This window comes from Nostoc sp., from assembly GCF_036917815.1.
Classification (GTDB): domain Bacteria; phylum Cyanobacteriota; class Cyanobacteriia; order Cyanobacteriales; family Nostocaceae; genus Nostoc.
This window is the reverse complement of the sequence record NZ_JBALEK010000023.1, coordinates 57,672-115,342: the sequence shown is the minus strand read 5'-3', so window position 1 is coordinate 115,342 and position 57,671 is coordinate 57,672. Positions and strand designations below refer to the sequence as shown.

At 41.3% G+C, this 57,671-nt stretch carries 51 protein-coding genes, 1 pseudogene and 1 CRISPR repeat array (2 of these 53 cut by a window edge); of the genes and pseudogenes, 23 read left to right on the top strand and 29 right to left on the bottom strand.

What is annotated here, in order from left to right:
- Nucleotides 1-387, bottom strand: the 5' portion of a protein-coding gene (locus V7K97_RS06930; RefSeq protein ID WP_334800050.1) for a hypothetical protein. Its footprint begins 219 nt before the window's first position; the window shows 387 of its 606 coding nt (coding positions 1-387); its start codon is at nucleotides 385-387; its stop codon lies beyond the left edge, outside the window.
- Between the two features lie 215 nt (nucleotides 388-602).
- Nucleotides 603-1,436: a bifunctional hydroxymethylpyrimidine kinase/phosphomethylpyrimidine kinase gene (gene thiD / locus V7K97_RS06925; protein ID WP_334800049.1), complete on the bottom strand. Its 834-nt coding sequence runs from the start codon at nucleotides 1,434-1,436 to the stop codon at nucleotides 603-605.
- Nucleotides 1,437-1,509: 73 nt separating this feature from the next.
- Between thiD and V7K97_RS06920 the strand changes: the two genes are divergently transcribed.
- From V7K97_RS06920 to V7K97_RS06910, 3 genes are all read left to right on the top strand, one after another.
- Nucleotides 1,510-1,701 carry a hypothetical protein gene (locus V7K97_RS06920; protein WP_334800048.1) on the top strand — a complete coding sequence of 64 codons (192 nt, stop codon included), beginning with the start codon at nucleotides 1,510-1,512 and terminating at the stop codon, nucleotides 1,699-1,701.
- Nucleotides 1,702-2,186: 485 nt separating this feature from the next.
- Nucleotides 2,187-2,558 (top strand): hypothetical protein, encoded by a 372-nt coding sequence (locus V7K97_RS06915; RefSeq protein ID WP_334800047.1) that lies wholly within the window; start codon nucleotides 2,187-2,189, stop codon nucleotides 2,556-2,558.
- 223 nt (nucleotides 2,559-2,781) lie between these two features.
- Entirely contained in the window at nucleotides 2,782-6,339 is a 3,558-nt protein-coding gene (locus V7K97_RS06910; RefSeq protein ID WP_334800045.1) for a beta strand repeat-containing protein, read from the top strand.
- 520 nt (nucleotides 6,340-6,859) lie between these two features.
- Here V7K97_RS06910 and V7K97_RS06905 read toward each other — a convergent pair.
- Nucleotides 6,860-7,684 carry a zinc-dependent peptidase gene (locus V7K97_RS06905; protein ID WP_334800044.1) on the bottom strand — a complete coding sequence of 275 codons (825 nt, stop codon included), beginning with the start codon at nucleotides 7,682-7,684 and terminating at the stop codon, nucleotides 6,860-6,862.
- A 614-nt stretch (nucleotides 7,685-8,298) separates the two neighbouring features.
- Between V7K97_RS06905 and V7K97_RS06900 the strand changes: the two genes are divergently transcribed.
- Nucleotides 8,299-9,090: an SAM hydrolase/SAM-dependent halogenase family protein gene (locus V7K97_RS06900; RefSeq protein WP_334800043.1), complete on the top strand. Its 792-nt coding sequence runs from the start codon at nucleotides 8,299-8,301 to the stop codon at nucleotides 9,088-9,090.
- Nucleotides 9,091-9,563: 473 nt separating this feature from the next.
- Here V7K97_RS06900 and V7K97_RS06895 read toward each other — a convergent pair whose 3' ends face one another.
- Both V7K97_RS06895 and V7K97_RS06890 read right to left on the bottom strand, forming a co-directional pair.
- Nucleotides 9,564-10,463 (bottom strand): M23 family metallopeptidase, encoded by a 900-nt coding sequence (locus V7K97_RS06895; protein ID WP_334800042.1) that lies wholly within the window; start codon nucleotides 10,461-10,463, stop codon nucleotides 9,564-9,566.
- 426 nt (nucleotides 10,464-10,889) lie between these two features.
- Nucleotides 10,890-11,897, bottom strand: a complete 1,008-nt coding sequence (locus tag V7K97_RS06890) for a phycobilisome rod-core linker polypeptide (protein ID WP_334800041.1) — start codon at nucleotides 11,895-11,897, stop codon at nucleotides 10,890-10,892.
- A gap of 112 nt (nucleotides 11,898-12,009) precedes the next feature.
- Between V7K97_RS06890 and V7K97_RS06885 the strand changes: the two genes are divergently transcribed.
- Nucleotides 12,010-12,255 carry a hypothetical protein gene (locus V7K97_RS06885; protein ID WP_334800040.1) on the top strand — a complete coding sequence of 82 codons (246 nt, stop codon included), beginning with the start codon at nucleotides 12,010-12,012 and terminating at the stop codon, nucleotides 12,253-12,255.
- A gap of 140 nt (nucleotides 12,256-12,395) precedes the next feature.
- Here V7K97_RS06885 and V7K97_RS06880 read toward each other — a convergent pair whose 3' ends face one another.
- The 3 genes from V7K97_RS06880 to V7K97_RS06870 all read right to left on the bottom strand — a co-directional run bounded on the left by V7K97_RS06880 (nucleotide 12,396) and on the right by V7K97_RS06870 (nucleotide 14,281).
- Nucleotides 12,396-12,734, bottom strand: coding sequence for a CpeR family transcriptional regulator (locus V7K97_RS06880; protein WP_334800039.1), 339 nt, complete (start codon nucleotides 12,732-12,734; stop codon nucleotides 12,396-12,398).
- The gene (locus tag V7K97_RS06875; RefSeq protein ID WP_334800038.1) at nucleotides 12,728-13,357 is read right to left on the bottom strand and encodes a chromophore lyase CpcT/CpeT; all 630 of its coding nucleotides are present in this window, start codon (nucleotides 13,355-13,357) and stop codon (nucleotides 12,728-12,730) included. Before V7K97_RS06875 ends, V7K97_RS06880 begins: the two co-directional genes overlap by 7 nt.
- Nucleotides 13,358-13,744: 387 nt before the next feature.
- A complete protein-coding gene (locus tag V7K97_RS06870; RefSeq protein ID WP_334800037.1) occupies nucleotides 13,745-14,281 on the bottom strand; it encodes a phycobiliprotein lyase in 537 nt (178 codons plus the stop codon).
- 398 nt (nucleotides 14,282-14,679) lie between these two features.
- On the opposite strand from V7K97_RS06870, the gene V7K97_RS06865 reads away from it, so the two are divergent.
- The 6 genes from V7K97_RS06865 (at nucleotide 14,680) to aroF (ending at nucleotide 21,744) form a co-directional block, all read left to right on the top strand.
- The gene (locus V7K97_RS06865; RefSeq protein ID WP_334800036.1) at nucleotides 14,680-15,342 is read left to right on the top strand and encodes a HEAT repeat domain-containing protein; all 663 of its coding nucleotides are present in this window, start codon (nucleotides 14,680-14,682) and stop codon (nucleotides 15,340-15,342) included.
- A 147-nt stretch (nucleotides 15,343-15,489) separates the two neighbouring features.
- Nucleotides 15,490-15,690 carry a hypothetical protein gene (locus V7K97_RS06860; RefSeq protein WP_334800035.1) on the top strand — a complete coding sequence of 67 codons (201 nt, stop codon included), beginning with the start codon at nucleotides 15,490-15,492 and terminating at the stop codon, nucleotides 15,688-15,690.
- 798 nt (nucleotides 15,691-16,488) lie between these two features.
- On the top strand, nucleotides 16,489-17,256 hold the full coding sequence (locus tag V7K97_RS06855) for a circadian clock KaiB family protein (protein WP_334800099.1): 768 nt from the start codon (nucleotides 16,489-16,491) through the stop codon (nucleotides 17,254-17,256).
- A gap of 252 nt (nucleotides 17,257-17,508) precedes the next feature.
- A CRISPR array of direct repeats spans nucleotides 17,509-18,936; the repeat unit is 37 nt; unit sequence ATTGCAATCAACTAAAATCCCTATTAGGGATTGAAAC.
- 727 nt (nucleotides 18,937-19,663) lie between these two features.
- Nucleotides 19,664-19,933, top strand: coding sequence for a 30S ribosomal protein S15 (gene rpsO, locus V7K97_RS06850; protein ID WP_334800097.1), 270 nt, complete (start codon nucleotides 19,664-19,666; stop codon nucleotides 19,931-19,933).
- An 11-nt stretch (nucleotides 19,934-19,944) separates the two neighbouring features.
- Entirely contained in the window at nucleotides 19,945-20,415 is a 471-nt protein-coding gene (locus tag V7K97_RS06845) for a PAM68 family protein (protein ID WP_334800034.1), read from the top strand.
- Between the two features lie 270 nt (nucleotides 20,416-20,685).
- A complete protein-coding gene (gene aroF, locus V7K97_RS06840; RefSeq protein WP_334800033.1) occupies nucleotides 20,686-21,744 on the top strand; it encodes a 3-deoxy-7-phosphoheptulonate synthase in 1,059 nt (352 codons plus the stop codon).
- A 310-nt stretch (nucleotides 21,745-22,054) separates the two neighbouring features.
- Here aroF and V7K97_RS06835 read toward each other — a convergent pair whose 3' ends face one another.
- The 3 genes from V7K97_RS06835 to fraC form a co-directional block, all read right to left on the bottom strand.
- A complete protein-coding gene (locus V7K97_RS06835; protein ID WP_334800032.1) occupies nucleotides 22,055-22,834 on the bottom strand; it encodes an ABC transporter permease in 780 nt (259 codons plus the stop codon).
- Between the two features lie 155 nt (nucleotides 22,835-22,989).
- A complete protein-coding gene (fraD, locus tag V7K97_RS06830) occupies nucleotides 22,990-24,003 on the bottom strand; it encodes a septal junction protein FraD (RefSeq protein ID WP_334800031.1) in 1,014 nt (337 codons plus the stop codon).
- 63 nt (nucleotides 24,004-24,066) lie between these two features.
- Nucleotides 24,067-24,606, bottom strand: a complete 540-nt coding sequence (gene fraC, locus V7K97_RS06825; protein WP_334800030.1) for a filament integrity protein FraC — start codon at nucleotides 24,604-24,606, stop codon at nucleotides 24,067-24,069.
- 216 nt (nucleotides 24,607-24,822) lie between these two features.
- Here fraC and V7K97_RS06820 point away from each other — a divergent pair, with 216 nt between their 5' ends.
- The 8 genes from V7K97_RS06820 (at nucleotide 24,823) to V7K97_RS06785 (ending at nucleotide 33,656) form a co-directional block, all read left to right on the top strand.
- A complete protein-coding gene (locus V7K97_RS06820; RefSeq protein WP_334800029.1) occupies nucleotides 24,823-25,959 on the top strand; it encodes a cob(I)yrinic acid a,c-diamide adenosyltransferase in 1,137 nt (378 codons plus the stop codon).
- Nucleotides 25,960-26,410: 451 nt separating this feature from the next.
- Nucleotides 26,411-27,151 (top strand): GDSL-type esterase/lipase family protein, encoded by a 741-nt coding sequence (locus tag V7K97_RS06815; RefSeq protein WP_334800028.1) that lies wholly within the window; start codon nucleotides 26,411-26,413, stop codon nucleotides 27,149-27,151.
- A gap of 45 nt (nucleotides 27,152-27,196) precedes the next feature.
- On the top strand, nucleotides 27,197-27,631 hold the full coding sequence (locus V7K97_RS06810) for a hypothetical protein (RefSeq protein ID WP_334800027.1): 435 nt from the start codon (nucleotides 27,197-27,199) through the stop codon (nucleotides 27,629-27,631).
- Nucleotides 27,632-27,855: 224 nt separating this feature from the next.
- Nucleotides 27,856-28,041: a hypothetical protein gene (locus tag V7K97_RS06805; RefSeq protein ID WP_334800026.1), complete on the top strand. Its 186-nt coding sequence runs from the start codon at nucleotides 27,856-27,858 to the stop codon at nucleotides 28,039-28,041.
- A gap of 81 nt (nucleotides 28,042-28,122) precedes the next feature.
- A complete protein-coding gene (locus V7K97_RS06800) occupies nucleotides 28,123-29,412 on the top strand; it encodes a cation:proton antiporter (protein WP_334800024.1) in 1,290 nt (429 codons plus the stop codon).
- A gap of 610 nt (nucleotides 29,413-30,022) precedes the next feature.
- The gene (locus tag V7K97_RS06795) at nucleotides 30,023-32,212 is read left to right on the top strand and encodes a cation:proton antiporter (protein WP_334800023.1); all 2,190 of its coding nucleotides are present in this window, start codon (nucleotides 30,023-30,025) and stop codon (nucleotides 32,210-32,212) included.
- Between the two features lie 4 nt (nucleotides 32,213-32,216).
- The gene (locus tag V7K97_RS06790; protein ID WP_334800022.1) at nucleotides 32,217-32,699 is read left to right on the top strand and encodes a hypothetical protein; all 483 of its coding nucleotides are present in this window, start codon (nucleotides 32,217-32,219) and stop codon (nucleotides 32,697-32,699) included.
- 114 nt (nucleotides 32,700-32,813) lie between these two features.
- Nucleotides 32,814-33,656, top strand: a complete 843-nt coding sequence (locus tag V7K97_RS06785) for an AMIN domain-containing protein (protein ID WP_334800021.1) — start codon at nucleotides 32,814-32,816, stop codon at nucleotides 33,654-33,656.
- Nucleotides 33,657-33,764: 108 nt separating this feature from the next.
- On the opposite strand, the gene V7K97_RS06780 is transcribed toward V7K97_RS06785, so the two are convergent.
- Nucleotides 33,765-34,304: a DUF3172 domain-containing protein gene (locus V7K97_RS06780; RefSeq protein ID WP_334800020.1), complete on the bottom strand. Its 540-nt coding sequence runs from the start codon at nucleotides 34,302-34,304 to the stop codon at nucleotides 33,765-33,767.
- Nucleotides 34,305-34,687: 383 nt separating this feature from the next.
- Between V7K97_RS06780 and V7K97_RS06775 the strand changes: the two genes are divergently transcribed.
- The gene (locus tag V7K97_RS06775) at nucleotides 34,688-35,071 is read left to right on the top strand and encodes a response regulator (protein ID WP_334800019.1); all 384 of its coding nucleotides are present in this window, start codon (nucleotides 34,688-34,690) and stop codon (nucleotides 35,069-35,071) included.
- On the opposite strand, the pseudogene V7K97_RS06770 reads toward V7K97_RS06775, so the two are convergent.
- From V7K97_RS06770 to V7K97_RS06750, 5 genes and pseudogenes are all read right to left on the bottom strand, one after another.
- A pseudogene (locus V7K97_RS06770) lies at nucleotides 35,052-35,258 on the bottom strand (Na-translocating system protein MpsC family protein); the annotation flags it as partial. The gene V7K97_RS06775 and the pseudogene V7K97_RS06770 overlap by 20 nt on opposite strands.
- A 57-nt stretch (nucleotides 35,259-35,315) precedes the next feature.
- Nucleotides 35,316-36,314, bottom strand: a complete 999-nt coding sequence (locus V7K97_RS06765; RefSeq protein ID WP_334800018.1) for a 2-hydroxyacid dehydrogenase — start codon at nucleotides 36,312-36,314, stop codon at nucleotides 35,316-35,318.
- A 616-nt stretch (nucleotides 36,315-36,930) separates the two neighbouring features.
- Nucleotides 36,931-38,250 (bottom strand): MFS transporter, encoded by a 1,320-nt coding sequence (locus V7K97_RS06760; RefSeq protein ID WP_334800017.1) that lies wholly within the window; start codon nucleotides 38,248-38,250, stop codon nucleotides 36,931-36,933.
- 511 nt (nucleotides 38,251-38,761) lie between these two features.
- Nucleotides 38,762-39,829, bottom strand: coding sequence for an NADPH dehydrogenase NamA (gene namA / locus V7K97_RS06755; RefSeq protein WP_334800016.1), 1,068 nt, complete (start codon nucleotides 39,827-39,829; stop codon nucleotides 38,762-38,764).
- A 317-nt stretch (nucleotides 39,830-40,146) separates the two neighbouring features.
- On the bottom strand, nucleotides 40,147-40,368 hold the full coding sequence (locus V7K97_RS06750) for a hypothetical protein (protein ID WP_334800015.1): 222 nt from the start codon (nucleotides 40,366-40,368) through the stop codon (nucleotides 40,147-40,149).
- 103 nt (nucleotides 40,369-40,471) lie between these two features.
- Here V7K97_RS06750 and V7K97_RS06745 point away from each other — a divergent pair, with 103 nt between their 5' ends.
- Nucleotides 40,472-40,612 carry a hypothetical protein gene (locus tag V7K97_RS06745; RefSeq protein WP_334800013.1) on the top strand — a complete coding sequence of 47 codons (141 nt, stop codon included), beginning with the start codon at nucleotides 40,472-40,474 and terminating at the stop codon, nucleotides 40,610-40,612.
- A gap of 436 nt (nucleotides 40,613-41,048) precedes the next feature.
- Here the strand turns inward: V7K97_RS06745 and V7K97_RS06740 are convergent, their stop codons facing one another.
- The 5 genes from V7K97_RS06740 to V7K97_RS06720 form a co-directional block, all read right to left on the bottom strand.
- The gene (locus tag V7K97_RS06740; protein ID WP_334800012.1) at nucleotides 41,049-41,612 is read right to left on the bottom strand and encodes a DUF2808 domain-containing protein; all 564 of its coding nucleotides are present in this window, start codon (nucleotides 41,610-41,612) and stop codon (nucleotides 41,049-41,051) included.
- Nucleotides 41,613-42,340: 728 nt separating this feature from the next.
- Entirely contained in the window at nucleotides 42,341-42,805 is a 465-nt protein-coding gene (locus V7K97_RS06735; RefSeq protein ID WP_334800011.1) for a CYTH domain-containing protein, read from the bottom strand.
- Nucleotides 42,806-43,111: 306 nt separating this feature from the next.
- Entirely contained in the window at nucleotides 43,112-43,798 is a 687-nt protein-coding gene (locus V7K97_RS06730) for a DUF6875 domain-containing protein (RefSeq protein WP_334800009.1), read from the bottom strand.
- 1,100 nt (nucleotides 43,799-44,898) lie between these two features.
- Nucleotides 44,899-46,545: an alpha/beta hydrolase gene (locus V7K97_RS06725; protein ID WP_334800007.1), complete on the bottom strand. Its 1,647-nt coding sequence runs from the start codon at nucleotides 46,543-46,545 to the stop codon at nucleotides 44,899-44,901.
- A gap of 95 nt (nucleotides 46,546-46,640) precedes the next feature.
- Nucleotides 46,641-46,784 (bottom strand): hypothetical protein, encoded by a 144-nt coding sequence (locus V7K97_RS06720; RefSeq protein ID WP_334800005.1) that lies wholly within the window; start codon nucleotides 46,782-46,784, stop codon nucleotides 46,641-46,643.
- A 287-nt stretch (nucleotides 46,785-47,071) separates the two neighbouring features.
- Here V7K97_RS06720 and V7K97_RS06715 point away from each other — a divergent pair, with 287 nt between their 5' ends.
- On the top strand, nucleotides 47,072-47,524 hold the full coding sequence (locus tag V7K97_RS06715) for a hypothetical protein (RefSeq protein ID WP_334800004.1): 453 nt from the start codon (nucleotides 47,072-47,074) through the stop codon (nucleotides 47,522-47,524).
- A 56-nt stretch (nucleotides 47,525-47,580) separates the two neighbouring features.
- On the opposite strand, the gene V7K97_RS06710 is transcribed toward V7K97_RS06715, so the two are convergent.
- Nucleotides 47,581-48,636 carry a M28 family peptidase gene (locus tag V7K97_RS06710; protein WP_334800003.1) on the bottom strand — a complete coding sequence of 352 codons (1,056 nt, stop codon included), beginning with the start codon at nucleotides 48,634-48,636 and terminating at the stop codon, nucleotides 47,581-47,583.
- A gap of 552 nt (nucleotides 48,637-49,188) precedes the next feature.
- Here V7K97_RS06710 and V7K97_RS06705 point away from each other — a divergent pair.
- Complete coding sequence (locus tag V7K97_RS06705; protein ID WP_334800002.1) at nucleotides 49,189-50,229, top strand: hybrid sensor histidine kinase/response regulator; 1,041 nt, start codon at nucleotides 49,189-49,191, stop codon at nucleotides 50,227-50,229.
- A gap of 136 nt (nucleotides 50,230-50,365) precedes the next feature.
- Here V7K97_RS06705 and V7K97_RS06700 read toward each other — a convergent pair whose 3' ends face one another.
- From V7K97_RS06700 to V7K97_RS06675, 6 genes are all read right to left on the bottom strand, one after another.
- Nucleotides 50,366-52,093 carry a hypothetical protein gene (locus V7K97_RS06700; RefSeq protein ID WP_334800096.1) on the bottom strand — a complete coding sequence of 576 codons (1,728 nt, stop codon included), beginning with the start codon at nucleotides 52,091-52,093 and terminating at the stop codon, nucleotides 50,366-50,368.
- A 76-nt stretch (nucleotides 52,094-52,169) separates the two neighbouring features.
- On the bottom strand, nucleotides 52,170-53,453 hold the full coding sequence (locus V7K97_RS06695; RefSeq protein ID WP_334800001.1) for an O-antigen ligase family protein: 1,284 nt from the start codon (nucleotides 53,451-53,453) through the stop codon (nucleotides 52,170-52,172).
- A 2-nt stretch (nucleotides 53,454-53,455) separates the two neighbouring features.
- Nucleotides 53,456-55,150: a hypothetical protein gene (locus tag V7K97_RS06690; RefSeq protein WP_334799999.1), complete on the bottom strand. Its 1,695-nt coding sequence runs from the start codon at nucleotides 55,148-55,150 to the stop codon at nucleotides 53,456-53,458.
- 204 nt (nucleotides 55,151-55,354) lie between these two features.
- Nucleotides 55,355-56,545: a hypothetical protein gene (locus tag V7K97_RS06685; RefSeq protein WP_334799997.1), complete on the bottom strand. Its 1,191-nt coding sequence runs from the start codon at nucleotides 56,543-56,545 to the stop codon at nucleotides 55,355-55,357.
- Between the two features lie 207 nt (nucleotides 56,546-56,752).
- The gene (locus V7K97_RS06680) at nucleotides 56,753-57,343 is read right to left on the bottom strand and encodes a hypothetical protein (RefSeq protein ID WP_334799996.1); all 591 of its coding nucleotides are present in this window, start codon (nucleotides 57,341-57,343) and stop codon (nucleotides 56,753-56,755) included.
- Nucleotides 57,344-57,410: 67 nt separating this feature from the next.
- Nucleotides 57,411-57,671: the 3' portion of a hypothetical protein gene (locus V7K97_RS06675; protein ID WP_334799994.1), read on the bottom strand. Its footprint extends 81 nt past the window's final position; 261 of the gene's 342 nt are visible here — the last part of the coding sequence; the start codon falls outside the window, past its right edge; the stop codon is at nucleotides 57,411-57,413.

The window sequence follows — 57,671 nt, the reverse complement described above, 5'->3', positions numbered from 1 at the left end:
GCGGCTTTTTTCCGGTGGCGCTTTGGGCACGGGTTGACGCGAACGAGAAACCTTCTGAGGTTGACGTGCTGGTGTTACTGGCTGTTTTGCGGCACTTTGAACTTCACCAGAAGCTTGGGTAGCTTGATGATAACTAGGTGTCGTATGGGAATCCACAAAATTTTGCAAGCGAGAAAAAGACTCAACGACTTTGGTAATTTCTTGGCGTAATAGTTGGTTTTCTTGTGCTAGTTGCTGATTTTGGGTGGTGAGTGCATTTAGCCTCGCCTGTGCTGCTTGCAACTCCGTTGACAATTCCCTATATACAGATAGTGGTACAGAGGGAGGGTAAGCTTGAGTAGTCGGTGTTGGCGAATTCCTGTGAACAGAACCTATGGTTGTTCGCATCGGGGCTTGGTATTAAAAATCAAGATAATTTAGATCGTACAGAGATGCTAACAGAGATAGTCACCCCTCAAACTATGCCCAAGAATAATAGAAAAATACCCAAAGGGCAAAGATTTTTTATTGGGGCATTGGAATTGGGCATTGGAATTGGGCATTGGGGCATTGGGGCATTGGGAATTGGGAATTGGGCATTGGGGATTAAGAAGAACTTTTCCCTAGTCCCTAGTCCCTAGTCCCCACAATGGAAAGAAGTGTCCCACGGGACCTTGCCCTTTGCCAATATCTAGGGCATAAGTGAGTGCAGTAGTCACATACTCTTTTGCCTGCTGTACTGATTGCCACAGGTCTTTTCCCTTAGCCAGATTAGCAGCGATCGCAGCCGATAGTGTGCAACCAGTACCGTGGGTATTTTTTGTCTCTACTTGCTGGCAAGTCAAAACTTCCAACTTATCCCCATCAAACCAGATATCAACGCCACGCAAATCTCCCCGCATACCTCCACCCTTGACTAAAACAGCCTTCGTCTTTAAATTCTTGTGAATAATTTCAGCCGCAGCTTGCATATCCTCCAAAGAATTAATTTGTAAACCGCTCAAAATCTGAGCTTCATACCGATTGGGCGTGATAATAACCGCCTTGGGAATCAGAGCATGGCACAGAGTCTTCACAGCATCATCATCGATCAATTGTGCCCCTGTACGTGACACCATTACTGGATCAACTACTAGATTATTGATTTGTAAAGCTTCTACCTGCTGGGCAACAGCAAAAATAATTTCCTGATTGAGCAACATTCCCGTCTTGGCAGCTTGGATGCCAATATCCTCAACTACCGCCTGAATTTGCGCCACAACAGCCTCTTTTGGCATGGCATCAACCCTCTTCACTCCTAGAGTGTTTTGTGCCGTAACGCAAGTTATAGCGCTAGTACCGTGGACACAGTGAAAAGCAAAGGTGCGTAAATCAGCTTGAATTCCTGCACCGCCACCGCTATCTGAACCAGCAATGGTTAAAGCAACAGGTATCCTAGAGTTTATTTCAGTATTCATATTATGAAGATTAAGTAAGTTGGCGCAATCAAACCAAACTATCTCAAATATTGATGAACTAGGCTAAAACCGAATGGCACTAAGAAAAGCCCAAAGGCTTGTGTCACCTCATTCCCAGCCTAGAGGCTGGGAATGTATTCCGAATGGGCTGCTGCCTCTGGTCAAGAAAGAGGAGGCGGCAGCCCTCCCAGAATCGGTTAAGAGCCTGGAGGCTCTTAACCAGTCAGGGCAAGGGCTATATCTTTTCTTAGTGCCATTCGGCTAAAACCCTCTTCCCTTCTAGCTGCTCGCAACAACAAACATTCAATTCATGGCCACCTGATTTGAAAATGCTGTTAGCACCGTGGTGTACTAGTACAACACGGCAGGAATAAACTACCCATTCCAAATCAATGAAACGCTTACGCTGTATTCATTTTTAATTTTTAATTTTTAATTCCGCCCTGCGGTACTAGTCCTCAAAATATTTAGAGAAACTTCATCAAATCCTCGCACAAAGCCCTCTCTATTGCCATACAACTCTGAAAATTAACAGGACTCCACCACAACACTTCCATAAGTTTTGGACTTTTGTTGTAAAAAAGCTTACTATATTCCGGGGTATTACTGATATCAAGTGCTATTTGTAAAGGTTACTTTTGACTAAGTTCACAAGGCTCAGTTACACGCTCATAACAGGTTTGACTAAGTTGTTACATTAGTCTCCTTAATTTAAGGGGTCAACCGACTAAAGTTTCAACAAATTTAACTTTGACCACTGTAACTTTAAGTCCCCAGTTATTAGCCAGGGGTGCATTTTACCATGCAATTTGGCAATCTCCTGACCTAAGACAAAGGATAAAGTTTAGAGGAATTACCATGCCAAATATAATCACTGTATTGAATATAGCAGATGGTAAAGCTAGCTCACAAAGAGCAGCGATGTCTACGACGGTCACTGAGCGCAGCCGAAGTGCGGGCTACGCCGACGCCGTTGCTATAGATGAAGATACGATTCACGTTATGGCAATCGCTATGATGTCTAACAACAACCTCAGAGAAGACAAGAAACATCTCCGGCTTTTTGCTGCGTTATCTACGTGCCAATCGTCCGATCAGCCTCAACAAAACCCTGACGATTGACAGTATTGATACCTCTAGTTTAACCATCAACGGTTGACAGAAGAAAATCTTTCAGTTTTACAACAGTGTTTCTATAACCGACGCAATTTCAAGTTGCGATCGGACAACTGTGACTGTCTTGAAGAGTCCAGACAAATGACCTATTCAAATAACAACTTAGCAACTGAAGAAAGTTGCTCAGAGTGTACTACCAATTTCCCTTACACACATTTGGAATAAACCTATGACTACATACTACGTTTCTGGAACAGGCAATGATAAAAATAATGGCTTGCAACAAGGATCTGCATTTCAGACCCTCCAAAAAGCTGGAGACTTGGTAAAGGCAGGTGATACCGTCTACGTCATGAATGGTACTTACACCTCAAGTTACGCCAATATCCTGAGTATTGCAAATAAGCAGGGTACAGCTGATGCGCCGATCACATTTATGGCGCTACCTGGACAGACACCTGTTTTACAAGCAAAGGGAAACAATTGGAATGCTATATCAATTACAGGCTCGACATACATAACAATAGAAGGCCTAACATTGGTAGGAAATCGTGATAATGTTACACTAGCTTACGCGCTTGAGCAAAAAGACAATTTGAATAACCCAGCAACATCTGGAAATGGTATTAATATTACGTTCAGCAATAGTAATCAAAATCAACTTTCAACTCACATCACAATTAAAAATAACAACGTTTCTAAGTTTCCGGGAAGCGGCATTGCAACAACAAAAGCAGATTACATCGCAATAGAAAACAATGTCGTTTCTGGAAATTCTTGGTACTCCCCTTTTGGTACACAAGGTATTACAATGGTTAACCTTGCTAACTCTGACAACAATACAACAGATTACAAGGTAATTATTCAAGGTAATACCTCTTTTGATAATAAACAATTAGTTCCTTGGTATGTAGCAGGAAAAATAACCGAGGGTGATGGCATAATGCTTGACACTTCTTATGTTGGAGGTGTTGCTTACACTGGTAAAGTCTTAATCAGTAACAACTTAACTTACAACAATGGTGGGGCAGGTATTCAGATTTTCAAAGGCGAAAACCCTGTGGATATTGTGAATAATACAATGTACCAAAATTCACAAGTAGTTTCATACGGAGAAATTTTCCTTAACAGTGCTGAAAATGTTCGAGTCTATAACAATATTCTGTATGGGAGCCAGGGAGAGTCTCTCATTCTCAACAATAAGTCTGACTTACTTACGTTTGACAATAACCTTGCTTACAACGGAGTTTTTAACGTCACAGGATCAGGAAATATTTTAAACCAAGATCCGTTGTTTGTTGATGCAGCGAATGGTGACTTTAGACTCAAACCTGGAAGTGCTGCGATTGATGCTGGTTCCAGTCTTTTCAATGGCATCAGTACGAACATTCCCCAGGATGGTGATGGAAATGGCAGTGCATTGATTGACATTGGCGCATACGAAGCCCCCCGCAGCACCATTGCCACCCCAGAGATTCAAGTTCTCAATGGCACAGTTGACATTGTAGATAACAGCACTACTGCTATTAACTTTGGCGAAATCATTGTCGGTAATACCCTGACCAAAACCTTTACCATCAAAAACACTGGTATAGCCACACTCAACCTGAGTAATCTTCAACTTCCCAATGGATTTAGTTTGGTTGGTACTCTTCCAACGAGTATCGCTGTTAATGCTTCTACCACCATATCGGTAGTACTCAACGCCACTACAGTCGGCACTTATAGTGGCACCCTCAGTTTAAACAACAACGATATCAATGAAAGTCCCTTTAACTTTGTTATTAGTGGCACAGTTAACCCCGTTCCGGTTCCAGAAATCCAAGTTCTCAATGGCACAGCTAACATTGCAGATGGTAGCACTACTGCCATTAACTTTGGCAACATCATTCTCGGTAATACCCTGACCAAAACCTTTACCATCAAGAACACCGGTACAGCTGCACTCAACCTGAGTAATCTTCAACTTCCCAATGGATTTAGTTTGGTTGGAACTCTACCCACGAGTGTGGCTGCCAATGCTTCCACCACCATATCAGTGGCGTTGAGTGCCACTACAGTCGGCACCTATAGTGGCAGCCTCATTTTAAACAACAACGATACTAATGAAAGCCCCTTTGACTTTGTTATTAGTGGCACAGTTAACCCCGTTCCGGTTCCAGAAATTCAAGTTCTCAATGGCACAGCTAACATTGCAGATGGTAGCACTACTGCCATTAACTTTGGCAACATCATTCTCGGTAATACCCTAAGCAAAACCTTTACCATCAAGAACACCGGTACAGCTGCACTCAACCTGAGCAATCTTCAACTTCCCGACGGATTTAGTTTAGTTGGAACTCTACCCACGAGCGTATCTCCCAATGCTTCCACCACCATATCAGTGGCGTTGAGTGCCACTACAGTGGGAACCTATAGTGGCAGCCTCATTTTAAACAACAATGATACTAATGAAAGCCCCTTTGACTTTGTTATTAGTGGCACAGTTAACCCCGTTCCGGTTCCAGAAATCCAAGTTCTCAATGGCACAGTTGACATTACAGATGGCAGCACTACTGCCATTAACTTTGGCAACACTACCGTTGGTGACATTCTGACCAAAACCTTTACCATCAATAATACTGGTACAGCCGCACTCAACCTGAGTAATCTTAAACTTCCCAACGGATTTAGTTTGGTAGGAACTCTACCTACAAGCGTGGCTGCCAATGCTTCCACCACCATATCAGTGGCGTTGAGTGCCACTACACCTGGCACCTATAGTGGCAGCCTCAGTTTAAACAACAACGACAGTAATGAAAACCCCTTTGACTTTGCTATTAGTGGCATACTTAAACCCGCTCCTACTTCCGCAATCCAAGTTCTCAACGGCACTGACCACAATGACACCTTTACTATTCAACGAGGCGATGGGAATTACAGCATCGCCGACTTTGGTGGTGTAGGTACTAACCCAAACCCTTCGGCTGCGGTGATTGCCAAAGTAGACACTTTGCAATTTATTGGGCCTGACTTGACTGCAAGAAATCTGCAATTAACTCAAAATGGCAACAATTTAGAAGTCTCCTTTGAAGGTGTAGGTAATACCAAAGTCACTCTGCAAAACTTTAACTTAGAAAACCTAGAGAACTTAGCCGCATCGACAACAAGACCCGCCATCGGTAATATCCTATTTGACGGAGAAACCAGTGTGAGCAAAAGCTTTGATGTGATTAGTGCCAACTCCACTCAAACGTATATTTCCACTGCAAACAGCGTCACGTTCCTCAATAACTTGAACAATAACATCAGCGGTTTTTACAATTCCAACGATGTGATTAATGGTCAAGGGGGTAATGACACCATCAATGGCAGTGGTGGTGACGACCTGCTGCGGGGCGGTGCTGGCAATGATCTTCTCATTGGTGGACCAGGTAATGATACTCTTGTGGGTGGTACAGGTGCTGACTCTTTCCTCTACAACACCAATGCTCCCTTTACTAGCGCTGCTGTGGGTATTGATACCATCACTGACTTCAACCACTCTCAAGGTGACAAGATTATCCTGGCTAAGAATACCTTTAATGCTATTACTTCTGTTGTGGGAACGGGTTTTAGTAACGCCAGTGATTTTCAAATCAGCAGTTTAGGGGCACTTAGCAATGCTGTGATTGTCTACGACCCTATGACTGGGCAGTTACTATACAATCAAAATGGTAGCGCTGCTGGTTTGGGCAGTGGCGGTCAATTTGCACAACTGACTGGTGCGCCCACTCTTACTGCCTCCGACTTCATTATTCAAGCATAGTTGGGTCAGGTCAGCTGAGTGAAAGTTTAATCAAAATATGAATCCACTTTCAAGAAAGTTTTCAATTAAATAGATCACATCTATAGGGGCACAATAAACAAACATATTGCGCCCTGACAATTTTGCCATTAAATTGCAAAATTGTTACTTCTTATCCCAGCTGAGTGAGGTACAAAAAAAACAATCCCCTAATAGCAAGGGAGGACGGGATTATGATGTACCTAATCATATTAGGAAACGCTATATAGGAATCGTATTTGATTTTTGAAATTATCTACGTAGGCGGGGAGTGGGAGTGGGGAGTAGGGAATTAGGCTTTCCGAGTTGTACTGAGCTTTTTCAGAAATCAAATATTAGTCCTATAGCGGTTCCCATTCAGATGCGGTACAACATTATATCGCTAGGTGTAGGGGCACGGCAGTGCCGTGCCCTTACGGGTGTACCTAACTAGGTCGAGAAACGCTATATATACAGACTAAGATATTGTTGAGGACTCTACTAACTTCCAATCCTCTGTAATTTAAGCCCATTGGACAGGATCTAATTGATAGTAACGTTGCAATTGTTGATAAAGTGCTGGATGCTTGGACAGCAATTGGTGCGGTTTTTCAAAAAATGTCTCAGTCGCTACGGCAAAAAATTCTGCGGGATTCGTTGCGCCATAGCTATCCATTACCGTTTTTACGCCTTGTAGAACATCATTACAAAGTTGCTGATATGCTTCTGTCATTACATTCGCCCAACTAAGATAGTCTGAGTTGCGTTGCAGTATAGGAACTCCTTCAGCTTTACCATCTTCTTGATCTAACTGATGGGCGAATTCATGAAGCACAACGTTACGTCCATCCCTCCAGTTATCAGTGTCTTGTTTCACCTGTTCCCAAGACACTACTACTTGGTCAGTTGTCCACGATTCCCCCAGTCTTGCCACACGCCTTTCTTCAACAACATAATTTCCGATGGAATTCGTTTCCTGAACAAAATAAGCATTGGGATACACCAGAATTGAGCGAAGTCTGGGAAAGTACTGCCCACGTTCATTCAGTAGGAGTAAACAGGCGGTAGCAGCAAGGGTCAGTTTCATTTCCTCCGTCACTTGTAATCCTCTACAGCCAATAAATTGCTTTTCTGCTAAGAATACTTGAATATGTCCCTGAAGTCGTCTGATCTCATCGGGAGAAAGACAGGGATAAATGGGAAGATTATTCTCAATAATGGCATTCCAAAGTGGGGGAAAAGGACGATGTTTAAGACGATTTCTTCGCCTTTTGACTAAAATAGGATTTACTAAAATCCCGCTTATAATTAGCCCAAGGATCAGAAAGACAACTATTGTTTGAATCATTGACTTTTGAGCAGTTTACATATTTAAGTCACTGTTAAGCAGAAAATCTGTCTGGAGTTAGTTGGATTCTTCGTTAAAAAGCAATACAGTTCAGTTAAGCATTTTTTTCTTCTCTCTGTTTCCTCTGCGCCTCTGCGGTACCCTGCGGGAAGCCGTTCGCGTAGCGTCTCGTAGAGAAGCGTCTACGTTAAAAAAATTGACTTTGATAAACAGTTTTAGCTTTAACCCAAGCGTATTGCGTTAAAAAGTGGAGTTATGGTTACAGCATCGAATGGCACTAAGAAAAGATACAGCCCTTGCCCTAACTGGTTAAGAGCCTCTAGGCTCTTAACCCACTCTGGGGGGGGCTGCCGCCTCCAGTAGCTTGACAAGAGGCAGCAGCCCCTCAGAATACATTCCCAGCCTGGAGGCTGGGAACGAGACGACACAAGCCTTTAGGCTTTTCTTAGTGCTATTCGTTGCAGCATCTTTTTGCTGGAAAATTGCGCTCAATGTTATGTAGAAATCTTGCATATAGTTGAGATCACACCTAGACTGCTGATGAGACAGGTTCACTGGGGAGTTTGAACGCCACCCATTGCCGCAAATTACTACCCTAAGCAAGGAGGAGCAAAATGTTTATCTGCGTCATTGCAGACTACGGTACAGGAGATCCGGCATTTATTGAAGTCACACAACGTCTACTGATGGCTTTTCCCGATGCCCAAATTCATTTACTTTCAGTTCCAGCATTTAGTACTTTGGCAACGGGATTCTGGATTGCCCAACAGGGACTTAACCCAGGCCCTAGCGATCGCTTAATTTATCATAACTGTGCGCCTCGTCAGGATGATCCCGAAGCCCGACGGGATAATGAAGGCGAAGGACTAACTTATGCCCTTTTAGCCAATGGTGTAAAAGTAGTGGGTGTAAATGCGGGCTACACTCTCTCCTTTATCAAAGACTATACAAAGGAGTTGCGAGTGGTCAACGTTTCTCGTGGTGGCTCGCAGTTTCGCTCACGGGATGTGTTTCCTCCGGCTGCGGCTGCCGTTATGGCTGAAGATTTTAGCCTTTTAGGAGACAGTCTTTTTTCTGAGCAAATCCCAGATGTTCCACCAGATAGAATTGCCTGGATTGATGGCTACGGCAACATCAAAACAACTATTGGGGCACATACAGTTAACTTCGAGCCTCAAACCAAGATTGTGATCCGAATTGGAGATGTGGTCAGTGATGCAGTGTATTCTGATGGCAGCTTCAAGGTGTCTGAAGGAACTTTAGCCTTTGCTCCTGGTAGTTCTGGTTGGTCAAGAGGCGATTCAGAAGAGCCATTGCGCTTCCTAGAGCTGTTTCTGCGAGGAGGGAGTGCTTGGGAGCGCTTTGGCCGTCCCCGTGTAAATCAGCAAGTCACTCAAATTGCGTGAACTACTTATACTTATACTCACTGCAAGCGGTGAGTGTGAGCTTCTAGGTACACTATCGAATGGCACTCAGAAAAGCCCAAAGACTTGTGTAACCTCGTTCCCAGTCTGAAGACTGGGAATGTATTCCGAGAGCGCTGCTGCCTCTGGTCAAGAAACAGGAGGCGGCAGCCCCACCAGAGTGTTTTCCCAGCCTGGAGGCTCTTATACCAATTCTATGTGAGGCTGCGCTTTATTCAGGTAGGGGCAATTCATGAATTGCCCCTACAGCGCGGTTTCGGGTAAGTCCTACAAGCGCATCTTCATAAAGAAATGGTATTAGGGACTGACAACAAATAAATTATCCAATCTTGTGGGGTGGGCAACATGAGCGCCTTTGGCTGTGGGCGGGTGAGACACCCACCCCACAAGAAATAGTTGAGTATTTTTTTATTTGGAAGTCCCTAACAAGTAGGGATTTCTACTCGCCCAATACTTTATGGCGATTTGATTGAAGTATAAAAACTGTCAGAACGTATCTGACTACCATTTCGCCAAACTTCTACTCTTTTAGGGCTGACTAAATAATAAAAACTACCATTATCTGCTCGATATCTGCTTTTACCAATATTCAAGGCTTGTATCTTTATCGGCTGACTTGGATCTTGCTTTAACTGCCCAATATAAAATAACTGACCCTTTTCTTCACAGACTTTTACACGAGTGCTTGCAGTCTCACCTTCAATGATGGTAATTCCATTGCATTTAGTATCAGTGCTTACAGGTGCAAAACCTATTGGAATTAGCTGTGAAGGTGAAACTTGCTTTGCTACTGGGCGGTTTGGGTTATGCACTTGCTGAACTCTCGAACCAGAGTTAACACTTGCAGTTAAGGATGTCAACAGAGTAAGGGGGTCAACTGCTATTCGACCATTTGGATGAACTTCAAAGTGCAGATGAGGAGCTGTGCTATTGCCTGTAGATCCCATCTCGGCAATAATTTGACCTTGAATGACCTGTTGACCCTTGCTCACCAACAAACGGCGATTGTGGCCATAAACTGTAATGCTGCCGTCGAGATGTTTAATAGTTATGGCATTTCCTAATCCCCAATCATCCCAACCGGCTTTGACAACTGTACCGGATGCAGCAGCAACAATCGGAGTTCCAGATGCTCCGGCAATATCAATTCCTTCATGTTGATATTTGCGGAAGCCTTGAGAAATAAACCCTTGAGTTGGCCAGATTAAGTTAGAAGCAGGGATAGGAGTTTGCCCAATTGGGGAATCGCCTGCTAACTGTGTTAGGGCAGATGTTGCTGTACTTAATACGGTGGTTAAGGATATTAACCCAATTAGTCCATAAGTGCAGTATTGATAAACGCTAGCTTTTTTCATAAGTTGCAAGTCTATTAAAACAATAATAATTCAGACACTTTCTGATTATTTGTTGTTTCAAGCTGACTCACAAAGTATCAGGAAATAAAATATAGCCCGATCCAGAAGAGACGTAGCAGTGCTACATCTCTACATTCATTTTTAGCAGATGTCTAATATACAGTAGGGGCAATTCATGAATTGCCCCTACAAATGGTCTATATTCTATGCAATTGAGAACCGCTATTGGGTGAGTTAAGCTTGCCCAACGCATTCGACAAAACTATAGCGGTTCTCGCTTGGATGCAATACAGTTTGACCTCTCTCCAAACCTCTCTCCTAAAAGGAGAGAGGCTTTGAATATTACTCCCCAACGCTACAAGGGTTGGGGCTGGGGGTTAGGTCTGTATTGCACTCAACTGAGAACCGCTATAAACTGTAGAGAAATTAGCCGTTAAAAACACGACTGCGCCACTTATTCAACCGGGCTTCTCCAATTGTGGCAGACCGTTGAGCATCACCAACTTGCTCTTGCAAAGCTGAAATCTGTTTTGCTTGGGCGTCAACTTGCTGTTGGAAAGATGTATATTGGCCTGTGCTGGTAACGGCACTGGAAGACTGCCAACTACTACTAAATTTGCTTGTCCCAATGCTGGCAAAGGGTCGTAAGTCTGCTAGTTTTTGTTGCAAAGTTGCAATCTGGCTTTTTTGCTCTTGAATCTTTTGCTGCAAGCCTTGTTCAGCTGTTGTGCGAGCCACAATAAATGTATTAACTGGAGCAGCTTCTTCTGGCTTGGGCTGGAAAACTTGAGCTAGCAATGCACTAATATCCGTGGGTTTGATTTTACCGTAAGGAGTGTTGGTAATTAGCGATCGCACCAGTTGAGGTTTATTATTCGTTGCGAGATTCTTATCGCTGCTAGAATTGCTCCGCAGCAGTTGCAGCATATTGCTAAATTCCAATATCTTTTGGCCAGTTTGAGTTTTATAACCCCGGTAATATGGCACGATGTTCTCCCCAAAGGCATCTAAATACTCGTCGCTATCAAGATAAGAATCAATATCCGCCTCAAAACCCGACTCATCTAAAATGTTGCTGTGTTGTATCGTCTCGGAGTAGTCATCGGGAGCGCGCCCCAGCAGGTGCTTGAAGTTTAATTCAATAGCACGGTAGCGGTAAATGTTATCAAAAAATCTGGAGCGATACAACTCTGATTTGGCAACTTGACGCACAAACTCACGGACATCGATTATGCCTTGCTTGAGTTGGGATTCTGGAACAATCAGCCGCTCACTTTCCATAATGTAGGCATTACCCAACACTTGCCGATAAACTGCTCGAATTACAATTTCAATGTCATCATCTGAAGCAGTAGTCCACAGTTCGATGGGTTCTGTTTGGGGAAATGCTTGATATTGGCGTTGTCTGGTTTCGTCGTTTATGAAGGTCTGCATATTTGGGTTAGTGTGGGTAGGAGTGACTAAACGCACCGCGATAAATATGGTGCGTTAGGCTAAAGCCATAACACACCCTATTCAAGATTTACTAATTACTGGATATTGATTTTTGAAAAAATCTAAATATAGGGGAGCCAGCCGCGTGGGTGGGTTTCCCGACTTGATCGGACTGGCGTTGTGTTACTGCTTTCGTGACACACCAAAGGAATATTTTGGTGCGTTAGCCTACGGCATAACACGCCACTACGTGTATTTCAAAAATCAAATTATGAGTCCTATATTAAGTTATCAAGTTGTGGGGACTTTTTTAGTTAAATTTTCTAACAAACTTAGACGGCTAACTGTTAATAACTAACAGCTAATCACGATCAAAAATTAGCAATTAGACATTAACAATTAGCCGTCAACCCCCTTAGGGAGTATTTAAAATTCAAAATTCAATTTTGAATTAGAGTGTAGACCCTTGTCATCTGAACTTCCGTCGGATAGGAACTCTTAAGCACGCTCATCAAATCGAGTGTAGAAACCACCGTATTTTATCCAGTATTGTTTCAAAGTATGATGAGGTGTATGTAAACTAGCTTTTGCCTGATATAAAATAACTTGGCGATGATCGCCCATCCAAATTTTATTAATGGGGTCAACGGATATTACTGTTCCTCCTAAAGAAGCAACACATTCAGAGAATCTCTCAATGGTCGTATATTCGAGTGTCTCGAATATGAAAAAATTACCCGAACAAATCAAGTGACGGCTGCGAATCCAGCAGCGCATTTTTTTTTCAGCCTGTGGAGGTAACATTTTGTTTTTAAAAGATTCAAGCTGAATCAGCATAATGCGTTCACCACAGGTAATTCATCAGCAAAACTTTCCCGTTTTTCAAATCGCAAAGGGCCAGCTTTTGATCCCCAGATTTGCTCGTGGGTTTCAATATCCATACCTTGATCTAGACTTATCCAAGTATGCTCGGTTATTTCTACTTCGCTGACAAGATATGTTTGGCATCCATTGCGCTTAATCAGACATTGATTGCCTGGTTCTACGTTGCCTCGAAACATTTCACCTTCTCGTTGGAAAACCATTGAACAGTGATAACGCCGTTCGATGCTTTCTGGGGTGATGGTTTTGAGGATATCTAATTCACGAGCCGCACCTGCATAAAGCATCTGGTCTTTTAAGCTGTAATTTTCGATATAAATGCGATCGCCACAATCGACTAGTCTATGTACTCCCTGGCGATAGGGTGTCCATAAATCGTGATCGTAGACTTGTTCAGAATAAAAACCGATGGCAGAAAAAAATTCAACCGGTAAAGGACGAAAATAAATGTGAATGTGGGCGTAAAGTTGCGGATTTGCAAAAGATTGCTTGTAGTTGCTAAAATCTCCTGCCATCCAACCGGCTAAGGTGAGCAGATCGCTAGCGTTGGTGCTAGATTCACTGGGCGCTATAGTCACGTCGCTTCGCTCCGAATTCAAAATTCAAAATTGATATTGTTAACGGTACGCGAAAGTCCCCACCCTCAATGTACTGATATGATGAGGATGAATAACGGGGGTTGAGGATTGCATCTGGAATTGATTTTTTACTTGGTAAAAACAAATTCTGGATGGATGACGAATCCCCAGGATTTTCTGGTAAGATACTCAATGTCTTGACCATCAATGCCATAAGCGAAAACCATTAGCTTTTAGGTATATGTTGCAAGAAAAAGATTTGGGTCTTGGGAACCAGGACTCCTGCCCTTGGAGGGAATGTAACACCAAAAAAACTGCGGAGTTTTTGAGGCTGTTCCCGATGAATTGGGAAGCTTAGACTCGGTTCCGTAGGCAGGTCTGAGTAGTTCACATGGTTGAACTTGACAAAGAGCGAATCTCTGAAGAAAAGGAAGCTGTTGTCACGCCTTTACCATCACTGGTTTTAATCGTCGCTACCCGAAATCGCAGATTTGGGGTAGCAAACCAAATTCGCTCTTCAGCAGCAGCGAGTTCATACTCTGTCAGCAGGGTAAAAATACCATCGTCACTCAGATGATATTTAGCCACTGCTGGGATTGTTTCGGCGTATCCCTTGTCTCGCAGCAGTTTGCCTCTAGAAGGATTTTCAAGATCGGGAATTGGCACCAGCACAGTACTACCTGAGATTGGTTTATCATCCCAGTCTGACTCACCTTCCCAAGTCATCCGAAAGGGGTGGGTGATACTGGTGCGGTCAGTGTCATACAATTGACAGATTGCTAGTACCGCCGGATCGTCGGTGGATAGAGACTCAATATCAATGTTAGACAACACTTGTTCAAAGTGGGCAAACGCTAAATGATGACCGCTACGTTGCGATCGCCATCGTCCAATTGAAAGTTCAAAGAATTCAGTAATTTCCATTAGAAAAGTGATCTTAAAAAGTAGCTTAAAATCCAAGAGATAGCTTGGCTACAATGTTATTCTCCTAGTCTATATGCTAGCCTCCTTCACCACAACATCATTGTGACAAAGGAGAGGACATAAAGACTTTAAATTCTTATTAGCCTTGATGATTTTAAGTTTTTTGTATCGTTTACCTTTACATATTCTGATACGATGCTGAAACCATAGTTGTTAAATTTTGTTAAATGAGATGAGCGAGACAAGGGAGATGAGGGAGATGAGGAGAATAACCAATCCCCAATCCCCAATCCCCAGTCCCCAGTCCCCAATCCCCAATCCCCAATATTCTGAGAATGCGATCGCCATTTTGTGACATCTGTAAAATAAAGTAAAGAATAGTTGTACTAAATGCACCTATGGAAATCCATCAAATCCAAGCTGAACTGAAGAACCCAGATTTTCAATATCGTCTGAAGGCGATCGCAGCCCTCGATAATTATGAATCAGAAGTTGCTGTTCCTTTGCTAGCAAGTAAACTTCATGACTCAGAATTTTTGGTGCGTTCTTTTGTTGCAAGGGGTTTGGGTAATCAACAATCAGCAGAATCTTTTGCTGCTTTGATGCAAATTATGAAATTTGATGATACCCCCAATGTGCGAGCTGAGGCGGCAAATTCTTTATCGCTATTTGGCAGAGTCGCAGTTTCTCATCTAGTTCTGGCATTTTATCAGGATGACCACTGGCTAGTGCGACGGAGCATTTTGGCTGCGATCGCCGAAATGGATTGCCCTGAAGAACTATTTGATATCTGCGTTCATGGTTTAAAAGATGAAGATTTTACAGTTCAAGAATCCTCTGTTGATGGACTCGGCTTACTAGCTAGTTCTAACCAACACCCTGCGGCATTATCGCAAATACTAACCTTGGTGAATGTTGAATCTTGGCGGATGCGCGTGCGAGTTAGCTATGCCCTGAAACGATTTGACGAGCCGGAAGCCAAAGCAGCCCTGAACCAACTCAGACAAGATGAGGATCACCGAGTTGTCGGAGCTGCTTTAGAAGACTTGTTGCCACAATAGCGGTGTGGCTTTGTTTGGAATATTGCGATCAAACTTATTTCAGCAATTAGGTCATGTATTATTTTACCTTAAATTTGACAAAAATATCCGGTTAATCTGCCAAAATCTCGAAGAAAAGATCAACTTTTTTCAGATAGGGAGGCATTTGTGACTGATACACAAACTGGTCAAATGACTTGGCGACTACCAGGTTCCTCAGAATGTGCTTTACATTTGCGGCATAATGCTTCCGAACCTTGGCGATCGTATAAAGAATTTCCACAATATGTTCTACCTGATCCACCCGGTTTTTCCGAAGGATACGCTACATTTTTAGCCCTCCTGAAAAAGAATTGGCAGCCTTTATAAGAAGATTAAGCTAAAAATCTTTTAATTTGCATCCTCAAAAAAATGAATCTCCTGTGGGGTGGGCAACATGAGCGCCCTAGTTGTGCAAATTACAGCAGTTTTCGTGTATTTGAACCACATCTGTCGTAGGGGCACAGCAATGCTGTGCCCTTACCGCGTGGTCTATTTACCTGAAAATAGCTGTAAATACGCGACAGCTTAGTAGGTTGGGTTGAGGCAATGCGTTATATAGGAATCCGGTTTGATTTTTGAACAAAATTAAGTATTTGTAGTATTTGTAGGGTGCGTTAGCGTTTCGCGTAACGCACCAAATCCTTAAGAATGGTGCGTTACGCTGTCGCTAACGCACCCTACGTATCTGTTCAAAAATCAAATAGTAGTGCTATATCATGTCCGCTTGATTACTTATTAAACTCGAAGAACCCCACCCCGCCAAAGCTATGCTTTGTCTCCCCTCCCCGCAGGCGGGGAGGGGATTAAGGGGAGCGAGTACCGTCTTCTCCCAAGGGGAGACGCTAAAAGCGATAGCGAGTCCGCGTTCGCTTTTAGCGTCTCGTAGAGAGCGTCTGGAGTCTCCCCAAGTAGAGCATCTGACGTGTGGGGTGCAATGACTGTGGGAATCATAACTATTTATACGGACATGATATGAGTACTAAGTGCCCAGAAATTGTTATGTCTGGAAATGAGATTTACGGGATTTTTAATGGGTTCTCAATTTTCTAGCTGATCCTGGTTGTAGTTATGGCTAAGGTAAAAGGTATAAAGAGAGAATTTTTTACTTTTAGCTTCCTAACCTCAGTGAATAACTTGACGACAAACAAACTATCTACATCCCAATTGTTTAAAGGCATTGCGCTATTTACACCTGGAGGAGATTTAATTTATTGCATCGATCCTAGCAAGCAAGGGCGATGGCACTTGCATTTGTGTTCGGCCTTGCAAGAAATCCTAGATTTACCAGAGCTACCGCACTTTTTAGTGCCTTGTTATACTGCGACCATTGACAACTGGTTAGATCCGCGCACTCAACAAGTGCGAACTTTTGCTGAAGCTTATCCGGCTGTAATTAGACATCAAGCTTTGCTTAATGCCATTTTTGGCACAGGGGAGTTAGTATGGCAAGCAGCTCCTTGGCAAGAGGGTTTGTGCGATCGCATGGTGTTAACAACTTATCGTTCCTCATTCCCGCAGCTTTGGGAGGATCACGATTTAATTGTCCGTCTAGACCTTTCTGAACCTGTGCCAAAATACCACCAGCCAGTTATAGTCCAAAAAAAGGAAGCAATCACACAAGGCTATGTACTCCGCTTGTTTGTTGCAGGACATAGCAGTACTACCGAACGCATCCTTCAGAATCTACACGAATTGTTAGAGCGATCGCTCGGACACCCTTATACTCTAAAAGTGATTGATGTTTTAAGTCATCCAGAACAAGCAGAACTCAATCAGGTTTCTGCAACTCCCACCCTTGTCAAAGTTTGGCCTCACCCAATTCGCCGAATCGTTGGAGAGTTGGATCATGTAGAAAAGATTTTACAGATGTTAGCTGCTAAGGAAAAACTTTAAGTCATCAGACTAGTTTTTTGCCAAGTGCGCGAATGGGTAGGTGTTGGGAAAGGGGCGACTACAAAAATGGCTAGATTGCTCTATCTACAAGGATTTCAGGGCTGTAGCTTCTTTAAACCATCCGCGCACCTTATGTAGACCGACTTTCAGCTATTTACAGCTGGCACAATTGCCACTCCCTATGTTATGATTTTCGCATTCGCGCTATTGAACCTTGAAAACCAAATAACACACGGCTTTCCGACGCCAGCGATTGCAATCAACTAAAATCCCTATTAGGGATTGAAACATTAGTCTCACACCTCACACCTTTAATCTCAAATATATTGCAATCAACTAAAATCCCTATTAGGGATTGAAACTTCACAACGGCCTTCCCAAAATCTTGCACGTCTTCCATTGCAATCAACTAAAATCCCTATTAGGGATTGAAACGAATATTGAGCATAAGCGGGCAACTGATAGGCGATAATTGCAATCAACTAAAATCCCTATTAGGGATTGAAACTTTTTTTGACCCTTCTTATTTATCGACTTCACCAATTGCAATCAACTAAAATCCCTATTAGGGATTGAAACGCTGCATACGTTTAATAAATAATCGGTAGGGATAACACCCTAATTGCAATCAACTAAAATCCCTATTAGGGATTGAAACTTTACACCAACTCGAAGTCGAGCTACATAAAAGTCAGATTGCAATCAACTAAAATCCCTATTAGGGATTGAAACTAAAGACCACGGGACTAAGCATTAATGGTGATGTAAATTGCAATCAACTAAAATCCCTATTAGGGATTGAAACTTGACATAAGTTGTCAATAAGCCTTCTATTGGTACTGGATTGCAATCAACTAAAATCCCTATTAGGGATTGAAACAAGAAAGCTGGTTTCTGTTTTCTCCCAATACGCAGCATTGCAATCAACTAAAATCCCTATTAGGGATTGAAACTAATCCCGATCACATGGCAGATGTTTTAGAAAATAGCAACAATTGCAATCAACTAAAATCCCTATTAGGGATTGAAACTTTTTTAGACTATTTAGAATTTCTACTTGTTCACTCTATTGCAATCAACTAAAATCCCTATTAGGGATTGAAACTTATGCCCGCTACGGCATTCAAAACCGAGCGATATTGCAATCAACTAAAATCCCTATTAGGGATTGAAACTAGGAATGCGGCTGACAAGCCTTTGTTTGGTGTTTATTGCAATCAACTAAAATCCCTATTAGGGATTGAAACGCGTCTCAAAGCCTTGCAACTACGTTGCTTTATCCATTGCAATCAACTAAAATCCCTATTAGGGATTGAAACTGATCCAAAAATATTCATTGCACTTATAGGTTTATTGCAATCAACTAAAATCCCTATTAGGGATTGAAACTACAGCTTTAAATTGCTCACTAAGGGACTTAAAGAAATATTGCAATCAACTAAAATCCCTATTAGGGATTGAAACCAGAATATCTAGAAGTGAATCCCCAATCCCCAATATTGCAATCAACTAAAATCCCTATTAGGGATTGAAACTTTATTCAAATTAGTCAAAGTTTTAGTGGCGTTTGCATTGCAATCAACTAAAATCCCTATTAGGGATTGAAACTTGATTCACCAACTCCTAAGTTGGTGATTTTTTTTATTGCAATCAACTAAAATCCCTATTAGGGATTGAAACGCGATTTTTAAAACCAAGCTCTTTTATTACTCTCATTAGAGGTTGTTTGGAAAGTGGTTGGCTGTAATTTTAGGCACTTACTGATCCCCCCTAACCCCCCTTAAAAAGCAGGGCTGATTCATTCCCTAAAAGACCTTAATTTACAAGCGTATCAGTCAAAAAAATCAGGTTTTTAAACACTCTAATTGGGTCAAAAACCAGGCGATCGCACTTAAATTTACCGATTGAAACAGTAATTTTTCGATTACCAACTCACTAAATTTTCTGGTTGATACTCTTGACAAAATTCTGATCTGAACGAATGAAACAGCCCTGCCCTTAAAAAGGGGGGGAACCGGAATCAAAGTCCCCCAATTTATCGGGGTATTTAGGGGGATCTAAAACTTTTTGCTACCGATAGGAGGACTTTTCAAACATCCTCTTAGATAATATTTCAATTCAAGGGTTCTATTGTCCTTTCAGTGGCAACATTGGATTTTCACGTATAAACAGCAACGGTACGACTATTCAATACTATGAGGGAAACCTTTCACAGACTGGAGCAGTCTTGCGAATAGGTGGGTCATTCTCATCAATTCTCGGAAGTTTTGGGAATTACAGTTCCTCAGCAGTTAAATAGTTTAGAACCCCTAAAGGCAGTTCCAGATGATTCCACATCCAGCTTGAGGGCTGTGATATTATGGGAGACTGCTACATACATTTAGAAAAACTAGAAACTGAATCGATCATGGCCCTGACGCAACTGCGGAAACAAGAAATAATTTCCACCTACCAAGTTCATGAAACCGACACTGGCTCGGCCGATGTCCAAGTTGCCATGCTCACTGAGCGCATTAACCGCCTTAGCGAACATCTCCAGGCAAATAAAAAAGACCATTCTTCCCGCCGGGGACTGTTGAAGCTAATTGGTCAGCGCAAGCGTCTTCTAGCTTATATATCGCAAGAAAGCCGGGAAAAGTATCTAGCTTTGATTGCTCGCCTCGGTATTCGTGGATAGGATTACCGCTTATGTCTGGTGAAGAATCTGAACGCAGTCGCTTGCCCTTTGAACCAAACAAAAAGCGCCAAAAACCCGCAAAAACTCAAAGTAAACCAGCAACACAGCCACAAGAATCAGCCAAACAGACCGAAAGAAAGCCGTCTTACACTAAAAAAGAGATGGCAATTCCCCAAGTAGTCAGCCAACGGATGATCCGACGGGTAGCTGTGTTCTGTGGTGTACCAACAGCTTTGGGCATTAGCGCCCTGGTTGTTAGCTATCTGCTTGCTATCTACTCCGACATCCAACTACCTCCCATCGCCGTGTTATTGGTGAATATGGGATTATTTGGTTTGGGGGTCTTAGGGATAACTTATGGCGTTCTCTCTGCCTCTTGGGATGAAGAAAAAGTCGGCAGTTTGCTGGGTTTGGGTGAATTTAACACCAATTGGGGACGAATGGTGGAAGTTTGGCGCGAAACTCGGCAAAAAAACTTATAATCAACGGCGCTCAGGTATCAGGTAACTGTGGTATTGGGTAAATGAAGAAATAAATGTTGAAGTTGAAATCTTATAACTTCAACATTGCTAATTAAAATTATATAATCTTTTTGATACCCCATATCCAGTTATTTAGTAGTAAAACTACTGACTGAGCGCTATATTTTGTAAACAAATTTTATTTTTAAGTACTCGTAATTAGGCCAATAGGCAAGAATAAAGTTAGCTCATTTACACAAAAATTTTACTCAATTAATCAGGAACTTTCACATGATTATAGTAATGAAAAGTGGTTCCCCAGAGGCGGAAATAAACCGCATTGATGAGGAATTAACTAGCTGGGGGCTAACTCCAGAAAAAATTGTTGGTCAACATAAAGTAGTCATTGGTGTAGTAGGTGAAACCGCCAGCTTAGATCCACTACAAATTCAGGAGATTAGCCCCTGGATTGAGCAGGTGTTACGGGTAGAACAGCCTTACAAACGAGCCAGTCGCCAGTATCGCCACGGCGAAGCTTCGGAAGTGGTGGTTAATACTCCCAATGGAACGGTGGTATTTGGTGAACACCAGCCTTTGGTAGTTGTTGCTGGCCCCTGTTCCGTAGAAAATGAAGAAATGATTGTGGAAACGGCGCAGCGCGTCAAGACGGCTGGAGCGAAATTTTTGCGCGGCGGGGCATACAAACCCCGGACTTCACCTTACGCCTTCCAAGGACACGGCGAGAGTGCTTTGAATTTGTTGGCAAAGGCACGGGAAGTCAGTGGACTAGGTATTATTACAGAAGTGATGGATGCCGCTGATCTGGATAAAATTGTTGAAGTTGCTGACGTGATCCAGGTGGGGGCAAGAAATATGCAGAATTTCTCGTTGCTCAAAAAAGTCGGAGCGCAGCCGAAACCAGTTCTCTTGAAGCGGGGAATGGCAGCTACGATTGAAGATTGGTTGATGGCAGCCGAGTATATTTTGGCATCTGGTAATCCCAATGTGATTTTGTGTGAAAGGGGAATACGCACCTTTGACCGCCAGTATACGCGAAATACGCTGGATATATCAGTAGTGCCAGTGTTGCGAAAGCTAACTCACCTGCCAATCATGATTGACCCCAGCCACGGCACTGGTTGGTCTGAGTTTGTGCCTTCAATGGCAATGGCAGCGATCGCAGCTGGCACAGATTCCCTGATGATAGAGGTTCACCCCAACCCTGCCAAAGCTTTATCCGACGGGCCTCAATCTCTGACACCAGACCGTTTCGATCACTTGATGCAAGAATTAGCAGTAATTGGTAAAGCGGTGGGACGCTGGCAGCAATCAGCCGTGGCTCTAGCTTAAAATTCAGTTGAAACTTCTTGCTTGGTATAAATAAATTCGAGTTTGTAGTCAGGACTTTAGTCCTGAGAAATCTGAAGAAGCGATAAATCGCTCACTACAAACTAAGATTTTCTTGCAGGCGATCGCTTAGGTTGATCAAACACGCCGATCACGTTTAATGTCGCCAACAACTTTTTCCAAAATCCAGTTCTCAGATGAAGTACAACATTATACCGCAAGGTGTAGGGGCACGGCACTGCCGTGCCCCTACGGGTGTACCTTACTAGGTCGGAAAATGCTATACAAGTAATGGTTAAGCTGTGCCCAATGTCTAAAATTCGCGTTTTGAAAAAATAAAAGTAGCGATCGCTAACAACATGACACTATAAACTAAGCCATAGCCAGCATTTGTAATCAGTGCAGTTGTGTCAGGTAGTGCTTGCAGACCATAAACGGCATTATTTTTCAAATCTAATCGAGATAAATCTGGCAAAATGAGAAACAAACCTTGAGTTAGACGTTCCATACCAGGGTTGTGGCTAAGACGACCAAGTTGTACTAAATCTTGAGTAATATTTCCGATTAAATATACCGCAAAGGTTAAAACAGTCGCTAGCAGAGAAGCGGTAAAAACACCGAAGGTAATAGCCACAGAGGTGATTAATGACAACTGCAAAAATAAGAAAATTGCAGCAATTAGAATACTCGCCGTTGGATGAGGAATGTTACCAAATTGTAGAAATACCAGATAAATTGCTGTCATCGTAGCGACGAGTACGGCTAGTACTGCCGATAAACCCAAGTATTTGCCGACGATAATTTCGCTGCGGCTGACAGGTTTAGCAATTAACATCAAGATAGTGCGTTTTTCAATTTCTTTATTAACCAGTCCCGTACCAACAAATATCGTCACAATTAACCCGATGGCATTCATCGCCGCCATCCCAAAGTCTAAAAACATTTTGTCTTCAGTCGTAGCTGCAAATTCAGGAAGGACGCGGAAGGCAGTGGCGAGTATTAGCGCATAAAAACCAATAATATATAGGATGCGATCGCGTACCACTTCCTGAAACACATTTTTTGCCAATACAAAAATTCTATTAATTGTCATTTTTTTTGGGCATTGGGTATTGGGCACTTGTACTGAGCGCAGTCGTTGGCGCAGCCTCTCGTAGAGAAGTATGGGGTATGGGGCATGGGGCATTAGGCATTGGTTCTTCTTCCCCTACTTCCCCTACCCCACTCTCCACTCCCCACTCTCAACCTTCACTGCTGCGGAGGCGGTGAGCCAGGAATCAATTTACTGGCGCGATCGCATTCAATTTCTGCAACTGTAATCTTATTCCCTAAATTATTGGCTGGTGCAACTGGTTCAATCCGACAAGATTTCTTTAAATAATAGCCCCGTGGATTAGAACTCGGCCCGATCCAAATACTTAATAAATCTAATATATATCCAGATTTAGTATTAGCTACACGCGGTTCAACGTGCCATAGTTCCTTCTCTTCATATTTACCCAGGTTCTTTTGAATTATTTCTCTACCCAGAATTTCCACCTTGCGTTTCGCATCTATTAACCATTTCTCTACTTCCGACCAAGGTCTTGCAGCTATTTGTTCTACTACTATTGGTTGAAGTTTCTCTAAAATGACAACGCCGTTTTGTGGGATTTTTACTGGTTGTTCTGTTCTGACAACAAAGGTACTATTTTTAAAAGTATCTGCCTGCAAACTGGGATATTGTCGTAACCAATTATCCATCACAAAGTAAAACTGAATCCAGCAACTTAGCAGCATACTACTAGCAACTAAAATTATGATTCTTTGGCGGTCTTGTGGCTTGGGAATGCGAGCTTTAGCGTCGGTGTCGTTTCCTTCAATAAATTCTGGTATTGCCGTAATTAGTGCTGAAATTGTCGGCCAAAAAACAATTATTCTTGGTGTAATTACATCTTGTTGATTTCCAAATGCAAAAACACTTACTAAAAATCCAGTGATTACTGCCCCCACTGGCATGAAAGTACCAGGAACCCTCAAAGGATCTTCAGTTGTATACCAAGCTGTGCCGGCAATTAAAAATAACCAACCGAAAAAGGCAATGATATCTTTGATATAACCTGTGGCAAGATATGAGAGTCCCCAAGAAAAAACACTCATATATATAAATGTCTGCCACGAATAAGCTTTGGGTGGGGCTAATGCTTTCCGAACTCCCGCATAAAGCCCTTGCAAAAATTTAAAAATTCCAAATGCATCTATAAGGTCAAATAGCGTATTCATTTTATTACCTACACCTGATTTTCAATCACTAATTTTCCTCGAAATTAAACAAATAACTTATTGCTATTTTGAGCGAAATAATAAAATAACGGTTATAGCACTATAACTCAGAGAATTCGCTATTAATATAGTAGTAACTAAGTTAGTATTTTGGAAGTTAACGCTGCTAAGACGAAGCCTTTTCTGTCTCTGAGATGTTTGAGGATCTTCTTCCTTTTTAGCAAATGTTTCATTTAATAATACTAGCAAACCCCTTAAAATAAAAAATTTCATCAAAAAAGTAGCAAAGAAAATTATACAGGCAGTTAAGATGATTACAGTTTGGGTATTTGGCGATTTGAAACCATTAAAAAACATATAGTTAATTAATTCTGATTTCACCTCTATTGGCAACAGTGGTTCGGATACAAAAAAGATAAACCAACCAATTACACTAGAAAACAGATTGATAGAAATCGCATAAAAAGTGCTGGTTTTTTTGTCAAATTTTAGTCGATAGTGTAAAACATAAGCTTCGACGGGGATGGCAATCATTACAAACAAAAGGTCAAACAGAATTCCACCAATGGGAAAAATCCTGGGAAGCATCCAATTTTCAGGCATAAATAGTCAAGGGTAAGGGTTAACTGTAGTGAGTATAACTGGGATAGTGAGGGTGATGGGGGAAATTATCTCATTGTTCTTGTTCTTTACTATGCTGGTGTGAGAGTATTCTTAGATTGATATTGTTAATACATTAAGCTGACCATTATACGGACGCGTTAGAAGGGCAAGACGTTAGGTAAGATTAAAGACTGCCACGTTATAGCTTTTTGAGACATGACAAGGAACGGTATCGGTATTCGCACGGCGCAAGTGCGTCAGGAACGGCTCATTGGTCAAATTCACGTCTACGATGGTGTGGGTAAAGGTAAGTCCCAAGCGGCTTTAGGGGTGGTTTTGCGCTCCATTGGCTTGGGGATAAATATGCCTAGCAATTCTAACCGCGTTTTACTACTGCGGTTTTTAAAAGGCCCGGAACGTGATTATGATGAAGATGGCGCGATCGCAGCTTTGCAACGCGGGTTTCCCCATTTAATTGACCAAGTTCGCACTGGGAGAGCCGAATTTTTTGGCCCAGAAGAAATTACCACCTTTGACCGAGAGGAAGCAACGCGGGGTTGGGATGTGGCCAAAGGTGCGATCGCTAGTGGTTTATATTCAGTTGTCGTCTTAGATGAAATTAACCCCGTTCTAGATTTAGGTTTGCTACCAGTGGATGAAGTGGTACGGACATTAAAATCTAAACCCCAAGAGTTAGAAATTATTGCGACTGGACGGGCTGCACCGCAAAAGTTGCTTGATATTGCAGATTTGCACTCAGAAATGAAACCTCATCACCACCCAACAGCCAAAGCCCTCTTACTTGAAGGGATTGAAATTTATACTGGTGCTGGTAAAGGTAAGTCTACAAGTGCTTTGGGCAAAGCTTTGCAGGCAATTGGTAGGGGAATTAATCATCCAGGGTCTACCCGTGTGTTGATTATGCAGTGGCTCAAAGGTGGTAGCGGCTACACAGAAGACGCAGCGATCGCCGCCTTACAGCAATCATATCCAGAAGTGGTAGATCATCAGCGTTGCGGTGGAGATGCCATCGTCTGGCGAAATTCTCGGCAAGAATTAGATTATGTAGAAGCGGAACGGGGTTGGGAAATTGCCAAAGTTGCGATCGCTTCTGGACTGTATAAAACTATTATCCTCGATGAACTAAATCCCACCGTTGACTTAGAACTACTCCCCGTTGAACCCATTGTCCAAGCTTTACTCCGCAAACCCCGCGACACCGAAATCATTATCACTGGCCGCTGCCAAAATCCCCCCGCATACTTCGACTTAGCTAGCGTTCACTCAGAGGTTTACTGCCACAAACATTATGCCAATCAAGGTGTAGAACTTAAACGAGGGGTAGATTTTTAGACGTTATCATATCGCCGAATGCCTCTAGGTGCTTGGCTTTGCTCTTACACTTGCTGTCGCTATCACCCAGCGTGACAGTATGGAAGTGGCGAAAGTTTTCACTAGCAGCACCGTTATGATCTGACCCCGCTTCCCGTCCATTTCTGGTTGGTGCATCCCCGGGGGATTTAAACCCCGACTGAAATGGGTGCTACATGTAGATTGCAGGTTCTTAAACCCTTTAATTTACGATCAAAGTGCGAGGGGATTGCAGCCCTGATGACGGAGACTGGATATATTGGAGTACCAGAATGGGAATGCACCCAGAAGCGGCTTCAAGAGTTGTAAAACTCTTGAAAAAGCAAAAAGGAAAATGCACTCACTGCGAATTGTTCTTTAAAAATGGAGATTTACTGGAGATAGAGTATAGAAATGTATAGAATCTTGTAAAGATATAAAATATAGTTGTTAAATGCACACATTTCTAGCTTCTTCCTCAATGCAGCTGTCTGTACCGCCAAATAACTTTCAGCCGATGAAGATTGTCGCACTGGGGGACAGCTTAATTTATGGATTCGGCGATCCCGAAAAAGGAGGGTGGATCGAGCAACTACGGCGATGGTGGATGTTGCCGGATAGCGCCGGTCATATTCTTTATAATTTAGGGGTCAGAGGCGATCGCACGCAACAAGTAGCACAAAGGCTAGAAGTTGAATTTCGCCATCGGGGTGAACTGCGAAATCGTGTTCCCGATTTGATTATTTTATCCGTAGGGGTGAACGACTCAGCGCGGTTAGCGCGTCCCGATGGTCGAAGTTACACAGATTTTACATTGTTTGAAAAGGAAATTGCTTCTTTGCTAGATTTAGCACAGCAACTCTGTCCTGTGTTATTTGTGGGCATGGTACCAGTGGATGAAGCCAAGATGCCATTTCTAGATTGTTTTTACTATAATCATACCGACCAATACCGCTACAAAGAAGCAACTCGAATTGCTTGCACCAAACGGCAGATTCCCTATTTGGACATTTTTGAGCAATGGATAGAACGCGGTGAAACTTGGCGGCTTAAACGCTTAAGTGAAGATGGTCTTCATCCCAATACACTAGGTTATCAAGCTTTGTTAGAAGATGTAATCAAATGGGATGCTATACCTTCTTTACGTGACACTACGCAAACAGTGGACTTTGCCAATGTAGCTTACAAATTCTAATTTTGATTATCACTCCTAACTCCTAACTCCTAACTCCCCACCCCGATGACACCAACTTTATTTGGTCGTTGGCAAACTCGATTATTATTACTTGCAACTGTAGGTGGACTTGTCTCTTTGCCTTTTGCAATGGGTTGGATTGGCCCTGGTGCTAACTCAGTTTATTTTTGGATACTTGGTTATGTCGCCATCTTTGGCTTAGGCTGGGATGTGCTTTATGACTATCTGCAAAAATCCCGATGGGATAGAGATTGGCCCGCAGTTTATCAACTTTTAGCTGGGATATGGGAATTGGTATTTATTTTCTGTGGAGTCAAACTATTTGGCTTTTTACCAATACCTTTACCTAAGGAAGAACTGTCGCCAGGAGCTTTTTTATTGCACTATAGCATTGTGTGGCTAGCAGTTTTTATTACTTCCCAAAGCCTGATGCGAATTATTTTTCCCCGTTGGCGTTTCCGGGGTGGGGAGTGGTTATAAAACCTCAAATCCTTAAAACTAATTATCTGAAAAATCACACCTAATTTTCAGATAATTAAACTGTAATTTAGGGTAGCACAGATATACGCACCAGGGCGAATGCATCTAAACTACTCTCAATCGCAAACAAGATTAAGAACCAACAAAAAAATCAATATTTCTGGTTTGATTTATTTCCCAAGCCTCGAAGCAATCGCTTTATTATGCTTACTCCTTGGAGGTGAATGAGTATTCGTGCCAATCGCAAATGGGGCGATACCCAATCGCTTGATAAATATGATTGGCTAAATAATAATGATAATCGTTTGGAGGTTTGTATATATGGCGGTTTTAGTTTGGATGCAATATGTTGTATTGACATTAAAAACAGCTATCTGATGTTTGCAAAATTGGCACTTGTGCTGATGTAGTAGTCATAGATGCGAAAAACAGGACAAATTTTGCAGTCTGGGGAAATTCTGCAATGCAGAGACGCAAATTAAGGAAGTGCAATGTCAAATTTTGATCTGGTTATTCAGCTATTTCTGCAACTCACAGTTATTTTAACTACTTGTCGCATCGTTACGATTTTAGGACGCCGCTATCTTGGTCAAACCGATGTTGTTTGCGAAATGATCGCAGGTGTAATGCTGGGGCCATCGCTTTTGGGCTTGATTGCACCGGATTTTCAGCAATGGTTGTTTCCTAAGCTTCCTATCATCACTGCTGTCGGACTCAAGATTCCCAACCCTTCGATGTCGATTTTATATGCTATCAGCCAAATTGGGTTGGTGATTTATATGTTTTTGATTGGTTTGGAGTTTAATACCAAACTCTTAAAACATCATATCAAAAGTGCAAGTTTGCTATCTGCTGCCGGAATACTCACTCCTTTTATCTTAGGAGCGATCGCATCTTTTTGGTTTTATCACAATGGCGATTTCTTTCAACCAAAGGTAACGCCTTGGTCAGCCGCCTTGTATCTGGGTGCATCGATGACAATTACGGCTTTTCCGATGTTAGCTCGCATTCTTTACGAACGTGGCCTTGCACAAACCCGCTTCGGTACTTTGGCTTTAGGTGCAGCATCGGTAGATGATGGAGTTGCTTGGTGTTTGCTGGCCATCGTCCTTGCTAGTGTGAAAAATTCTCTGAGTATCGCTATCTTAGCAATTGGTGGTGGCATTTGCTACGTGCTATTTGCAATTTTTCTCGCTCAACCTCTACTGAGAGTGTTCACACACATGACAAAACGCGATGCAGGTGTGAACAGACAAACCCTAACTTTAATGTTGATAATTTTGATGTTTTGTGCATGGTTTACCGATGTCACAGGTATCTATGCAATATTTGGTGCTTTTGTGCTGGGAGCAGTGACACCACGCGGGGAATTTGCCCAACAAATTCGCCAATATACGGAGTTTTTAACTACTTCTTTTTTGCTACCGATGTTTTTTGTCTTCTCTGGACTGAACACTCAAATCGGATTGGTAAACACGCCTACTTTATGGGGAATTACGCTGTTAATTATTGCGATCGCAATTCTTGGCAAAGGGGTTGCTTGTATGTTGGCTGCAAAATTGGCGGGGGAAAATTGGCGTGAATCTGCAACTATCGGCGCTTTGATGAATGCTCGTGGTTTGATGGAGTTAATCATCCTTAACATTGGTCTGGAACAAGGTATAATTACCCCAACTTTATTCACTATAATGGTTATTATGGCAGTCATTACTACCCTGATGGCATCGCCACTGATTACCTTTTTCTTGCAGGGTACAAACTATGATAAATCTTCTGCTTAAGCCAATTTAATTATTAAATTAATTACCTAGCAATGGGGCAAAATTCTCTGTTTTGACTCTGGCTCTAGCAATCCTAAATAATTTATAAACACAAAGATCCCCGACTTCTTGAAGAAGTCGGGGATCTGAACCTCTCGGTTCTTGGAGATATAGCTCCTAAAATCACCAGAATTCATGTTTTACGGGTGCAACTGCATCGTAACAATAATTCACATGAAAATCAAGCACAAATTAGGGACTTCCAAGAAATAAATTATCCAAATAAACCAACCACAGAGACACAGAGAACACAGAGGAATAAGGAGGAGAGAGTTTTTTGAGTATTTTTTATTTGGAAGTCCCTTACTCTTGGTTGGATCTAACAAGCTTGACATTTCCCAGTCTTTTAAAGAATTATCTTAGAGGATGTTTGAAAAGTATTGGGCGAATAGAATTCGCTACTACACAAAACTTAGTCCACGGAGGTTGACTAATACAAAATCAAGGGTTTTTAACCTGCGGAGGCAGGTTTTGCCTGTGTAGCCGCGATTTCCAATCGCCGAGGCAAGTAAGAAATTAGACTTTTCAAACATCCTCTTAGAGAAACCAGATAGTTAATTGTGAGGAAACCATGCACATAGTTGTTCTCGTTCTGGTTGAGGTGCTGATTGTTATTGGACTTTCACGGCTAGTAGGGCTAGCATTCCGTTCCATTAAGCAACCGTTGGTAATTGGTGAAATTGTCGCCGGCATTATGCTCGGCCCATCTTTATTTGGTTTAGTTGCTCCCCATCTAGCAGTTACCTTGTTTCCACCAGAAACTATTCCTTTTTTAAATGTTTTGTCTCAGGTGGGACTAATATTTTTCATGTTTCTGATTGGACTAGAACTAAATCCCAAATACCTCGGTGGACAATTAGAAGTTGCAGTTTTAACTTCTCATGTCAGCATTTTGGTGCCGTTTTCTCTCGGAACATTGCTAGCGGTGATACTTTATCCCCTAGTTTCCAATGCAAGTGTATCATTCACCGCCTTTGCTTTGTTTTTGGGGGCGGCGATGTCCATTACTGCCTTTCCAGTGTTGGCGCGAATTATTACTGAAAACAATTTACAAGGAACGCGTTTAGGAACCTTGGCGTTAACTTGTGCAGCCGTGGATGATGTAACAGCCTGGTGTCTCTTGGCAGTTGCGATCGCAGTTGCTCGGACTGGTGACTTTGCTGGTGCTATACCGACAATTATCGCCAGCATAGTCTACATCGGCTTGATGTTGACGGTGGGACGCTGGTTTCTCCAACGCCTTGCCAAACACTACCTCCGTGCAGGAAGACTCAGCCAATTACTGCTAGCTGGGATTTATATGGGTGTGGTTGCATCAGCACTAATCACCGAACTAATTGGGATTCACTTAATTTTTGGAGCATTTTTGCTGGGAGCAGCCATGCCCAAAAATGAAGATTTAGTGCGGGAATTGGCAGTAAAAACCGAAGATTTTGTCCTGATTTTCTTGCTACCAATATTTTTTGCCTACAGTGGCTTAAAGACACAGATTGGCTTGCTCAACCGTCCCGAATTATGGCTTTTGTGTGCGTTGATTTTAGGAGTGGCGATCGCAGGTAAATATGTTGGTACTTATGTAGCGGCTCGTGTCAGTGGCATTAATAAACGAGAAGCTTCAGCACTCGGTTGGTTAATGAATACTCGCGGCTTGACTGAACTGATAGTGCTAAACATTGGTCTAGAGTTAGGGGTAATTTCTCCCTTAATATTTACCATGCTGGTAATTATGGCATTGGTAACTACATTCATGACCTCGCCACTGCTGGAATGGACATATCCCAAGAGGCTAATCAGGTTAGACGTGGTGGAACCGGAATCGGAAGCAGAAACAGCTACAAGCGCTACTGATGCCGAAACTTACATTCGTCCCTACCGAATTTTGGTGCCAGTGGCGAATCCGAGTACCCAAAAAGGTTTGGTACAGTTGGCAGCAAGCATCGCTCTCAACTACCGACATCCCGCCGTTGTCAACCCTCTAAGCTTGATTGAATTTGAAGAAGATTATGCTTTTGAAAGTACGCCAGTTGAAGCAGACCGATTAATTGCCCAACGCCGTCAGCAGCTAGAAGAATTGATTAATACTCTCGAACCAGTAGAAACACGCTCTCACGTACATCCCATCGTTCGCATATCTAGCAATGTCGCACAGGAAACAGCACAGATTGCCGTACTCAAACAAGTTGATTTAATTCTTGTGGGATGGCATCGCCCAGCTTTTAGTAGCAACCGCTTAGGTGGAAGAGTCGGTCAAATGCTCACCACTGCACCAGTAGATGTTGCAGTATTTGTGGACAAAGGAGGCGATCGCTTACAAAGCTTATTGGTGCCTTATTCGGCAAATATTCATGATGATTTGGCATTAATACTGGCTCTGAGACTGTTAATTAACCATGAAACTTGTATGTTACAAGTTTTACAGGTTGTACCCGAAAATCACCTCAAGGATGAGTTGAGTTATGAGTTACATACAATGATGGAGCAATTACCGAGCAGTGTCCGCGATCGCATAGAAATCAAAATTGTCCCAGTTTCAGAGGCAATCCAAGCTGTAGTCGAAGCCTCAAAAAATGTAGACCTGACAATTGCTGGTACCAGCCGCACTTGGGGTATCGAGCGTCAAACCTTGGGAAGATATACAGATCAACTAGCCATGCAATGTTGCTCCTCCCTGCTGATTACCCGCCGCTACAGTCAAGTCACCGCTCATCTGGCTTCCGTACTTTCTGAGGTTAGTAGTCAAGAGCCAACATTGAGGAGTTGAGAAGATGAATCATTTCAACTTCAAATCTTTAGCTTTTTACGGAGTAGCAATAATTTCAGTGCTAGTGTTGTTTAAAACTGTCAGTGTTTACGGAGAAAACAATCTCAAGGCTCCTCCGGCCGTTAACGGTCGGTATCGTCTAACCCTAGCGGAAAATTTGCCGAACTGTGAAAAATCGGATACTCTGACTTTAAACATTGAGCAGTCGGGTATTTACTTAAATGCCTCTGTATTACCCGCAAACGCTAACGCCGATACTGACGAAAAGCACTCTCTGGCAGGAATCTTCAAAAATCAACAATTAAATTTATCTGGAAAAGTTGGTAGATCAATCCTTTGTAATATTCCTCAACCCCAAAACGATCCTTTGAACTCAGTCACAATTCAAATGCAACTTGTGGATAAAGGTAGTATTACAGGTGAATTAACCGTAAATGGCATTCCCCAAACTCTGAAATTCACGGCTGTGCCCCAAAAAGCTCATTGAATTGGGGAGTGGGGATTGGGGACTGGTGACTGGGGACTGGGAAGATTTAGATGGGGATTCAGACCCCAACCAAATCTTCAAGCGCGAAGTAAATAGCAATGTGAGATAAAAAGAATGGATCAGGGACTAAAGACTAGGCAATTTTGCCAATGGCGCAAGCAGCTATTTAGTATCAGTCTACTAGGCTTTTATGCAGCGATCGCCCTCGAAACTTGCACTACTGCTGCTACACCACTGGCAAAGCTAGATAGTTGGCGTTTTTCCCCCAAGACACAGCAACTGGAAATCACCCTCTCAGCAAATACAACCCCCCATTATTTCTACCTAGCCAAACCCTCTCGGCTAGTTGTAGATTTACCGAATACTAAGTTGGGCAAAGTTACCACACAACAAAATTATTCTGGAGCAATCAAAAGCATTCGCCTTTCACAGTTGAACGCAAACGACACACGCATTGTCCTAGATTTAGCACCAGGGACTGTTTTAAATCCCAAACAGGTACAACTGCAACCCGTTTCCCGAAAAAACTCTACTCGCTGGGTATTACGTCCGGTTATTTCTGGTAAAACTACTGCCGTAAAACCAGCAAATTCCCTATCTTCAACCAAGAAACAAACTCAAACACTGTATAAGTACTCACAGCCTCCGATTAACCTACCCGTAACCACTACTAATCTACAACCGTCTTCACTCACCGTTCCGCCTCCATCCAATGAACTGCCCACAACAATTACTAATAACTCAGGGCAGCCTTTTGTCACCGTACCTCCCCTAACTACGAATACATCTTCAGAACAACCTGCTTTGATTCTTCCTCCTCCTTCTTTCCCAAGTCAACCCGGTAAATTGAATAACATTCCTGCTTTCGGTATGTCGGAATTTCCAGTTCCAACAATCCCCAATGTTCCCGATCCCCAGGTGATCGAGTTTGGTCAACCCCTTCCTAAAAGTAGATAGGGAGATGAGGGGGAAATCAATTCAAAATTCAAAATTCAAAATTCAAAATTAAAGAATTTATTTCTGCCTCCTCTTTCCCAATGCCCCATGCCCCATGCCCAAATAAATCTAAAATCTGTCCGTTTGCTGAGGTGTTCCAACTGCTCCTGGTTGAGCAGTGAAGAAGTTTTGAGCGGCCTCATTCTGATATATGCATCTAATATCAGGTTTCTCACCGTCCAAGTTACCTGTAAAACCAAAGGTGTTCAGGCGATTTTTGCAATCTCTTACCTGATCGGATGTCACCAGCTTACGTTGCTCTAAAATTGCCCAGTCATTTTGTCGAATTACACATCCAGGACGCATACTCGGTTGGGAAACATAAACATTAAAGGGGTTGAGAGTAATGAACAATCTAGCGTCCGTCACCATAGCGCTAGCTCCATACTGCACACAAATTTCTGGGTTTGGTGCTTTGAGATCAATGAATTCACGGGAAGCTACATTTGATGGAGCCAACGTGGTTGTAGAACTAAAAGCAATGCCAATGCCAATTCCCAAAATCAACACCCCTCCCATAATTGCGATGGTGGTAAAGTTAAACATCGGGGATTGGAAAAAAGAGGGTTTAGAAGTAGTAGCCGATTTACCAGTGGGTTTACGTCTCATTGTTGCTTAATCACCTTCACGCCGTTTCGCAGGGAGTGGTCTAAAATTTTCTCCGATACAAAAATACTAACAATTACTAACAATTGTCCGCTTTTTCTTCCTGTTTCTTCCTGGCAGTGTCGGCACAATCCAATCCACAGGCTCTCTACAACAATTTTATAGTCTATCCTTGCAAATAGATACATCAAATATGATACTATTTGCTTGACTTTACAAATACTCTGTATGAGTTATACACCATGCTATTCATTTCATGCCCTGATTAGTCGCTTAAAGATACCTTCGTACATTTACTTAGGAGCTTGCAAGAAAAAAAGACTTGTAGGGTTTCCTGATGGGTTTAGTCTTTATGCCTAACCTTTCTTGGACAGCATTAACTGCTTATGAATGAACAGCCTTTAATTTTGGTTGTAGAACATAGTCTACATGATTTAGAGCTACTTAATTCTCATTTAGGAATATTAAATTTCTCATGCATTTGTACCAAACAAAGGGTGAGGGCTGTGATATTGGCACAAACTCATCAACCAGATTTAATCCTGCTAGATATGATGCTATCTAATTTGAGTGCGAACCAAGTAATTGATGACCTCAAACACGACTCAAAAACTGCTACTATCCCAATAATTGCAATAACACCTCTAACAATGTCAGAAGATGAGGACTCAACTTTGCTGATAGGATTTGATGGTTGCATCACTAAACCCTATGATTTTAATCAATTAGAAGTGGTAATCAATCGCCACATCAGTCAGCTAAATTATTGAAATTTCCCTTGGGAATAGATTCGGGATTACGAACCTCAGGTAATTGATTGAAAACCACAATAATTCCAGTACGGCCTGTTGCTAAATTTGTGTTTGTCATGAGTTCGAGGCCAGGTTTACCAATAATTTCCTCAAGCAAACTTTTTAATTCTAGTTTAATTATTTTCTCTGAATGTAATCGTACTTGTTCAGCTAAACTATCATAACCTCCCCATAGGCAGCTTCATATTGAATTGATATTAGCTCACGGTTGAGCGTGAATTTCATTTGCACAAGGACGACCCTGTTCAACATCAGTAATATTAGCAAAAGTTGTTTCTGCAATATTGTGCAGAGCTTCTGCTGTAAAAAAGGCTTGATGTCCGGTAATCAGTACATTGGGGAACGTTGTTAGACGCTGAAAAATATCATCTTGAATAATTTCGCCAGACAAATCCTCAAAAAACAATTCCGATTCTTGTTCGTAAACATCCACACCAAGATAGCCAATTTTACCAGACTTCAATCCCTCAATCACTGCTTGAGTATCAATCAGCGCTCCTCGACTAGTATTAATTAGCATCACACCTGGCTTAATCTGTTCTATGGACTCAGCATTAATCAAGTGATGCGTTTCGGGAGTTAGGGGACAATGGAGAGAGATAATATCGGAGTTAGCAAATAGCTCAGGTAGTTCTACATACTTTCCACCTAGCGCCTCCAATTCGGGATTGCGATAAACGTCATAAGCGAGTAGGTGACAGCCAAATCCCTTCATAATCTGCCCTAAAATCAGACCAATTTTGCCGGTGCCGATAATCCCCACTGTGCGCTCATGCAAATTAAATCCCAACAGTCCATCTAGGGAAAAATTGCCTTCTCGGACACGGTTATAGGCACGATGAATTTTGCGATTTAGGCTCAAAATCAATCCTACGGCGTGTTCTGCTACCCCATAAGGCGAATAAGCGGGAACACGAACAACGGTAATTCCTAAGTCTGCTGCGGCTTTTAAGTCTACATTGTTAAACCCTGCACAACGAAGAACAACCAGGCGATTTCCCTGTGAGGCGAGAAGTTTCAAGGTTGCGGCATCAACCTGATCGTGCACAAATACGCAAACCGCCGGAAATCCAGCAGCAAGGATAGCTGTATCCCGATTTAAACGGGGTTCAAAAAACACTAACTCGTGTTGGGTGGGAGAATTTGCAGCTGACAAAAACTGCCGATCATAGGCTTTTGTACTGAAAACTGCTACTTTCATGCAAAACCTCAGATTGTATGCTGCACGGTGTTCGAGTACATAATACCTTGACATTTAGAGCAGCGATGTCTACAACGAGCGTAGTTGGTTGGGACACCTTTGAACATTGTCAGTCTTAGAGGGTGTTTGAAAAGCCCTCTTGTTAGTAGCAAAACATTATAGATCCCCCTAAATCCCCCGATAAATTGGGGAACTTTGATTCCGGTTCCCCCCTTTTTAAGGCAGGGCTGATTCATTCCCTAAAAGGCTCTGATTTACAAGCGTTTCAAGCAAAAAAGTCAGGTGACTAAAAAATCTGATTGGGCGAGAAAATCGCGTAGGCGTAGCCCGTCGTAGACATCGCACTGAAATTTACTCGTTGAGGTGGTATCTTTTCGATAACCAAATCAAGCAAATTTCTGACTTATACTATTGACAAAATCTCTAAGAGATCGAATGAAACAGCCCTGCCTTTTTAAGGGGGGTTAGGGGGGATCAATAAGTGACTAAAATTACAATCAACTACTTTTCAAACAACCTCTTAGAGATTGGTCTTTGTGCAAGCGATTTCAGAACTAAAGCAAAAATTTATAATTCAGAGTGAATCGCTTCCAGACAACATCCAACAAAACCAGATTTAGCCTTTATTTGACTGTGGAAGTAAGCCCAACTCTGCATAAATTGGATTCAGTATCTTTCTTATTTGGGGCAGTTGTCTACTAAAGAAATACGCTCCTAAAATACAACAAATACCGCCAAAGAGTAAAGCACTGGTAACACCAAAGTAAGCTGCCAATGCTCCGAAAAATAAATTACCAAAAGGCAATATTCCTAAAAAACCAGTTATAAATATACTAGTTACTCTACCTCTTTTATCTTCATCAAGAAGAATCGATTGCATAAAATTATTAATTGAAGCCAGAGTTAGACTATTATTCATCCCGATGATAAACATGAATATTAGACAAATCTCTAAATTGGTTGACTGGGAAAAAACTATTAAACCTAAACCTAAAATTGCGGTAGAACTTGCTATAACCTTTCCCAATCCGATGATATTTTTTCTAGAAATTAGATAAATACCTGAAACTATGGAACCAAGCGCTGAAGCTGTCATCAAAAACCCCATAGTTTCAGCATTACCTTTCAAAACTTCTTGAGCAAAAATTGGCACTAAATTGATATGAGTCATTCCCATAAAACAGATAATAATTTGTAATATCAATAAATGTTTAATAGGTAAAAATTCGTATGCATAAATAAAACCTTCCTTGAGGTTTTTCCAGATTTGCGATTTTTCATTATATGAATTGTTTATAACTGTATTTACCTTCATAGTTAAGATTGCAGATACAAAGGGTAGATAACTAATACTATCTACTAAAAAACACGAAGCTGCACTAGATCGAGCAATTAGTAAACCCGCAATCATCGGACTAACAAACTTCGCTGTATTAATCAAGAATGAATGGGAAGCCATCGCACTATAAGTATCTGACTTCTTATCCAAAAGTCTGGGAATAATTACCTGACGTGCTGGCAGATCGAAAGCTTTTACTATTCCCTGAAGCGTGCCAATAACAATAATCCATGTAACATTGATGTTATCGCTAAGAGTTAGAAAGGTTAGAGTAGAAGATAGCAGAATAGATACTAGCTGAGTAGTTAATAGGACATAGCGTAAATTCCAGCGATCTAGCAATACTCCTACCAAGGGTGTAATAACTAAGCCCATAGCTTGATTTGTAAATCCAGCCACACCCACTAATACAGCCGAATTAGTTAATTGATAAACTAGCCATACCAAAGCAATTTGAGTCATCCAAGACCCAAAAAAAGATAAGCTTTCTCCGATAACGAAACAAGAAAAATTAACCGATTTAAGCGCAGATGGAAGTTCAAAATAAACAAATTTTAGTTTGTCTTTTTGGAAATTTTCTCTATTACTTGGTAGCATAACCGTTTCCCTGTTAAAAAATTGTTGCAGCCTGTTTTGTCAAAATAGACTTCACTTGAAAATATGAACTAATACAATACAGCACAGCATAAATAAACCATCCATTCCAAATCAATAAAATGCTTACGCTGTATCCTGTTCTCATTTTTAATTCCGCTTAGTAGAAACATTGCATTGCAACGTCTCTACTAATTTTTTGATCAAGTTTTATGAAAGAGTGTTAGTAATACTTAATGTTAGTAAGACAGAAAGTTTGTACACTTACTATTAGAACAAAAAAATAGCTAGACTATGGCTAGAGTACGCATCATACCATGTCTAATCGAATACTGACAACTATTGCAAAATCAACCAACAACCCCTACCGCCAAGCAGCAAGGGTTTGAAGTAGTTGATGCTCAATTACAGCTATTTTCAGGTAAATAGACCACGCGGTAAGGGCACAGCATTGCTGTGCCCCTACGACAGATGTGGTTCAAATACACGAAAACTGCTGTAAGCACAGTTGACATCATACCCAAGCCCTGTCATATTGAACAGGCCAAAGTTTATCATGTCCCAGTTGTTTAGCTGCAAGATGTGGCCAGTAAGGATTACGGAGTAGTTCACGTCCCAACAGCACTATATCAGCTACTTCTGTACGAATGATCTCGTCAGCTTGTTCAGGGGATGTAATTAAGCCCACGGCTCCTGTATGAATATTAGCTTCGTGGCGGATGCGTTCAGCAAACTGAGTTTGATAACCAGGTTTAATTGGGATATTAACGCCCGGTATAATACCACCTGATGAATTGTCGATGAGATCAACTCCCAAAGATTTAAGTTTGTCGCTTAAAGCGATACTTTGCTCAATGTCCCAGCCATTGTCTACCCAATCGGTGGCAGAAATGCGTACCCAGAGTGGATGTGTTTGAGGCCAAACCTCTCGGACTGCTTGAACTACTTCTCTGAGGATACGAGTCCGGTTTTCAAAGCTACCACCATAATCATCTTGACGGTGGTTAGAAAGGGGTGAGAGAAATTGGTGCAGTAGATAACCGTGGGCAGCATGGATTTCCACTACCTTGAAACCAGCTTCTAGAGAGCGTTTGGCAGCTTGGGCAAAGGCATCAATAACTTGTTGAATTCCCTCAAGAGTGAGGGCTTCTGGAACTGGGCTATCTTGGCTAAAAGCGATCGCACTACTCGAAACCAAAGGCCGCCAACCTTCCTGAGATTCATCCAGCGTTTTTCCTCCTTTACTCGGTTTGGCAGTGCTGGCCTTTCTGCCTGCATGAGCAAGTTGAATACCTGCAACAGCCCCAAAGTTATGAATTAATGCCACAGCCTTAGCTAAAGTTTCTATGTGTGCATCTGACCAGATTCCTAAATCTTGCGGGCTAATGCGTCCACCAGGTTCTACGGCTGCTGCTTCTGTGAACACGATCCCGGCACCGCCAACTGCACGAGTAGCTAAATGAATAATGTGCCAATCATTAGCATATCCATTTGTACTGGAATATTGACACATGGGTGAAACGGCAATGCGGTTGCGAAAGGTAACTTCACGAATCTTGAATGGTTCAAAGAGGTGTGCCATTGATATTGATTCCTTTTACTTTTGAGATAAGTCTGAGCCAAGGCTTTCTTAAATTACAACTTCGGTGCTTTTGACTTTTGCGTAGCCGTACTAGTGGTCTCTCAAATTCATTTTGACGGTTAGAGAGACGCGATAAATCGCCGTCTCTACAGAAAATTTATTCGTCAATTAGTTCTTGACAGACTACTAGTACAGTACAACGGAAATAAACCACCCATTCCAAATCAATGAAACGCTGACGCTGTATACCTAGTTTGAATTTTGTTAGCGCAGCGTTAACGAGTCCGTGTACTCTTACAGAGAAGCAAGCTACGCTTTTAGCGTCTGTCTGCGACACGCTGCGCGAACGTAGAGAGCGCCATTTTGAATTTTGAATTCCGCCTTGCTGTACTAGGCTCTTTGGTCTGTAATTCCCAGATATCGGATTTTATTTGTTCTTGATCTACTAATAACTGTAGATGATCTGGTAATTTAGTTTTTTGCCCAAGTGACCAATTTTCTTCATCCAAACATTCTCTTTCAATTTGTCCTAAAAACATGGCTTTACTCTCCAAGAGTACTCTAGCTTAAGTTTAGTAATTCCTAATTTAGAAAAGACGAAATAAAGTTCAACTTCTGAACTATTCCTTGACTCAGATTGATATGTACTCACGATTTTATATATCTCCTAACTTATGGAATTGGGAATTGGCATTGGTTATCGAACAGAATCCAGTAGTCATCAGAATGAATTCTGTACGACTGGCGGATAGCGAAGCGGTAGCGAGTCATCGAGCGTCTTGATTCTGACTCCTGAATTCTGACTTCTGAATTCTTCTTTAATAATTCATCTCCCTGGTTTCCCGTAGCGTTGCTCAGACATAGCTTTCAATAATCCTTGTAATAGAGGCTAAAAGTTTACTTGGCACTAAATTCTGAATTGATCGGATAAACCACCTAATTCACTTATACTACGATAAATCGACCGATATACCGTAGTATATAATTACAAGATTTGCACAGATTATGCTAAAAAACAAGAGTGTATTAAAATTTGTTGACATTACTATTTAAGAAAATGCAGTCTGTAGCGAAAACTTTCTCAAAAAAGTAAAGGGCAAGTATAACTTTTGTCCTCAATGGTTAAAATAACAGATTCTGCGTTGAATAGTTGAATAGGTTAGATAGAAGGCACTGGGGAGTGGAAAAAAGTTTTCCCAGTCCCCAGTCCCTAATAAAATTAATTATCTGTAGTCGTAGGCCCAGAAAATTGGAAGCGTCCAATACCGAGAGATTGGCCAGCAATTTTCTCACCAGAGGGAAAAGCCTTAACGCCAAATAAATAGACACCATCAGTAAAAGGATTGTAGTAAGTTTGCAGACCAATAGTAACCGTCTTTCCCGGTGGTATAGGAGTGTCAAAGATTACTGTAATACTCTGCTGTTTATCGCCACCTTTTACAGCTTTGAGTGCCAACTTTGAACCTTGGTGATTGCGTGTGCCTTCAAAGGCAAAAGTATCTTTCTGATTGAACGCAATCTCTTCACTCCCCTGAATCTGGTTAAAAGTAACCTGCTGCAAGGCTTCCCCAGCTGTCGCTGGTACTTCCAGAGTGAAATAGTATGTCGTATTTGGAACACTCGTATTGCTGTATGGAGTGCTGGCACTAATTAAACGCGGTGGTTCGACAAAAGCGATCGTGCCATTGCTTAAGGTAACTGCATTGGCTACCGAATGAGGTAGTAAATATAGTCCAGTGCTAACAACAAATAGAGTCCTAAAAAAATTAGTAACGTACTTCATAATTTAGATTTTTACCTCAATGATTTTTATCTGGGACTCAAATTATTGAGCCTTGCTTCAAATACCCATATTTAAGCCTGAAGAAATAAATGACTCCAGCCTCTTAAATCAGCAAATACAATCAAGTCTGCCAACTATTTATTAGGTAATTTTGCTGTAATTCTAGCACGCAATTTTAAGTTGTCCATGATTAAAAAACAGATATTTAAATTTAAATTTAGCTAGGAATTTTGCCGGAATTTTAATTAGTAAGTTTCCTCAAAAGTCGATGATTTTACCGGGCTTTAACTCCGAAGAAACACCTGTATATTGATGTATTTACCGTAATTGAATCAATTAAATACACCTAAAAATCGATATATTTATCGTAGTAATAAATAAAAAGTAAAAAGATAAAAGTAAAAAGTAAAAAGAGAATCCCCATAAATAAATTTAGGGGATTTAAAAAGGATGCCTTGTTTCTTGCACTACGTGTATCGAAACAAATCTTTATTTCCTTTTCCATAAATAAATTTAGTTGCTCTCAAACCGATTTTATTCCTCTTTATTTTTACTTTTTACTTTTTACTTTTGCCTTGTTCGGTGAATCTAGGACGACTAAAGCCCGATCCAAGAAGTATTGGAAGTGATATTTGATGGTGCGATCGCTAAACTAGATGATCGGACTTTGAATCCAATGTACGTTCTGCTTCTGTATTAGGAATTTTTGATGCCCAATATTTCACCAATTACCATTGTGAAAAAGGGTATTTTACTAAATTGCTGTTGAAATATCTGGAGTCATCAGAAACTTCTTGTCCAATCCAAGTTGGGAGTTCAATTTGTTGATTTTCATCACTGAGTTCAACTTCTGCTAATATTAGTCCTTTATTAACACCATCAAACTCATCTATTTCCCAAATCAAACCACACCACTCTATTTTATATCTGACTTTTTCTATAAAGGGACGTTCACACAATGTCTCAAGCATTTCTTGAGCATCTTCAATAGGAATAGGATACTCAAACTCTAATCTTGAATATTTAATACTGGGGCCTTTAATTGTCAAATAACTTTTTTCTCCGACTACACGTATACGTACAGTCGCTTTGTCTTGTGTGGCAATGTATCCTTGACGATAGACACTACCTTCAGCTAGTCCTCTCCAACTATCTCCTATAACTAAATATTTCCGCTCTATTTCTTTCGCCATTCTATTTATTTGCTTTTATGTATTAAACAAGAGTATTATTATAGATTAAATACTATAGCAATCCTAAATCATCCATGAGAAAAAATATCCCCGATTTCTTTAATAAGTCGGGGATCTGCCGGTTGCAGTTATCACAAATCAAATAGGATTGCGATATTAACAAGTTGTAACCGCGAATTAAGCCTTGGGAAGGATAACTGATAAAAATTGAGTCAGTAGTATTATCTGAGATTTCACCTAATAGCCTTGCGACAAAGACTTTTAATCTCCCATCCTCAATGCCCAATTCAAATATTTGATATTTATTTATATACAAGAACTCACCAAATTTTCTTGCTTAAGTTGTTCTTTCGATAAATCCAATAGTTGACGAGCATTTCTAATCCTTGTTTCATCTGTAAATTTATCACCAAAATGCTTTAAATAAGCTTCCAGATACCGAATACGTAAGTGTGGATCAGTTGGATTCTGAAGAAAGGGGAGGTCAGCTTCAACCATAAACCGGATAGCCAACAAGGGGATAGGGCTACGAAGTGGACGAAAGTTGGGGTTGTGCAGACCTGGACTTTCATTGCGTTTATGAAATTCTCCTATCATCAGTCCTGACTCAACAAACAAAGGTTTGAGTTTTTGTTGGACACTATCTATTACTTTAGGAGCGTCTTCTATATGGACATCAGGAAAGATTAGTAAAAAAGCTTTATTAATTGCTAATTCTTGCTCTAGAACATCCATCTCAATAAACATATCTCGGTAGCGCCCAACAACCTGTTCCAATTGTTCTGGATACAAATCTTTGGTGTGAATAACTGCCAGACGAATACTGTTTGACCTCAGAGAGAAAGGTACAAAAGGGCAAACTGCGCCGGGTCTTCCTAAGTTAGGATGAGGTCTTCCTAAAAAGTTTTTCACCCACTCCATAATTTCAATTAAGTAAGGAAGGTCTTCGTTTTGTTCAAGTTGTTCGATTTCACGAGTTGTATAGAGTTGCATAAGCTTAAGTTAAATGGGATAATTGTTTGATTCTGGATCCAAAATTAGTTTTATAATACATAATGTAGGTTAAACTAATTATTTAAGTAAACAAAACAATCCTTATTTTTTTTATTTTTGGTTCATCTGTGCCTTGTAGCAGATCAAATGGTCTACAAATTTTTTGTAAACTTCAAGTAGTTTACGTGAATACATACACAAACATATCTCGTATCAAACAACTTATGATCATTGGTTTGGGACTTGGTTGGTAATATTATACGTAGAGCGCTTATGTATGATTACTATTCCGCATTTGCTCTTACTTTTTTACACTCCTAAGGTTTTGTTATTTTTAATAAATACATAATGAAGTTTATGCCTAAATAGTTATTTATACTGTAAAAATTTAGTATGGATTTAACAAAAACTATAAAATTAGCATCAAGTAGTATGATTTAATATAAGTGAATACCCCGACCTTAGTCCAGTTTTATAAGCTCTATATTACTTAATGCCAATTTCTGATATTTAACTTCCATCTCCAGAAAGATATCTCGGTAGCGTCTAATAACCTGTTCTAAACCACATCTATTTTGAAAACTATACTTTTTAAAAGTAGTGGGAGCATCTTGCTACCGTATTGTACTAGCGCTCATGTTGCCCGCACTACTCCAGGTTTCAAAATGGACGAGGTTTTGTTGTTCTAGATACAAATCTTTTGTACCAATAACTGCCAGATGAATACTAGATTTCTTGCATAAATCAAAAAAAGAACCCCACCCCCTAAGAGCAGGCTCTTAGGGGGGTGGGGTTTAGGGGACTTTTGCAAGAGGTCTACTGTATAAATTATCTATAAATTGTAGGGGAGGCAAAATCTGACTTTTCACGTTATGTGGAAAAGTCCACCAAAAACCTAACCCCCTAACCCCCTTCCCTCCTAGGGAAGGGGGAAAATTCAAAGTCTCTCTCCTTAAAGGAAGAGAGAAATAGAAGTGAGGTTTTCCAGATGCTGCTGAATTGTCAGAGGCAAAATGAGCGGCGACTTCTGCCCTTCCCCGTACCCCTACAATATAAGCAAGCTACTCACCAAATTGGATATTTGTTTAAGCGGAAGTTACTTATTTATCAACAAATTCTTTTACCAGTGTCATAGCGTCAGGAGGAATCTGGGTAATTAGGCGAAATGGGAATGCGGAAGTTGAAGCAAACTGGGCATAATCTGATGTCAGAAAGACAGCGTACTTTTTAGCTTCTGGAGTCATCTGTGCAGCAAAGGCCAAAGCTATAGCTTTAACGTACTTGCGAACATCTGCTGCTTGTTCACCCACAACTTCACCGCCACTAATGGGTGTATTTGGTTTTCCGATCTGATCCAATGTGGTGTTGGGGTCTTTTACACTGAGATGAGTACCCCCAACTATACCAACTAGCCATTTTGGGGATGGGATTTTGTCAAATCCCGCAATCTGTTCAGTTAAAGCTGGGGTGGTTTTATCTGCGGAACTTGCTAACACTAGGGTAGGAATTTGCACCTTAGTTAACCCAGTTTCGCCAAACATCAGAGAAGTTGTCGGATTGAGAGCGATCGCCTGTTTTATTCTAGTATCCCGTAGTTGATAGCTATTTTCTGGTAGTTTTTGAGCGATGCACTGCATAACTTCTCCCTCACTGAAAATAGTCAAGTTCTTTTGACAGCGTTGTTTGAGTCGTTCTAGTTGTAACTCGGCTCCAGCAATTTCTAAAGCTGTACCACCACCAAAAGAATGGCCAATTACCATCGCGTTATTGGTTGCAAGTTTCCCTTGTAGCGGCTGATTAGCCGTTTGGTTGAGCTTTTCTAATTCGTCGAGGACAAAACTAATATCTTTAGGGCGATCCAAAAACTCCTGAGGCTTCATAACACTGGTTTTGCCTTGTAATGCTAAGTTAGTATTTGTCTGGTTACTACCGGGATGTTCTAAAGCTGCTACTACATAACCGTGGGATGCTAAATGTTCTGCCAGGTAATGCAAGTCTGTGCGGACTGACGAGAAGCCGTGAGAAAGGACAATTACGGGTTTGTCGGGAGTTGCAGCAGTTGACCAATAAATATCAACTGGAATTTGACGATCGCGCTTTTGGTCATTCAGGCTTAAGTTGAGTATTTTTACTTCAGCATTTCCTGGTTGGCTGGGGTCAAAAGGGAAAGCAATCTGCGACGTTTTGGGGTCGATTTTAGGAGCGATCGCTAGCATAAATTGCTGGGTACGCCAAAAAGCTGTATTTAAACTTCCTGCAATTATAAAAGCCTGTGACAAATTAATTTCTAGGCGTTTACTGGGATAAGCGGTAATAAAACTCAGTATAGAAAGACCCTGCGGTGCAGTAGAGCCTAATACCAATGCTGACCTCAGTGCTTGGACTCCAGCTTCGTCCTTTCGGACTAAGGCTGTGGCGAAATCATTGAGAATACTTGTACCAATCTGAGTATTGAGTAACTTATCAACGGTGACAACATTCATTGGTATATTCATCCCCAGCGCCCCCAAGAGGAAGCGGCGTTGTTGTTCAGATAATCCTTGAGCGTAAGGCTGTAAACTCCCAGACAATTCGCCAGTTTTTGCAGCCTTTTGCAACTCAGCAACAGAGACGGATTCTGTAAATAAACCCAAATGCACAACAAGTGTGTCAGCCGCGATCGCCGAAGTATTTGCGCCGAACTGTGTAAGTACAATTGCGCTAAAGAAACCCGCAACTGTCTTAAGACTTGCCCAACTTCTTGCCATAAACTTTTATACCAATTGTTACTTACGGGAATATAACTAATATTTGTGTATTTGACTACCCCATTAATTGCCTAGAAATCAGAGCAGATTTTTTCCTAAACTGGATGGCGATGTCTACGACGGGCTATTGGGCGTCGCCCTGATATCCTCAAAGCATCTGCTGCTGTGAACAAAGTTAGATCAAAAACATCAGAAAAGCAACGAATTGTAGAATTCATCACAGCTAAAAATTTGAGCATAAATCAGTGTTAACAGCCACAAAAGCCCGATTGTTTCTGGGCTAGGTTTAAGACTGTAAAGGAGCTACTAGAACAGGTTAGCGATCGCATCTACAATCTGCACTTTTTGAGGGCTGATATCTTAACTACAATTTTTTGGACAAGATAGTTTAACCGACCGCTTAATTTTTTGTCTTTGCTCTTGAGAACCTATTGCAGACATATCGCATAGATAGTCTTACTGCTGTAGCTGCAATATCATTACTCGTCAAATTTTACCAGCCGCATCAACAACTTTTCTTGGCTTTATGCGTCGCAGACTCCGCTATATTTTAATTTTGCTGCTTTCCCTGAGTATTATTACACTGTGGTGGCCTGTGAATGATTCTGATTGCAATTTCGAGGCTTTTCTCGCATCAAAAACTCCAAAATTCCAAGTACAGGCTACTAAGGTTGTTGTTCATCCCTGGCGTGGTCGTCACCATGTATATGGAATCTTTATAATTCCTGATCAATACAAACAAGCTCCATTTTTTGTGGTAACAGTCCAAGGTGCTGGCAGTTATTGTTCCAAACAATCTGGTTATAAAAAAAACTTTGATGATATCTTTGCTGAACCAGGAACTTATCTGGTGAGGAAGTTTATTAGAACTCGAGCAGCTCTGCGGCTCATTCTCCAAGGTTTGTACTTTCAGGTTAATGATAAACAGAATTGGACGTTGACTTTCCCAGAACCAAAAGTTAGTCAACGTAATTCGTAATTATAGCCCCATCCTCATTGTTCTGTCCTTGAATTGATTAATTACGAATTATTCACTCAGCTTGGTGGTTGAGTTTCCAAAACCTCCGTCTTCTCTAATAAGGCAGTAGTAGCATTGACTACAATTTGTGCTGCTCCTGTGAAAAAGGATCGCTCGATAGTTGCTGGAACATCGGTAGGTTTATGATAGTGCGGAGTACGTAAATTTGCGGTATCTGTCACCAGCACAGCGCCCACACCCTGATACCAAAAGGGTGCATGGTCGCTGCGTAGGGTATCGGGTGTCAATAAACCTTTTAGAGGAATCGGCAGTGTCAGCACTGATGGCAGATTTGATTCTTCTTTATTCGGGGCGGTTGAGGGGATATTTTGTGAGTTTTGAAAGGCATTCAGTAAAGGCAAATGTTCTGTATCACCGACTACTGCCAAAAAGTCGCCCTTGTCGCTAGGTGGTGTAACAGGCAATCCGGGGGGGTATTTTTGACACCCAGAAGTGTAACAAGCATAACCCACCATATCCATAACGATCGCTCCGCCCAAATTTTGCAAACGTGCTTTCTTGCTCACGAAAGCCTGACTTCCTAAAAGTCCTGCTTCTTCTTTGTCAAAAAAAGCTAGCTGTAACGTCCGTGGTGTAGAACGGGAACCGAGCAACCGGGCAACTTCTAGCACCACAGCCACACCACTGCCGTTATCATCGGCACCAGGGGAAAAAGCAACAGTGTCGTAATGCGCTCCTACGAGAATTGCTTTAGCCGCTTTATTAGTTCCTGGGCGTTCGGCAAAAATATTCACACCTTCAGAGAACTTTTCCAATTTCGGCTTCCAGCCTAATTTTCTCAGTTCAGTTGTGATGTAAGTGCGAGTAAGCGATCGCTCTGTTGTTGTGTAGCGCTGAAAATTCAACTTTTGGATATGGGTTAACAGCTTGTCAGTAGACACTTGCAGGGCAATATTAACTTTTCTTGCTTCTGCCTGTGGTTGAGGTGTTTCCAGTGGAATGCGCTCAACAATTGTCGGTGAGGGACGCTGTTCAAAAAACGTGCTACCCCTACTACCCACCACGGCAACTGCCATCAGCGCCAACAGCATCAACCAAATCCATTTTTTCATGTGATTATTTATCCTTGGCTCATCCGAGTTGTAGTAAGTTCAATTTGTATATTTCGAGTTGTTAGCTGTTTGGGGTGTACACAATACAATTAAAGAGTGTATAAAGATAGGATTTTTTCTGGAAAACCTGTGATGGAATTAGGTTATATTTATTGAGATAATCTACTAGATTAACTCCAAATTTTGATCCAAAAAATTAGAATGCTCAGTATCTTTCTTGTGCAGAACTTAGTTAAGTAAGCAGCTATAGCGGTTCCCATTCAGATGCGGTACAACATTATATCGCTAGGTGTAGGGGCACGGCACTGCCGTGCCCTTACGGGTGTACCTAACTAGGTCTAGAAACGCTATATATCCCAGGTTCAGTATATATTGTCCATCAGCATAAAACAGAGTTCAGGGAGATGCAAAAAATAAAACGCCCAGTAGTTTCAAGGATATTTTTAACAAAACTACAATATTTTGGCGCTTTCGCCAGGAAGGTCAAAAGCTAGGTTCATAGCATTTGATTATTTGTAGACACCTCAAAATTCATTTTATAAAAAGCAGCTTATGAACGTGACCAGCATTTTATCAAACACACAGACAACAGAGAAAGTTCGGGTTCTGGTTGTTGAGGATGAGTATATACTGGCCATGAATTTACAAGAAATTTTAGAATTGCTGGGATACACTGTTTCAGATATTACCGATTCGGCAGAAACGGCAATTGATAAAGCTGGTGAACTACTCCCAAACTTGGTTTTGATGGATATCCGGTTGCGGGGTGAGATGGACGGTATTCAGGCGGCGGAGCTAATCTGGAATCGTTTTCAAATCCCTGTCCTCTATATTACCGGACATTCTGACAAAAGCACTGTAGAGCGGGCTAAAATGACCTTTGCTTTTGGTTATATCCTCAAACCTGTCAAAGAGCAACAACTTTATGTTGCTATTCAAACAGCACTCAATCGCTATCAACGTGAGAAATTGTCACAATCCCAACGCCTCAACCAGTTGAAAAAGAATTTTTTAGGAACCGCCTCTCATGAAATGCGAATGCCTTTATTGAACATCAAAATGACAATTTCCGTGCTAGAAAATCTTATGGAGCGAGAGGGCGTTTTAAATTCAGAGCTACTTTCTCCATTTGAGTCTGTAGCTGGCTACCTAACTATTCTGCGTCAACAGTCCGAAGAAGGGTTAGATTTAGTGAACAATTTGCTGTCTCTGCAAATGATTGATACAGATGCATATACATTAGAATTAACTTCATTTCAACTTCAAGACTGGCTTCCTCAGACAGCCTTGTATTTTCGAGAACGCGCTCGTTCTCAACAACATAAATCCACGCCACTTGCTCTACTTGGGGAGACACCGAGACCGCAGTGGCTCCCCGATAAATTGCGTGACTTTGATTCTTCCCCCTTTTTAAGGGGGGTTAGGGGGGATCAACAAGTGTCTAAAATCACAGCTAAATACTTTTCAAATAGGACTTACGCAAAAGTACACGCTGTAGGGGCAATTCATGAATTGCTCCTACGGGAGAATAAGGGGTTCGGCTATTGTTTGCGTAAGTCCTGTCAAACAACCTCTAAGCTAAAACAGATATAATTTCATATCAAAATTTTCTCAATATCTTGTGGGGTGGGCAACATGAGCGCCCTGATTATGCAACTCCAATGCCGATTAGCTTAGTAAGCGGCTCCAGCCCTACTTTTATGCAACTTAAATGCCGATTAGCTGATTATTATTTGCTTTGACTCTGGAACTGATACCCACCCGCCTCAACTCTGAGCTTACCTTCCTTCCATCCCAGATAAATTGGGATTTTATTGCCATCAGCATTTTGGTAAACAGCAAAATGCTTTTGCCAGTCGTGGTAGCGTCCATTGCGCCAAACTTTTGGTAAACCCAAACCCTGATATTGGAGTTGTACCTTTCCAAAAACCCCTTGATACTCAACCACTCCGCTATTAACCTGCTTGAGGCTTAAAAGTGACTTATTCACTATAGACTGCTGAAACTGCTCCCAACTGCCGTAGGTTTCCTGTTCACCGACTTCTAGGGCAAATCCGGTTATTGTTTTCCCAGTACCCACCGCAGTCAGAATTTGGTCATCGGCATATCTTGAGTGAATTTTCTGTGTTGCTGTTGCGTTAATTCCCTCTAGGAACAAATTAATTGGTGTCAACGCCAGCCATGTCTTTTCATAACGGATAAAAGTTATACCATTGTGGGTTTGCAACTTCGCAGACTTGGGCAAGAAAAATTGAAATGGCGCTTTAGGTTTATCGTTGAGCCAAATAACCAAATTGCGGTATTGGGCAATATTATCACCACCGATAGAAGAAGTAGATATTTTCGTGGGGTCTGTTCCTGTTGATACAATAAAGTAATCAACGCCGCGTTTTTGATTAAATGCCATCAACTTAAAGCCATTCCAGTCCCCACCGGAACCTTGAGCTAATGTGCCAAGCTGAAAGGAATTACCAAAATAGAGGGTTTCGTGAAACTGAGGTGCTTTGTCTCCACCGGGTTTCCAGTTTTCATAAGTTGGTTTAGAATTTAGCAGTTCTACAGGTTTTTTAAATTGCTTACGCGCTAAAGCTACAACAGCTATAGGAGGACGGTAACTGCTAGTAAATAGGTGTACTTCATCGGAGTCCGGCTTGGGATCTGGTAAGGGTGAATCATCAAAATACAACCCTAATTCATGGGTAGCGAGGGAACACCAAACACAATTCCCCTGATTATAATCGCGCTTACTGGGACCACCAAATCCACCCCGCCAATACTTCAGCGCACCGGAAGTAAAAAACCAATCGAGTGCAGATTTAGCAAGTGACTTGACTTCTCGATCTTGAGCAAAGTCATAAAGATTTACATAAGTTGTAACAGCGTGTCCCAAGTAATTTTCCGAGTCCCATTCTCCTTGTCCAATTTGGTAGAGAGTGCGAACATTGCGGCGGATGCGCTCTTTATATATTTTGCGTGTTTCTTCGTTCCCAGTTTCTTCAGCAAACAAATAGACAGCCACTTCCCGCATTGCTCTTAAATTATCAGTGTTGCGGCAGTCTACCCAAGTATTGCAGTTATCGGTTGACTGTTCCCAAAATTTCCGAGGTTCGGGAAAGGTACGTGTGAGGGGGTCTTTTTGAGTCAAAATCCCCATTGCTTCCTTCATGCGCCAGCGATATTTTGGGTCAAGATATTTGCCAAAATAGAAGTATTTGCGGACTTGCTCTTTGAGGGTAAAACCAGAGTAAAAGTCAATTCCCAAGGTGTGAGCATTTCTATCTGCATCAGCGTCTTCTGATTGCAGAAATGCGATCGCTTTTTCTCGATTACCTGCAAGAAAGTCAATCATTGCTCTGGGATAGGATCTCTTCTCGTTCTCGAAGGCTGTATTCCCATAGTGTTTACCTGCGAGTTGAGTAATTGCTTTTTGGGAACGCTGCTGAAACTCCACTTCCATTTGTGGCGTCCATTGTAACTCTGGCTGAGACTGGGTGTTGCCTAGCAGAAACAATAAGCAGATGATTACAGCATGATTAAGGTGCAGTTTTTTCAAAACAATGGGAGACTCCAAAGAAACTGAGTGACCACCAAGCCAGATGGGTAAATTGGGCAGACTCGAACCAGGTGAAAGTAAAAGTGAGATAGGCAATGAAGACTGCTTCAATTCCACGGTAAGGTGATTTGATCGCCTGCCACAGACACCATCCTAACAAGGCTAGGTACGATGTCATCCCCAGTAACCCTACTGATAAACTTGTATCTAAAATTAGATTATGCGCTTTAGTTGTGGGTAGTTGTGCCGTTTTTATTTGGCCATTATCGTCTTGGTAGTCGAAACTAAAATCACCCAAGCGAATTACTTTAGTTATTTTTTTGCCGGGGCGCATATAGGAATAAGCGGTGCCAAAACCATCCATTCCCCATCCGAGTAAGGGACGCTGACTAATTCTATAGTTGACCAACTGCCACAGATCAACGCGGTTTGATGTGATTTGTTTAATCAGAGGTAAATTATTCATCTGCCTAGTGCTGGTAGCGATGCCAATTATGAGCAGACATACCAGTGTTGCTGGGACTAAAAGCTTATAATGCTGGCGTCCTAATAAGTAGATAGTCGCTACCAGTAAGGCTAATATTCCCGCTCTGGTCTGAGTGAGCAGCAAAGCTGGGATAATTAAGATGCCAGCAGTTGCAGCCAGACGTGTGTTTATCCACCGCCATTGCCAACCGACAAGTGTCATAACTGCCACTGCTGCTAGGACAAATGACGCATGACCGCGATGGGAATACAAGCCGATTGGTTGCTGATTTTGAAAAATGGTACTAGCCAGGATGTTACTCTGCATCAGTTGACCGCTTGTGATAGTGTAATCAATGCGCCAGTTAATCACCTGGGGAAATATGCTGATCGCAAGGATGACTCCGCCAATCACTAAACCTTGCAGTTGAGAACGGGCTAGTTCTGGGTACAGTCTCAGTAATAGGTTATTGCTAAGGGTGAAGATGGCGATTAGTAGCCAGTAAAGCAAGCCGTCGCCCATCTGTTCTTGACCGAATAGCGATCGCCAGGGGAAAGGATTAGTGAGAGTTGAAATTAACCCAATTCCCAAAAATATTTCCCACAACAGTCTGCTGATTTTCCAACTTTGAGACAGCTTTAGGTTTTCCCTGTGTTCCCAGAGGATTAAAAAGTTGAGTATGCAGATCAGGCTAATGGCAAATACTTTTGGTTGAGTCCAGATTTCCCCACGCATTGCACCAATTGGGTTAATGAGAATGATGCTGAGGGAAAATAGCAGGGTGTAGATACGGTTCACGGTTATTTTTCAAAGCGGATTTTGAGCGCTTTCACTATACCCCATGCGCTGAGTGCCAATAGTCCCAATGCAGATGTGGATTCAGGAACAGACTGAGGCTCAGGGGCAGAAATAGGACGCATTTGGAAACTGCCTATACGGTCATTAAATGCTAGCTGAATGGGGAAAGCAGTTTCTTCTGTTGAACCAAATAAGGAATCGATGCCAGTAATTTTGAAGTTGGAAATACCAGAACCAAATAATGATGTAAAGTCTACGCTGTCTCCTGCACCGAATTCACCCAGTATTCTATCTCCCACTGAAACAGTAAATTTATTATCTGGACCGACAGGAAAATCTAGAATCTCACTAAATAGTGTGTCGTCAAGTGCTTGAAATTCAAAACCATAAGGTGTGTGGGGATCGTACCAGCGACAACCAGGAACGTTGCGGAATACTTGCCAGTTTCCTTCTCTGGCGCTGGGAAGGATGGGATTTTGTTGGGTTGTACCTGGACGTTCGGTACCTACGCCACCGCCACCGCTGCTAGCACCAATAACATATGGGAAGTCATTTTCATCTTTAAACACCTTGACATTAAGCTCATATTTACCTCCGTCTCGGCCACGAATATGACTACCACTTTTACTATTATATACACCTACACTTAGGTTGATAGTCCCATTACTGGAAACATTACCCGTTAAAGCAGAAGCAAAGCCATCTCCTATAGTACTACTATCATTGTCGTAACGCCAAGTATTACTGCCATATCTTGCTTCCAAATATGTATTTGGATTGCAGATATTTCCAGATATATCGTTATTTATTTCTGCATAAAATTTTGATCCTGGAGTTAAGTCTGATAGTTGGAAACTATCTGTTTCTCTACTAGAGTATAAACTATCGACAAAAGTTTTCTGAATCTCAAATTCATCTATTGTATTTTTCCAGCCCCATTTGATTCCGTTGTAAATTGTCACTTCTCTTTTATCACTTTCCGAAGATGTTGTTTCCTCAGCTAAGTATAGTTCTGCTTCAAAGAAGTTCTCTATAGTGGTAGCAAATGGAAGAGGGTTATAAGGTCTGTCTTCAAAATAGTTTTCATCTGCCTCACCGATAGAATCGTAATAAGGATTATCTATTCCTAGCCCATTATCGATAAACCAAGTACCAGGTATAATGCCAGGAATTCCAGAACCATAGTTAGCTCGTACAATTTGAATCCAATGAATTCTTTTTTGTCCTGGTTGAGGGTCTGTAGGTGCTGGATGGTAATTTATATTAATTAAAGCACCTACTCCATCATACCTGGGTGTATTATTTGGGGGTGGAGCTTCAATACCGCAAGGGTCTTGAGGAGCGCAGGCGACATAATTTAGGATTTCAAAATTACCCATTAATTCTTGTTGGGCAGGCTTAAAATCCCAACCCCAAAAACCTCGTTCAGATAAGACAGACCAGTTAAGGAGTGTTGTGTTAAATATTTGTGAACCTCCAAGCGGAAGAGGCTCCGTCCATAATCTAGTGCTTACTTCTGTCGTACCATAAACAGTTCTTCCAAAAAAATCTTCCGTAACGTAGCCTGAAGCCCTTTTCCAGTTGGCAGTAGCACCGGATTGGCTGGGTGTAATGGTAAACGCAACACTTACTTGACCCGTCATTGCAACTATTAGAGCAGACGTAAACCAAGCTATAGAATATTGGATGAATCGCATTTTTTTAGTTCCTTAAAGGATTAAATTTTAAATAAACTCTTTCAAATATCTCAGCTAACATGTATACTCAAGTTTAAAAATCTGCATGAGAAACTTAAACTTGCTGGGAATTGAACAAGAAAATGAAATAAAAGTTAGCTTATCAATGTTGCTGTGTAATAAGATATTCAGAAATGAAGGTTATAATTTGCCTTCAATTTCAATTCATGGTTCAACAATACGAAATTCTACAAAAGGCATAGCTACCCAACCAGTCCAAATTTTTTCTAATACCTGTTCCTCTAACTGTCTTACTCCCTGTTCCATAAAGTGATATACAACTTGGACTTGATATGATACACCTGGATTAAGACCGATAAAATAATCAAAGGTATTTTCTCCAGTAAAGTAGTGACGATATTTATTGGAAATTGCAAGTTTCAGCTGACCATATTCCCAAAAAAGCATTCCATCTAAATCAAAAACTCCACTTTCTTTTGATTTAACTAAATAATAATTTTGTCTTTCCACTACATCACGTACTTCCTTAATAGGGTCGCTACCAAAACTAATTTCTTTACCGTCTTCAGCGATTAGGGTTAATTTAAAAGATCCTACTTTATAAAAGCAAAGATCAGTTGATAGATTGTTCATAATATGAATGTAGAACTTTACATCTGTTATAGTGCTAGTTTGTCTAGCAGGGATATTCAAGATAGATTTTTGCATCTCTACTTTAAACACAATGCCATCAACTTCGATAGCGTTATTATCAGTAGATAAGGGATGAACTAGACGTAGATTTACCCAGGATGTTGTCAATATTTTTGAACTAGTTTCTCTTGCAATTTTTTCGGTTATAATGCCTGAGTTTGAGGCATATTTGGCTTGAAATTCAGTAGTCAAGATAAATCGAAGCTGATAAGTGTTTGCTTGGAGGTCATCGAAACACCAGAAATAATTGAGGCCGGTAGAACCAAATATGTAGTTAGCAGGACTTGGAATTTTTAATTTTAGAGAGTTATTTTGCCAAAAAAGCTTTGCAGTCAGACGAAAACCAAAAGAAGATTCAGGTCTGATTTGCCACCATCTGACTTCTTCCCTGTGACTATATTCAAGCGATTTATTTAGTTGAGTATTAGTAATAATCTCTTCAGTCACTAGATTTGGTTGTATTATTCGTCCATCTAATGTCACCAAATCTGGAATAAAGCTTTGGAAGAGGTTGATATAAAAAGGCGTTGAACTATCGTTAATGACACTTATATCTAATCGAATAGGAGCATTAACTCCACTGTCTTTTTGTGGAATAGAATAGACACATATAGGAAATAGTAATGGGTGAGGACGAGTAATTTCTATGTGTATGCCGTCTGTTTTAGAAGTATTTATATTATTCGGTTCACTTGATGTCATATTGGCTACCTTCTCTATTTACAGGTTTTTATTACTATTGTCCTAAAAAGGGGAGGAACTAGGAAGGCTGTCACCAGAGCCAAACTAAATGGTATGAATATTGGATAAATCGGATCATTTTTCCTCCTTTAAGCATTAAGGTTCTATCATTTTTTGAGCGAAATGAGGATGTCTCTTATAAAGACAATAATTTCGTTCAATTTTTATTCATCCCTTGATAAGACGAAACTCTATAATAGGCATAGCTATTCTCCCACTCCAAAATTTTTCTAATACTTGTTCTTCTAAACGCCTTGCTCTCAATTCAGAAACTTGATATATGACTTGGAGGCGATATAATGTACCAGCTTGGAGGTTGGGAAAATAATAAAAGCCACTTTTTCCATTCAAGCTACGAGTTTTGCTAGAAATTGCGAATTGAAGTTGAGAAGAATACCAAAAAAGTTTTCCACATAAATCCAAAAACATTTTTTCTCCTGGTTGAACCAAATAATAATTTTGTTCATTGTTTTTCCAAGCAAGGTTAGTTGGGTCGCCAGAATAATTTATTGGTTTACCATCATCGCTGATTAAAATTGCGTCAATAGAGCTTAATTGGTAAAAACCAAGAGTGGTTGATGTATTGTTTGTAATATAAATACCTAGCTTGAAATCAGTTTTAGCTTTAAATAATTTAGAAGGGATGGTCAGTACGGACTCTGGCATATCTATTTTGAACAGGACTCCATCTACTTCTATTGCATTACTATCAGTTGATAAGAGTTGAACAAGACGAATATCTACCCGCGGGGTTGCCAATATGTCTGAACTAGTTTCTCGTTCAATTGCTTCTTGGTTAATGTTAGAACTGGAAACAGATGTATCTCTAACATCGGTATTGAAAATAAATCGAATGTTTTACCCTGAACTCACCTTTGAGGCTTTGGTTACTTTCTTTAGGAGGTGCAATTAGGAATGTCCAGTCTGGAAATTCCTCCTGTAATAAGCGTCTTAAAGCAGGTGTTCCACCTCGTTGAAGTACTCTGACATCCTCCTTTACCCATGATTGACCCTCTCTGTTTCCAACTCTATATGGAACTTTGTCAAAGTTGATGTAGCTCTCTATATCTGTGTCATAGGTAATAGA

Coding starts and splice junctions, on each gene's coding strand:
- thiD (WP_334800049.1), bottom strand. CDS start 1,436: ATGAATACTGAAATAAACTCTAGGATACCTGTTGCTTTAACCATTGCT.
- V7K97_RS06920 (WP_334800048.1), top strand. CDS start 1,510: ATGGCACTAAGAAAAGCCCAAAGGCTTGTGTCACCTCATTCCCAGCCT.
- V7K97_RS06910 (WP_334800045.1), top strand. CDS start 2,782: ATGACTACATACTACGTTTCTGGAACAGGCAATGATAAAAATAATGGC.
- V7K97_RS06905 (WP_334800044.1), bottom strand. CDS start 7,684: ATGATTCAAACAATAGTTGTCTTTCTGATCCTTGGGCTAATTATAAGC.
- V7K97_RS06900 (WP_334800043.1), top strand. CDS start 8,299: ATGTTTATCTGCGTCATTGCAGACTACGGTACAGGAGATCCGGCATTT.
- V7K97_RS06895 (WP_334800042.1), bottom strand. CDS start 10,463: ATGAAAAAAGCTAGCGTTTATCAATACTGCACTTATGGACTAATTGGG.
- V7K97_RS06890 (WP_334800041.1), bottom strand. CDS start 11,897: ATGCAGACCTTCATAAACGACGAAACCAGACAACGCCAATATCAAGCA.
- V7K97_RS06880 (WP_334800039.1), bottom strand. CDS start 12,734: ATGCTGATTCAGCTTGAATCTTTTAAAAACAAAATGTTACCTCCACAG.
- V7K97_RS06870 (WP_334800037.1), bottom strand. CDS start 14,281: ATGGAAATTACTGAATTCTTTGAACTTTCAATTGGACGATGGCGATCG.
- V7K97_RS06865 (WP_334800036.1), top strand. CDS start 14,680: ATGGAAATCCATCAAATCCAAGCTGAACTGAAGAACCCAGATTTTCAA.
- rpsO (WP_334800097.1), top strand. CDS start 19,664: ATGGCCCTGACGCAACTGCGGAAACAAGAAATAATTTCCACCTACCAA.
- V7K97_RS06845 (WP_334800034.1), top strand. CDS start 19,945: ATGTCTGGTGAAGAATCTGAACGCAGTCGCTTGCCCTTTGAACCAAAC.
- aroF (WP_334800033.1), top strand. CDS start 20,686: ATGATTATAGTAATGAAAAGTGGTTCCCCAGAGGCGGAAATAAACCGC.
- V7K97_RS06835 (WP_334800032.1), bottom strand. CDS start 22,834: ATGACAATTAATAGAATTTTTGTATTGGCAAAAAATGTGTTTCAGGAA.
- fraD (WP_334800031.1), bottom strand. CDS start 24,003: ATGAATACGCTATTTGACCTTATAGATGCATTTGGAATTTTTAAATTT.
- fraC (WP_334800030.1), bottom strand. CDS start 24,606: ATGCCTGAAAATTGGATGCTTCCCAGGATTTTTCCCATTGGTGGAATT.
- V7K97_RS06820 (WP_334800029.1), top strand. CDS start 24,823: ATGACAAGGAACGGTATCGGTATTCGCACGGCGCAAGTGCGTCAGGAA.
- V7K97_RS06815 (WP_334800028.1), top strand. CDS start 26,411: ATGCACACATTTCTAGCTTCTTCCTCAATGCAGCTGTCTGTACCGCCA.
- V7K97_RS06810 (WP_334800027.1), top strand. CDS start 27,197: ATGACACCAACTTTATTTGGTCGTTGGCAAACTCGATTATTATTACTT.
- V7K97_RS06805 (WP_334800026.1), top strand. CDS start 27,856: ATGAGTATTCGTGCCAATCGCAAATGGGGCGATACCCAATCGCTTGAT.
- V7K97_RS06800 (WP_334800024.1), top strand. CDS start 28,123: ATGTCAAATTTTGATCTGGTTATTCAGCTATTTCTGCAACTCACAGTT.
- V7K97_RS06795 (WP_334800023.1), top strand. CDS start 30,023: ATGCACATAGTTGTTCTCGTTCTGGTTGAGGTGCTGATTGTTATTGGA.
- V7K97_RS06790 (WP_334800022.1), top strand. CDS start 32,217: ATGAATCATTTCAACTTCAAATCTTTAGCTTTTTACGGAGTAGCAATA.
- V7K97_RS06785 (WP_334800021.1), top strand. CDS start 32,814: ATGGATCAGGGACTAAAGACTAGGCAATTTTGCCAATGGCGCAAGCAG.
- V7K97_RS06780 (WP_334800020.1), bottom strand. CDS start 34,304: ATGAGACGTAAACCCACTGGTAAATCGGCTACTACTTCTAAACCCTCT.
- V7K97_RS06775 (WP_334800019.1), top strand. CDS start 34,688: ATGAATGAACAGCCTTTAATTTTGGTTGTAGAACATAGTCTACATGAT.
- V7K97_RS06765 (WP_334800018.1), bottom strand. CDS start 36,314: ATGAAAGTAGCAGTTTTCAGTACAAAAGCCTATGATCGGCAGTTTTTG.
- V7K97_RS06760 (WP_334800017.1), bottom strand. CDS start 38,250: ATGCTACCAAGTAATAGAGAAAATTTCCAAAAAGACAAACTAAAATTT.
- namA (WP_334800016.1), bottom strand. CDS start 39,829: ATGGCACACCTCTTTGAACCATTCAAGATTCGTGAAGTTACCTTTCGC.
- V7K97_RS06750 (WP_334800015.1), bottom strand. CDS start 40,368: ATGTTTTTAGGACAAATTGAAAGAGAATGTTTGGATGAAGAAAATTGG.
- V7K97_RS06745 (WP_334800013.1), top strand. CDS start 40,472: ATGTACTCACGATTTTATATATCTCCTAACTTATGGAATTGGGAATTG.
- V7K97_RS06740 (WP_334800012.1), bottom strand. CDS start 41,612: ATGAAGTACGTTACTAATTTTTTTAGGACTCTATTTGTTGTTAGCACT.
- V7K97_RS06735 (WP_334800011.1), bottom strand. CDS start 42,805: ATGGCGAAAGAAATAGAGCGGAAATATTTAGTTATAGGAGATAGTTGG.
- V7K97_RS06730 (WP_334800009.1), bottom strand. CDS start 43,798: ATGCAACTCTATACAACTCGTGAAATCGAACAACTTGAACAAAACGAA.
- V7K97_RS06725 (WP_334800007.1), bottom strand. CDS start 46,545: ATGGCAAGAAGTTGGGCAAGTCTTAAGACAGTTGCGGGTTTCTTTAGC.
- V7K97_RS06720 (WP_334800005.1), bottom strand. CDS start 46,784: ATGCTCAAATTTTTAGCTGTGATGAATTCTACAATTCGTTGCTTTTCT.
- V7K97_RS06715 (WP_334800004.1), top strand. CDS start 47,072: ATGCGTCGCAGACTCCGCTATATTTTAATTTTGCTGCTTTCCCTGAGT.
- V7K97_RS06710 (WP_334800003.1), bottom strand. CDS start 48,636: ATGAAAAAATGGATTTGGTTGATGCTGTTGGCGCTGATGGCAGTTGCC.
- V7K97_RS06705 (WP_334800002.1), top strand. CDS start 49,189: ATGAACGTGACCAGCATTTTATCAAACACACAGACAACAGAGAAAGTT.
- V7K97_RS06700 (WP_334800096.1), bottom strand. CDS start 52,093: ATGGAAGTGGAGTTTCAGCAGCGTTCCCAAAAAGCAATTACTCAACTC.
- V7K97_RS06690 (WP_334799999.1), bottom strand. CDS start 55,150: ATGCGATTCATCCAATATTCTATAGCTTGGTTTACGTCTGCTCTAATA.
- V7K97_RS06685 (WP_334799997.1), bottom strand. CDS start 56,545: ATGACATCAAGTGAACCGAATAATATAAATACTTCTAAAACAGACGGC.